The following is a 43,269-nucleotide window of genomic DNA, read 5'->3' as shown; positions in this document are numbered from 1 at the left end:
CAAATGGTTCGATGTCTGCCCGGATGCGACACTCGTAAGTGCCCATCCTCGCAGTATCCGGTTCTCAAGGTGCACGCCTTGCGGTTCATCCGGTTCGACCGGGCCGCGCGGCAAGGAGATATATTGCCAGACCGGAGGGGCCCCGTGGGCGGGAATCGCGCACTCCATATTTTGTTCACAAATGAATAGATCCCTCAGTCGCGTCACTGAGGTTAAAACTGAAGCATTGGCTTCTGATATTGGCGATGACCAGCTGTTTTATGAGTATTGAGACATCGGTCATCTCTGGAGCGCTACTTTACTCCAAAGGCATCAGCTATTTGTTTCCCATCGGTAAAAGGCGGGTTTTGTTCGCCAAGCGTTCTTATATATAGATAGATACGGGTTCGAACCCGTGCACCGGCAACAAAAAAGACGGCCAACCGAAGTTGACCGTCTCAACAATCTTTGGGTGGGCCGTCAGGGGTTCGAACCCTGGACCTTGGGATTAAAAGTCCCCTGCTCTGCCAGCTGAGCTAACGGCCCGCGGGTGGCATTGTACCACGGTCTGGGACTATTCCCAACTCCATTGGCCGTTCTGGAAAATCACAACTTCACGTCCATCAGGCGTAATGCCCACAATATCGATGTCGTCCGTGCCGATCATAAAATCGACGTGCGTGCTCGAGACGTTAACGCCATGCTCCAGAAGCTCCTCCTTGGACATGTCATACCCACCCTCGATGCATTCGGGGAAACCGACACCTAGCGCGAGATGGCAGCTAGCGTTCTCGTCATAGAGCGTATCGTAGAACAGAACACCACTTTCGCGGATCGGCGTGTTCTTGGAAATGAGCGCAACCTCTCCCAGGTGAGCAGCGCCCTCGTCAGTATCGATGATACTTGCGAGCGTTGCCTTGCCCACGCGGGCGTCGTAGTCCACCACGCGACCGCCCTCGAACTTAATCCAAAAATCTTCGACCTTATTGCCGTGATGGATGAGCGGCATGGCCGAGTACACGATACCGTCGGCACGCATGCGATCGGGCGAGGTGAAGACTTCCTCGGTGGGAATGTTGGGGAAGAAGGGGTGCCCATCGGGCGTCTTACCCTTGCCGCCGGCCCACTCGTGACCTTTCGTCATGCCAATCGTCAGATCGGTTCCATTTGCCGCGGTGTAATGCAGGTAGTCGAAACGATTGTCGTTCAGGAAACGCAGGTTCTTTTCGAATGCGGCGTCATGGAGTTCCCAGTCGCTCTCTGGGTCCTGGCCATCGGCGCGCGCGGTGTGCAGAATCGCATTCCACAGCTTATAGATTGCAACCTCATCGGCGTCTCCCGGGAACACCTCGTGCGCCCAAGCCACGACCGGAGCGCCGGCGATGCACCACGGATTGATGTTGTAATCCAGTCCACGGCGGAAAACTTTGCACTGCGTATTCCTCGCCTTTGATGCCGCTGCCGGCTTGGCTGGATCGATGCCCTTGAGGGCCGCAGGATCCGCACCCTCGATAAAGACAAAGCAGGCACCATCCTGGGCCAAGGAATCCAGCTGCATGCGCTTCCACTCGGGCGTCTGCTCAAAATAGCTTTTCTCGACATGCTCGTACGTGAGCCTCGTCACGGCATCATCGGCCCAAATGACCGTCACGTGGCCGGCGCCGGCAGCATAGGCCTCCGCGACCACCACGCGCGCAAACGGCGCGCACTCGACCGGAGACTGAACGACGACCTCCTGGCCGGGCTTGACGTTTGCGCCCTTGCGGACGACCAGGCGCGCGTAGTTTTTAATCTTGGGCTCCAGGGCCTTCATGCCCTCCAGAGCCTCTTCGACCGTCAGGGCAGCTCGAATCATGTGCCACTCCATCTATCTATAGAACAGTAAAAAGGCGCGCCGCAAAAACGACGCGCCTTATATCTTAGCGATAAGTATGTATGCAAACGCTACTTCTTCTTGGAGTCCTTCTTGTCCTCCTCGGCAGCCGCGCGCTCAATAAGAGCGTTGAGCTTGTTCTCGGACATGCCCTCGGCCTGCGCGCGGTACATGTTGCGCAAGGGACGAATACGAGCGAAGTCATAGATAAAGTCGCCCAAAATGATTACGTAGGACAAAACAATGCCGACCATCTGGACAGGGCTGGACACCATGCCAGCGGGAGCGAAGTACAGCGAGGCCCAAATTGCCACGACGAGCACCATGCCAATGGCGAGCACAATCCACCAGATGCGACGGCGCTTGGTGTAGTCCTCGTCCTGCTTGAGGAGGATATTCGACACCGTATAGATGCGGTCCTCCTTGGCGCGCTGCTTAGCCTTGCGGGCGCGCTTCTCCTCTTTAGAGAGGCCCTCGAGGTTCTCGCCCTTCTCGAGCTCTTTGCGGCGTGCCTTAGACGAAGCCGGCACGACGCGAACGGAGCTCGCTGCTTGGCGGGCGGGTTTAGCAGATGCGGCGGACTTGCGCGCAACCCCGGTAACTTCGTGGGATTGCATGCGCTTGTTCGTGGCGCTACGGGTACTCACTTATGCGTTCTCCTTCATGCTTGTGAACTGGGAGCCCGTGATGATCTGGAAGGCCTCGCGATAGCGCTCGGACGTGCCATCGATGACCTCGGCGGGCAGGTGCGGGGTCTCCCCCGTCATATCCCAGTTGGCCTTGAGCCAATTGCGGACGAATTGCTTGTCGTAGCTAGGCTGGATCTTGCCCTCCTCGTAGCTGGCGGCGGGCCAGAAACGGCTGGAGTCGGGCGTGAGGCACTCGTCGATCAGCGTGACCTTGCCATCGATAACACCAAACTCAAACTTGGTGTCGGCAATGATGATGCCACGGGTCGCTGCATACTCGGCAGCAGCCTTGTAGATCTTGAGAGACAGATCGCGAATCTGCGTGGCGATGTCCTCGCCAACGATCTCGCAGCAACGCTCAAACGAGATATTCTCGTCGTGATCACCGATCTCGGCCTTCGTGGACGGCGTGAACAGCGGCTCGGGAAGCTTGGAGGCCTCGGTCAGACCCTCGGGCAGCTGGATGCCGCAGACGGTGCCGTTCTCGTCATAGGTCTTCTTGCCCGAACCGGTCAGATAACCGCGGACGATGCACTCGATAGGAATCGTCTGGGCCTTCTTGACCAGCATGGCGCGGCCTGCGAGATAGTCACGATACTCGGCAAACTCCTCGGGGAAATCCGCTGGATCGATGGAGACGAGGTGGTTGGGGACGATATCGGCAAACTTGTCGAACCAGAATGCCGAGATGCGGTTGAGCACCTCTCCCTTAAACGGAATCTCGTCGGGGAGAATAAAGTCGAACGCAGAAATGCGATCGGTGGCGACCATCAGCAGGTTTTCGCCGGCATCGTAGATATCACGAACCTTGCCACGGGAATCCGGACGACGCTCCATCGTTGTCACGTGAGTCACTCCTTACCTAAATACGACAGAAATGCGGGTTCTTTCCCGCATGTTTTCGCAAACTCGGAGCGGCAGGAACGCGGCCCCTCCTTCACCGAATAGCGAAAAGCTAGTGCTCCATTGTAGTAGATGCCGCGTCCGCCGTGTGCTCGCGAGGCAGATGAATCGTAAAAGTCGTACCCTTTCCAAGCTCCGACTCCACGGATATGTAGCCATGGTGACGCTCGACGATTTGCTTGGTCACGGCGAGGCCAACGCCCAGGCCGCCGGCTTCGCGGGCGCGGCTGGCATCTGCGCGCCAAAATCGCCCGAAGATGCGCGACAGGTCGTCCTTGGCAATACCGATACCGGTATCCGAAACGGCAATACTGACATGCTTGCGGTCACTGAGCACCGACACCACGACCCAACCGCCCTCGGGGGTGTAGCGCATGGCGTTGCTCATGAGGTTGATGACGCACTGCGTGATCATGTCGGGATCGGCCTCGACGACATCGTCGTGACCTTGGGTCTCGTCAGCAAAGCGCAAGCGCAGATCGCGGTCAACAAATAGGCGCTCCTGAGCGTTGACGATAGACCGCACAAAGGGAACCATGTCCACCGGTTCGAGATTGAGCGGCGCCGTGCTGTTTTCCATACGCGATAGGTCGAGCATCTGCTGCACCAAACGAGCCAGGCGGCGCGTCTCGGAAGCGACCGTCTCCAGATGCTCATCGTCGGTGGGATACACGCCGTCCTGCATGGCCTCGACCGTTGCAAGCATGGCCATGAGCGGCGTGCGAAGCTCGTGTGCGACATCCGAGGTCAGGCGCTTTTCGTGCTTCATATCTTTCTCGAGCGAGGTGGCCATCTCGTCAAAGGTCTCACCCAACTGATCGATTTCATCGTCGCCGCGCAAACCGGTACGAGCGGACAAATCGCCGTCGCGAATTTGCTTGGCTGTGCTGGTTATACGATGAATCGGTCTGGTAAGCATGCGCGACACGAACGATCCGATAACAACTGAGATGCAGACCGCAACAACCGCGGCAAGGGCCATGGCGTTAAAAGTCTTTTCCCTAAACGCAGAATCCGCCTTGGTGAGCAGGGCATCGGAGCCGATAGCCCATAGCTTCACCTGTCCGACATGCTCGCCAGAAGACGTTATGATTTCGACGTTGGCAACGCTATCGGAGTCGGTGGGCGCCGACGAGACCGGGCTATGCGAGGCCTTTTTACCGCTCGAGCTGCTCGACGCCGATTCGCTCTCGCGCACATCGGCGGTCGCACTTGCCGAAGGCCATGAGTCGTCATAGACGACAACGCCCTTTTTGTTGACAACCTGCATACTCAGGTCGTCGGACACCAAGCTCGATGTCGCGACCGTGCGTAGCTCGCCCGCAGTCCAGTTGCCGTTTTCCTCGTACGACGTCGCAAGCTTTTCGGCGGCAGAATTGGCAATCTCGACGATATTGGAGCGCGTGTAATCCGAAAAGACGGTACCCCACACAACGGAGACAACGCCCACCAGCACCAATACCGTCATGAGCGACGTCAGGGCAAAAGCCAAGGCCATGCGCGAGGGATAGCTCATCGCTGGCCGTGAATCGGAACGAGGCGTGTTCCAACTTGCCTTGGAACCCGCCTCGTTCTCCTGCTTATGCTTTTGCCCAATTTCAAAGCGCGCAGGTGTCATATGTGATTTCCCTATTTCTCGTCCGACTTATCGGTCTTGGCCGGAGCCTCGAAGCGATAACCGACGCCGTGAACGGTGTAGAGCCACTTAGGCTTCTTGGGGTCGTCGCCCAGCTTGGCGCGAAGGTTCTTGACGTGACTGTCGATGGTGCGCTCGTAGCCCTCAAAGTCATAGCCGAGCACCTTCTCGACCAGCTCCATACGGTTATAGACGCGACCGGGATGGCGAGCAAGCGTGGTGAGCAGCTTAAACTCGGAAGCAGTCAGGTCTACTTCCTTGTCCTCGACCAAGATCTTGTGGCCCGAGATATCGATGACCAGATCGCCAAAGTCGAGCACCTCAACGGCGGGCTCGTCTGCCTGGTGAGCACGACGGAACAGGGCGCGGACGCGGGCGACGAGCTCACGCGGCGAGAACGGCTTAATCAGGTAGTCGTCGGCACCAAGCTCAAGGCCGATGATGCGATCCTCGATCTCGCCCTTGGCCGTCAGCATAATGATGGGGACATCCGAGGTGTCGCGAATGGTGCGGCAAACGCGCTCGCCGGGAATCTTGGGGAGCATAAGGTCGAGCACAACCAGGTCGAACTGGTGCTTCTCGAACTCCTCGATCGCAGACTGGCCGTCCCCGACGCCAACAACCCAGTAGCCCTCGCGCTCGAGATAGGCAGCGACAGCGTCACGGATTGCCTTCTCGTCCTCGACCAGCAGAATCTTTTTTGCATCTGAAGCCATAACACGGCCCCCCTGTCTCAATTAGCTAAGAACAAGCCCATTTTAACGCACCTATGCCCGCCGAGCACCGCTACAGTGCGGCGGCTCGGCGGGCGGCACTCACAATTACAACGCGTTTATTCCCCCGTTGGCGCCCTTTTAACCCCTCGGCGCTAAAGAGAGAACAGGCGGGCGGTAACCGTCTCGGGAATGCCTTGGCTATTACGCACCGTGGCATAGGTTAAAAACGTATTCGATTTACCCGCCGTAGCTGGATAATCGCCATATTCGAGAGCGCGGTCGGGCGACAGCAGCGAACCATAGGTTTTGGCGGAGGTATCGATCAGAAAATGCGATGCCTGAACCTTAACCAGATATTTGCCTTTTCTGCCGGCAGCACACGCAAGCGGCTCGCGCGACAGGAATAGGAACGTCCCATTCTCGTTACCGATATAGGTGCCCATGTTGCCTAGGCTCCCCACGCCGCTATAGGTGGCCTCGATGGAGAACACAAACGTGTCGCCCATATATACGGCCTCGAAGGGAGACACCGATGAGGGAAGGACCAGCTGAGCCCTCTTGGTATTGTTGCCGTCCGTCAGGTCGATCGCCGTCATGCCGTAGTAGACGCCCTCGTCGTTGCGCACACGCGGGGAAATGGTCAAGATGCCGTCACTCACACGCGGGGCGGATGCAAAGCGGCCCGTTGACTTCCAAATGGCCTCGGCCTTTGCCTCGTCGAGCGAGCGGCGGTAGCAATACGAGTCGTGACTCGTCTTATTGCCGCCTGCAGCAGGCATCTTGTACCAAATGACGGACGATTCGAACGCCGTAAACAGCGGCGGGTCGTAGTCCTTGCCGCCTCGGTCGAGCTCGACCACATCGCCGACAAGCGACGCACCTGCCGTATTTTGCGCATAGAGTTTCCATGATGCATTCGCAAAGTTCATCTCGACCCAAGCAAATACGCCATCGCCGGCGCGGACATCGTAAAACGAATACCCCGCACCTTCCACGGGATCCTCGACGAGCGTCGTGAGTGAGCCGTCGCCCAGGTTGAGCATGCCGAGCGTATTGGCATGCCGCGCCGATGCGGGCGCCATCATCGCCGCGGCGTAATCACCGTCGCAGTAATACAGCAGCGTACCCAAAGGCAATGTCCATGAAGCTGCAGGCTCGAGGTCGATTTCGACAGCCTCGTACTCATCCGTAATCGAGACGATTTTTGAGTCATCTTTGATAACCTGCGGCTCGCCGGCGGCATCGTCGCTGGTGCCCGTTTTTTTCGAGCATCCGGCAAGTACCGTGGCAGCGCCCGCGGCAGCTCCACCGAGCACAAAGCCGCGGCGCGATATTCCGTTCTTGATGTGGTCGGCGATACCCATTAGGCGATCTCGGCGCGAGCGGCCTCGATAGCGCGGGTAAGCTGGTCGGCGCAGGAGGTCTTTTTCATACCGCAGGTATTACCGGCGAGAACCTCGATTACGCGATCGGCAGGAGCACCCTCAACCAGCTTGGAGATAGCCTTGAGATTGCCGTCGCAGCCGCCGGTAAACTCGACGCCCAGCACTTTGCTGCCGTCATCGGAAAGATTGAGGTGGATATTGCGAGAGCATACACCCTGAGGCTTGTAGTCAAAACTAATCATTGAGATCCCCTCTCAGAAAGAAATTTCAGACGTCTATTATCCCCGCCTGGCCCGACTTATTATCGTAAGCACCGATTCAACATCCTACGATGCATAGATTAGTGGGGGCAAGATTAGCAGCCCGTACCCCGTGCGTGGACTGTGCGCTTCTCCCGATACATATTGTGGTCGGCGACACGATATACATCGGCCAGCGTATTTCCAGCCGTCTCGACGGTCGCCACGCCAATCGATGCGCTGACCGTCAGTGCCTCATCGCTTACCGCGGCAAGACCGAGACGAAGATCCTGTTCCAGCCCGAGCGCAGACTCGTTGTCAGTATGGGGGCAAACCAGCAAAAACTCGTCGCCGCCAACGCGCATCGGCAGGTAATCCGCACCAGCCACCCGCCGCAGCACGGACGCCGTCCGTCGCAGCAGTTCATCCCCCATCTCGTGACCGTAGATATCGTTGGTCCGCTTGAGATAATTGCAGTCCAACATAATCACGCTCACGGGCAAGCCCTCGTTTACCAGGCTATCTCCGCGCGATTCAAGGTAGTTGCGGTTGCGAAGCCCCGTCAGTTTGTCTTGGTATGTCAGCTCCTCGGCATGTTTGACCATCGATATGTTGTGCGTCGCCACGACGACCGACTCCAGCCGGCCTTGCTCATCGCGATGCTGGGGGACAACCTGTAGCGAGTACCAAGCGCCTCGACAATCTCGCACCTCGGCAGCCAAGTACGGTACGCCCTCCATACGTTCGCGAAGCGTACTTATATCTACGAGTCCCACAACCGCTTCGCGGCTTTCGGGGCTCACGACATCCCGGCAGACCGTGTCCATAAAGTCATATGCCTCGCTGTGCTCGGCAAATATCTTCGCTATCGTCGGCGACATATTGATTCCCTCGATCTCGAGGGTGTCGAGATGCAAAAGGAAGGTCGAATCGTAGATGGCGCTTATGGCATTGATAATGCCGAGCTGTTTATCCTTTTCGACCAAATTGCGGCGATCAACGATATTTCGAGCCAACAGTACCACGACCCAAAACGCAAGGCACACCAAGACGCCAGCGGCGACAAATGTGATCCTGCCAGACATGACCTCAGATTTGGGATACAGTGCAAACAGGCGGTAGTCCTTGTATGCCGCACGCACCGCGTACCATTTGTCTCCTCGATATTCGATGCGCGTTAGGCCATCGTCTTTCCACTCAACCCCTGCGCTGGTGAGGAATCGGGCGAGCGACACGTCAGCATCGGCGCTGTTGGATGAGACAATCTCCGCATCCTCCATAACAAGCACCGTGGGGCCCTGGTGGAAGGTGCTGTTCGAAAGCACGTCGGCTATGGCATATGAATAGTCGTCCGCTGGATCGGAAACAAATGAGCGGTATGCCAAGGCAACGCCGTCGCCATACGGGATAGCACAGACGGCAAAAACGATACCACGGCGCTCGACGACAGTTGAGTAGGTCACTTTGGAACCTTGATACATCGATGCGACCGGCGCACAGGCCAGCTCCTCTCGCCACAACATGAGCGGATCGCGACCATCGATGTCGTAGTGGGCAGCCATATGGCCATCGGAGTCCATGACCATCAGCCCCGAAAGGTTCTCGGCATGGACAAATTGCTCGATAAGATCGTCGTTAACCTCAACGCGATCAGAGGACAGGAACGTCGCAAACGATTCGATCGCGGCGAGCAAATCGTGCGTCTCTTCGGTTTTTCTCCCCTGTTCGTAGCGGTCATATTTATCGCAAGCGTTTTCCAAAAACGCCATGGTTTCTTGGCCAAACCCAAGCGTTTTTTCGAGGCAGCGATGGGTTCCAACCGTATACAACAGGCCTAACAAGACAGCGCTGACAATAACGCCGACAGCTATGACGGTCAGAGTCTTTCGACGCAAGCGGTGCTCATCATTTGTCATGGATTTGCTCCTTGCCCGCCCGTCGTCGCTCCTGTCTTGTAATTGCCCACAATACGGTCAATCGTGCCATCTCGGTCCATGGCAAACAATGCGGTATTGAGATCCTTTACGATCGGTCCTTCATAGCCGTCATCAAACGCGACGCCCAGATCAACCGTCATAACGTTGTCAGCGAACACGCGGTAAAGGCCGGGATACCGGGCGACAAGTCGGTCAAGCGGCTGAACGTCCGCCATCCAACAGTCGACATACCCTTTGGCGAGGGCGGCTTTGCAGAGTTCGGCAGAACCATACGATTTGATTTGCACGTTCGGCGAGATTTCCAGATCCCCTGCGAGCAATCGGCGTTCACTCACCGAGCCCGCAATTACCGCGATGGTCTTGCTTCCATCGAGATGCGCCAAGGACTTGATGCCACTCGTTTTCTTGGCGGCAACCGAGACCGTCACGGTTAGATACGGCTCGGTCCAGTAATACTTATCCTCGCGATAACAGGGAGAATAATCACACCACAGGCAATCGATATCACCGTTTTCGAGCAGCCGGTCGCGATCGTTCCAGTCAATATCGACAAACTGTGGCTTGAGCCCCGCACGCTCACACGCCTCGCGGGCGATGTCGATATCGATACCGGCGTAATCGCCCGTGGTATCGACATACACATAGGGGTCGTTATCCGTAACGCCGATTTTGAGTACCGGGAGATCTTTGTCGGCTTCATTCGAGGAGGAAGAACTGCTTCGAACGGTATACGTCAGGGCGGCCACACAGGCGGCAACAAGGAGCATGAGCGCAAACGAGACGATGGCGGCTCGCTTGATACGTCCGGGCACAAGCCTCCCTTCATCGAAACAGCAGTCGGATTTCATTGTATACCTGGGGCTGATGCGGCGATAAAAAAGCGCCTCACCCAAGATGGGCAAGGCGCCAAAGGTTGGAATGCATCCGCAAACGGCCGAATTAGGTTAACCCTACTCGAAGCTCAGCTGCTCCAGGCGACCGAAGACCGTGTCGATGCGGGTGAGGAAGTCCCACGGATCAAAGATCTCGTCGAGCTTCTCCTGGCTGACGGTGCAGCGCGGATCGGCCTCGAGACGCTCCTTAAAGGTGGGACCGGAGACACAATCCTGCACTTCGTGCCAGGTGGCCATGGCGTTTTCCTGCACGATAGCGTAGGCGTCCTCGCGGGTGATGCCAGTGTCGACGAGGGCCAACAGCACCTTGGAGGAGAAGATAAGGCCGCGGGTCTTGTTGAGGTTGGCCATCATGCGAGCCGGATACAGCTGCAAGCCATCGATAACGCGGATGAGGCACTGGAACATGTGGTCAAGCGCGATGAAACTATCGGCCTGGGCGACACGCTCGGCAGAGGAGTGCGAAATATCGCGCTCGTGCCACAGGGCGACGTTGTCGAAGGCGACCTGGGCGTTGGACTTCACGATGCGCGACAGGCCACAGACCTTCTCCATGGTGATCGGGTTGCGCTTGTGCGGCATGGCGGAACTGCCCTTTTGACCCTTGCGGAACGGCTCCTCGGCCTCGAGCGTATCGGTCTTCTGCAGATTGCGAACCTCGGTAGCGATGCGCTCGCAGGTGGCCGCCGTGGTGGCAAGGACGCCGGCGAGGTAGGCGTGATGGTCGCGGCTGATGACCTGCGTGGACAGCGGGTCGTGCACCAGGCCCAAGTGCTCGCAGACGTACTCCTCGACGAACGGCTCGATGGAACTGTAGGTGCCGACAGCACCCGAAATGGCACCGAAGGCAACGTTCTTGCGGGCATCCTCGAGACGGTCCAGATCGCGCTTGAGCTCCCAGGCCCAAGAGCCAAACTTCATACCGAAGGTCATCGGCTCGGCGTGGATGCCATGAGTACGGCCGGCACAGAGTGTGTTGCGCTCCTCGAAGGCACGACGCTTGCAGATCTCGCCGAGCTTCTTGACGTCCTCGATGATCAGGTCACAGGCCTGGGTGAGCTGGTAGCACAGAGCCGTATCGCCCAGGTCGGAACTGGTCATGCCGTAGTGGACCCAGCGGCTGGGCTTGGGGTCGCCCTCAGGAACATCGGCGTCGATGTACTCCTTCATGTTGGTCAGGAAAGCAATAACGTCGTGGCGCGTGACTTCCTCGATCTCATCGACCTTTGCCTTCTCAAAGTTAGCGTGATCGCGGATCCACTGGGCTTCGTCTTTAGAAATACCGATCTTGCCGAGCTCCGCCTGGGCCTCGCAGGCCAAGACCTCGATCTCCTGCCAAATGGCGTACTTGTTTTCGAGGGAGAAGATATGTCCCATCTCCGGGCGGGTATAGCGATCGATCATAGCGGCTCCTTTTTGGTTATTGGCACGTTGGTCGTAACTCAACCATTGTACCGTGCGCAGGTGCAAGTATGGGCAGCAGGCATTAACCTAACATTTTGCCGCAAGAGCGGCCATGGGGACGTCCGCGTATTTGCTTCGCAAATCCGCACCGGCTGCGGGCGAGCCCCTCAGCCTCACGAAGCCGAGGGGGACTTTGTTGAATTGGCCGTCCCTGTGTCTCCCGTGCCCGGTGGAGCGGGCAACGGGACGTCCGCGTATTTGCTTCGCAAATACGCACCGGCTTTAGGCGCCTGCCGGCGCCTTCGCCTGCTCGCTACAAACGCTTCGCGTTTGCTTTACGCTCACACCCTGGCGGGTTCGAGTCCCGGCACTTTATTGAAAAAAGCACGGCACCGTAATGGTGCCGTGCTTGTGCTTTTAACTGGAGCGGGCAACGGGACTCGAACCCGCGAGTGTCAGCTTGGGAAGCTGATGCCTTACCACTTGGCGATGCCCGCATATGTGGGGGATAGTATAACGCGGTTGTCTTGTTCGATACAAGGGTGACGATGCTTGTTTTAGCTGTGGAGATTCGTTTGAAAATCGCGTCAATTGTGGAGACGAGGACCTTTGACCTCCTGTTCTCCCTATCTTCTACCTGCACTTTTGCTTGATTGTTGTATTTGAGCTCAATTTGTCAGGAATTGGGCAAGCTTTTGGTCAGGCTCCGGTACTTACCCGCATGAACCTCGGGGGTAGCCTCATCCTACGCGTCGCAACCTCCCCATGCGGCGCACGAGGGATAAGGAGCAGCCATGTCCAACGCACCCACGCACTCTGTCCACAGCGCAATCGCAACAGGTCCGCTGCTCCTGCTCCTCTTCCTGCTTTTCGGCTGCCTGACACCGGGAGCCGCATTTGCCGTCGATGGCTACGATCAGCTCGGCTTCCGCACTATTAGCGATGATTGTGGGCCCTTCTTCATCGGCAAGTATGAAGCTCAAGACGCCTCGATTGCCTACTGCATGAACCAGGAGCGCCCCGGCCCCACCAAGCCGGGCGGCCCATGGCTCAACTTTGATCAAGGCTGGGTGTGGCTCGACGACGAGTTCGCGGCAATCGTTTGTCACGGATATCCTACCGCCACGTCGTTTGGCGGTTACCATCTTTCACCCGATCGCGCCCGCGCCGCAACCCAGCTTGCCGTATGGATGCTCAACGGCACTACCCATGTCGACGGTACTTACTCTTACACGACCGCTCAGGGCAAAACCAAGAGTGGGCACTTTACCACTGACAATGAAGTCGTGGCGGCGGCGCGGTGGCTCCACGATAGCGCAAAATCAGGAAGCATCAAAGCAGCTCCGCACCGCGCGCGACGCTATCTAGGAGCCGTATCGGGCGGCAGCAAACGTCAGGACATGCTCTATGTACTGCCGGCGGTCTCTGTTTCCTTCAAAAAACAGTCTGCAAACGCCGCCATTACCAGCGGAAACAATACTTATCAGTTTGACGGGGCAACATTCGATATTTTTGAGAGCGCCAGCGGCGCGCATGTCGGCACCATCCAGATGGACAGCAACGGTCGGGCGCAAGCAACACTTCTGCCCAACACGGCATACTACCTAGTTGAAACGAAGGCGCCGGCCGGCTATGTCCCCCGTCGTGATCGCATCGCCTTTACCACGGGGAATGACGGTGGACAGGTCGCCATTGATGAACAGCCCGGCACCATCAACCTGCGTATCGTAAAACTCGATGCCGCGACGAATGCCGGCCCCCAGGTGGGATCTTCACTCGCAGGAGCAGAGTTCACGTGTGTGTCGCAATCAACCCCTGGATGGGCGCAGATCCTCACGACCGACGAAAGCGGTCGGGCTACCCTCGTCGATGTCCCCTTAGGAACCTTTACCATCTACGAATCAAAAGCCCCCGAGGGCTACCTGCCATCCAACGACAGCTGGACCTATACCGTTGGAGCCGACCAGCTCGGCGATTCAGGCGTAGTCGAGATCGAATCTCGCATTTCCGATATCCCCATTGCGTTTGACCTTGAGATTTCCAAATTCAAGGATTACGGCAATAGCGACCAATCCGGCCTGGAGCAACCGGCGGGTGGTGTTGTCTTTGAGGTTGTCAGCAACAGTTCTCAGCAGGTTGTTGGCACACTGACCACAAACATCTATGGCTTTACCTCCACCAAAGATCAGCCCGAAGCATGGTTCGGCACAGGCAAGCGACCCGCCGGTGTCCACGGAGCTGTCCCATACGACCGTGCCGGCTACACGATTCGCGAGGTTCCGGAAACCGTCCCCGAGGGTTTTAAACGTGCAGGGGAATGGACCGTCGGGGCCAATCAGATTTCCAACGGCTCCGAGCTTCAATATATCGTGGACAACCACGCGCTGTCGACGCATCTCCAGATTGTAAAACGCGATGCCCAAACAGGCGCTTCTGTTCCACTAGCCGGATTCACCTTCCAACTCCTCGACAGCAATCACGAACCTGTCTCACAAACTTGCTGGTATCCAGCACATAACGTAATGGACACCTTTACGACTGACGCGACCGGGACCGTCACACTGCCCGAATCGCTCGTGCCGGGCACCTATTATGTACGCGAAACCTCGGCCAAAGAGCCCTATCTTGTCGGCGAGGAGATCGAGGTAAACATACCCGCCGACATGAACCTAACGCCCGTTGCAATCGCCTCGTATTATGACCACGCCGCGACCGGAAACATCAGGATCGTTAAAACCGATGCCGTAGACGGCAGCAGCCTCGCGGGCGCCGTCTTTGAGATCCGTGCCTCGGGTGATATCGTGCGCCCCGACGGTAGCATTGCCGCGCTCGACGGTGAGACTGTCGCTACCGTCACGACGGATGAAACTGGAGAAGCACGCGCGGACGACCTCCCGCTGGGATCTGGCACCGCACGCTACGAGGTTGTCGAGACTCAAGCGCCGGCAGGCTTCTTACTCGATCGGACATCCCATATTGTCGACCTTACTTATGCCGACCAGAAAACACCCGTTGTAGAAGCACGGCTTAACGTATCCGACGATTACACCAAGGTTGATGTCTCCAAGGTCGATGCAAGCGGTGAGCAGGAAGTGGAAGGCGCACAGCTCACCTTATATGGTCCCGATAAAACCGAAATAGACTCCTGGACCTCATCCGACAAGCCGCACCGCGTCGAACATCTTGCACCTGGCACCTACTCGTTGCGCGAAATGATGTCTCCGCGGACCTATGACCTTGCCGAGGAGATAACGTTTGAAATAAAAGATACGGGAGAAGTCCAATCCGTCGCGATGAAGGATGCGCCCATCGAGATCAAGGGGCAGGTCGACAAGCGTCAGGAACTTGTCCAACCTATCGAAAAGGGCCTGTTGGCTAACGGCGATGGTAAAAACCGCGCCACGACGCAAACCAATAGTGATGGGCTTTTCTCCTATACCATCGATGCTCGAAACGATTCCGCTACTTGGGTTGATGAGTTTACGATTACCGATGATCTTGAGTGCGCCAAAGACGGCACGGCGAGATTCATCTCAATCGAAACCCCCGTCGCCATCGGCGACCTCAACGGTCTGTGCAACGTATGGTATCGCACGACGCCGTTGGACTCAACAGACGTCGATGAGCCGGCAAACGCGACACTTGACGATGGGCACGAAAATCCTTGGATTGAGTCCGACGAAGTAAGGGAGAGTCTGGGTGAGGATTGCCGCCTCGTCGATTACGACGGCTGGCACCTCTGGAAGGCGGATGTCTCGACCACGGAATCCACCACACTCGAGGCGAAAGAACTCGACCTTGCGTCCAATACCGTCGTAACGGGCATTCGCATTGAATACGGTGCGGTAGCCGCCGACTTTACGACTCGAAGCGATGCGGATTCTTGGACCCGCGATGATCTCAAAGATGAGCACGACGATCTTGACGATGCCAAAGCAATCCTTGGCACAGACGCTCGGGGCGCAGTCGTACACATGCAGGCAACGTCGGCTTATACGCCCCAAACCGCACTCACCAACAGCGCGCGCGTCGATCTTTGCCGCAACGGTGGCGGCGATAAACTTGAGTCACATGACGAGGACAGCGTCATTCAACGCTGTACCCTACCGCAGGACCTACCGGCAACAGGATCAGCTCCCATCGCCGCTTGCATCACCGCGCTCCTGACCTCGGGTGCCGCAGCCCTATGGTTCGCTCGCCTTAGGTCGACCCCAAAGAAGCGCTAGCGCGATGAAAAAGCGGGCGAGCCAGTCCCCTGGCTCGCCCGCTTTCAATCATGTAAATCGCCGTATCTACTCTGCAGACGAAGATCCACCATCAACGATTGCCTGCTCGGACTCAGGAATCCCATCGGCACCCGTACTCTGTTCTTGCTCCACCTCTTCGCTGATTGCGGAGGCGGGGGTCGAGCCCTTTGCACCCACGATGTAGGCAGCCCCAAATCCTAACGCAATGGCAATCAAGGTCAAAATCACGTAGACAGGCCAATGGCGCTTAATATACGAAAACACGTTGACTCCTTAGAGCTCCGTCTACGAACGGCGGATAACCTCGGTCACGACCTCGGATACCGTGGCAATGTTCGTCGGGTTGACATTGTGGGGCAGGTCGTCCTCGGTACGAGCGCAAGCCAGACGCGTGCCGTCCACGCCGGCGATGGTGAGGGCTCGGCGGCTCGCCTCGAGCGCGGCATAGGCATCGGTCTTGGCATAGGGCATCTCGAGCGCGCCACAATCGACATGGAACGACTTGCACACCTTGCTGACCAGGTTCATGATGCGGCGATCGCCCTTGAGCAGCTGCTGTTCGCCCTCGACCGTCACCACCGAAAGCCTACCGGCGCCGACGGATTCAAGATTGATGAAGAATACGCCGCGGAGCTTATCGCGATGCGAAGCCAAGAAGGCCTTCATGCCGGCGCCATCACAATCCGAGGCGCCCGTTGCCACAAACCAGATATCGTGACCGAGCAGCTCATCATCGCCCATAGAGGCGACAGCCGAGAGCATATCTTCGGAAGAAGCGCCGTCGGAAGACGTAGCGCCACCCTTCCAGCCATCGTTATCGTCCTCGAAATTATCCCACGAACCGATGCCGCGACCGGACTTCTTGGCATCGTAATCGTCTTCGACGCCCAGCCAATCACTCATGCTGTCCTGTTCGTTTTTCTTTTTACGACCGAACAGGCCGCCCAGGCCGCGCTTGCGAGACTTGGGTGCCGCAGGGGCGGGAGCCGAAATGGTCTCGATCGGCTGTGCGCCCGACGCAACGGGCATAGGAGGCGCAACGGGGGCCGATGTGGGTTCGGGACCCTGAGCGGTAGCAAAGGGGTCGTTGACCTGTGCGGAGGGGTCGGGAAGGTCGAACAGCGACGTGCGAGACGCAACGTTTGCCTGCTTCATCGACGGCAGTGACGGATCGGGGACCGAAGCCAGCGGAGACGAGGAAGGTGCAGGCGACGGAACCGACGCCGGATCGGGAACATTCATCTGCGGACGCGGCGATGCCTGGGAGGAAATCTGGGCCATAAGGGAATCGACCGTTTCGTCCTGGGTGGGAGCAACATCGGCAACCGTGGCACCGGAACCACTCGGGGTCGGCATGGTGAAAATCTGCGTGGAGTAAGGCCTCGACTCATCTGTCTCGGGAGTCTCGGAAACCGCAGACACTTCCTCCTGCTCGACCTCGGTCGAATCATCTTGCTCGGCTGCCGCGTACTGCTCTTCGTCAGAGTTGGCCTCGACGGGCTCGTCCTCGGCGGCATCTTGGATTTCGGCGGCATCAATAGGCTCGTCATCGTCTGCCGCGTCGCCCTGCTCATCGGAAACAGGAAGGGGCTCGGCAATCGCGGTGCCTTGCTTTTCAAACGTTATCGTGGAATCGAACTGCGCGGCATCAAACGACATGGTACTATCGACGTGCTGCTGAGCCTCGAAAGACGTCGTCGCCTCAACAACATCCGCGGACGCCGGTTGCTGGGACTCAAAGGACGTCGTAGCTTCGGCAGCGTCGACGGGCGCGGACTGCATAGCCTCGTTCTGCTCGAACTCTTGCGCCGCGCGCTCACGTGCCGCCTCGGCTGCCTGCTGCTGAGCGATAGCCTCCTGCTCGGCAGCCTCGCGTGCGGCAGCGCGCTTCTCCTCGAAATCGTCGACAAATTTCCTGCCCTTTGCAAGCGCACCCTTAAAGAAGTTGGAAGCGCTGGCGCCAATCGACGTGAACGCGGATGCAATGTCGGCATGGGGCGTTGCCACGGGAATCTCGGCCGAGAAATCAGTATCGCTCTCGTAAGACACGCGCCTCGGCTGTTCAATGTAATCGTCGTCAGACTCGTCCGCAACGTCTTGCGCCGGCGCGGCGGGAGCCAAAATGTCCAGTCCTGCCGCGGGATCGATCGCGGACACCGCCTCGGGCTCGGCAACGGCAGCGGCAACCGCGGCAGACTCATCATCCACGGTGACAGCGGGCGCAGGTGCAGTCACGACGGGGGCAGGCTCGGGCTCAAACGTCGGTTCCTCGCCCTCCTCGTAATCGAGCGTGCAGGACTCGGGAAGCATTCCGAGCGCACGGATGGCATCCGAACCAAAGCGGATGTTGCCGGCGGCATTGCGATAGAGCTTGGGCTCGGGCTCGGCCGCGACAGGCTCCTCCACCGGCTCGGCAGCGGAAACCTCGTCATTGAACTCTTCAGCCTGGACAGCCTGATTCTGATCCTCGGGCACGATGACGCCAATCAGCGTCTCGTCGGCAGACGCACCCTCAAAGCCCTCGATCTGCTCGTCGAAAGCCTCGCCCTGTTCGGGCTCAGTCTGAGTGTCGGGAGCAATCGGCTGACCGAACTCGTCCTCGGCGTAGGTAGGCTCTTCGTACTCGATGGTGTTGCCGTAGTCGTTTTGCTGCTGGGCCGCGGCATACTCCGCCGCTGCACGCGCCATTTCCTCGGCACGACGCTTTTGCTCCCCAAAATAGGTATCGAACGGAACATCGTCGGGAAACTCGTTTTCGCCCTGGAAGGGAGCAACGTTGTCCATAACGCCGAGCATAGCGGCGACAGAAGACTTGTTGCACACCGCGCCGGACGTATAGGGAAGAATATGGCGGTTAGAGATGATGTTTGCCGCGTTGGCAAGCGCAACGAGGGAAGCGAGGATCGCGACAATCCACAGCAGAACCTTGAGCGCGCCGGGGAGCGGCAGGATACGCAGGATGGCAACGGCAGCGGGGGCAACCGTGGCAACGGGCAACAGCTTGGCGATGAGCGCACGATACGAGGCATAAGGCTCGCGGGCGAGCAGCTCAGCACGGGGAGAGTCGTAGTGTGCGACAACGACCACCGGGCGGTTGCGCGGAGATGCGAGCGGGCCCGAGGCCTTGTGGTAGGCGATGACATTTTGGCTCACGCCCGTCTTGCCCAGGCGCGAAACCACGGGGCGGCCCGTGCGCTCGAGCACGTAAAGAACGGCACCGACAATGGCCAGCAAGGTGCCGACCAAGCCGATACCGCCGCCGATACCCATCAGCAGGGCGCCGGCAAACGCAAGAATACCGGTAACGGCAAATGCCAATCTACTGGGCGCCGGGGCATTGAACTCCTGAACCTCGGGGTCAAAGCCGTGGTTGCGGAAGATCTGAGCGATATCCTCGGCAGCCAAGCGCTCTTCTTCGCTGCATGCCGGCGTAATGCCGGTGTTCTGCAGCAGGTGGTTAATATAGTTCTGGGTGTTCGCCATGTGCGCTCCACATCCATAATCCGACAAATAGGCCCAATGCATGCACATTAGAACCGTATATAGTCGAAAGTATACCCCGAGCGAGCGAAAACGACCGAATTCGGTCTATCTTAACGCCCCGAGCGGACAAGGATATAGCCTAATCTCCATATCGGACTAAAATCATGGCAGCAAACCACCTTCTCATGCGAGGACTCTATGACGGCAAGCGACGCGACCGCGACAATTAAAAAGGGAAGTTCGGAGCCCAGTTTCGATAAAACGGCTCAGCGCATCCTCAATCTTTTCTTTGTGCTCAACAGCTCCCCCGAACCGTTGACGACCGAGCAGATCGTCTTGGATTCTGACCTGGGATATGGCTCGGGCAACATCGACTCGGATAAGCGCAAGTTTCGGCGCGATCGTGACAAACTGCTCGAGCGCGGCATCTTAATCAAGGAGGTTCGCCCCGCCGGTGCGCAGGAGACCGAGGAAAGCTCGTGGACAATCGACCGCGAGCACACGTTTGCAGCAGGTGGCCTCATCACCGCAGACGACGCCGACATCCTACTCAACGCCATCGACCAGACGCTAGCGGCCGGCTCTTCCACCTTTGCCGCGCCGCTTGCCGATATTCGCTCCAAAATTGCCTACCTCACCGGCATGTCGGCGGTGGACGAAGCACCGATCCGCCGCTCTCCCACCGTCGATGCGGTATGGAGCGCCTTTGCCGAGCGATGCGCGCTGCGATTTTTATATCAGAACGGACGCGGCGAGCAGAAAGAACGTACCGTCTGCGTCTACGGCATGTTCGAGCGCGAGGGCGTGGCGTACTTCTGCGGCCTCGACAATGCCACCGACGACATCAGGACATTCCGCTGCGACCGTATCGTTCGCGCTTGGCGTCCTTCGAAGGCCTACGCCATCCCTGCAGACTTCAATCTCAACGACTATCTGTTCTTTGAATTCGATTTTGCCGACCGACCGCCCGTTGCAGCCACGTTCTCGTTCGCCCCTCAGACGCAGATCGATATGATCAACGGCCTCACGCGCGGGCGAGGTGAGCTCGCACACACCGATGCGGGATGGACCTGGAGCGTTGACGTGCGCGATCTTGAAGCCGCCGCCTCATTTTGCATGGCCCACGCCATGGACGGCATGAGGCCCATGGCCCCCAAATCGCTCAAGCAGGCGTGGAACCACCTCATTGAAAGGACGGTGCACGAGCATGCCCGTGCGTAAACTCACCAGCGAGCAGAGGCTCTCGCGCGCCATCGACATCATGGAGGCCCTCTACGCCGCCGGCGAGAGCGGCATGACACGAACCGAGATTTGCAGTCGCTTTGACATCACGGGGGCGTCGCTCGACGAGATTCTCGAGATCGTCTCGACGCTCGCGGACCGAGAATCGGGTGCGCGTATCATCTGCGAATGCCACGGCGAGCGCGTGGTCCTCACCGGTGACGCCGGGCGTGTACTACCGCTGCGCCTGAGTGCCGCCGAGGGCGCTGTGCTCAACCACGAACTTGAATCGTTGGGGATCGAGCCCCAGGCGGCGGCTCGAATTCGACATGCTCTTCTACCCGAAGAGCTCGGCTATAACCAGCACGTCTTTGACACCGTCAACCACGGGTCGCACTGGCAGCAGCTGAGCTGCGCCATTCAGGACGGCGTTCGTTGCCGCATCTCGTATCGCTCGATGGACGATGCGCGGCCACGCGAGCGTCTGGTCGACCCCTTGCGCATTACGGCAAACGGCGACCAAACATATCTGATTGCCTGGGACATCGCGGTCGATGAGCAGCGCACCTATCGCATGGATAAAATCGAGGGACTCGCCTTGACGGAAGACTCCGTCGTGCCTCACGCACCGGACGTTGCATCCCTCCACGATTCCCTTGCCCGGACGCAGCGTAGCGCAAAGCTCTTGATGCCATTCGATATGGCGGAGCATCTGGACTGGGCCGGCATCACCCTAATCGAACGCAGCGGGACAGACATGGCAACGGTAACCGTACATTACGGCTCCGAGCGTTGGCTGCTGAGCCAGATAATCGCAGCGGGCGGAGCCATCCGCATCTTGGATGACCCCGCCCTGTCAAAGCGTCTGTGCGATATGGCAAAAACCCTCGTCTGTCCGCTTTAGCGCCGCCGCTCGTGGCGTGCGCGCCACAGTTGCAGATAGTGACCGATCTGCGCCGATTCGATGCGCTGGTAGGAGCTCGTGGGCAGCGACGTTAAGAACTTCTTTCCGTAGCCCTTCGTCACCAGGCGCGGGTCGGCCAGAATCAGCACGCCGCAATCGGTCGACGAGCGGATAAGGCGGCCGGCCGCCTGCTTAACCTCGAGCACCGCCTCGGGCAGCGAATAGCGCGCCCAAGCGCGGTCTTCGCGCAGGTTGCGCTCGCACGAGAGCGGGTCCGTGGGGCTCGAGAACGGCAGCTTGGGAATGATGACGCAACGCAGCGTCTCGCCGCTGGCGTCAAACCCCTCCCAGAAGGCCTTAAGCGCAAAAAGCGACGAGGTCGGCTCATTGATAAACCGGTCGCGCAGGCGACGAGGAGATGAGTTGCGCTGCTGGCAGTTGAGCTCCAGACCCGCACGGGCCATCTTGGGCTCAACGCGGGCGTACAGGTCTTCCATGTCGCGCCGATTGGTGAACAGTGTGAGCACCGATCCGCCCATGGCAAGATGGGCGTCGACCAGCACGCGCTCGAGCGCCGTAAGATAGCTCTCACGATCGCGCGGATCGGGGATATCGCCCGCAACGACTACAGCCATGTTCGAATCGAAGTCGTAGCTCGAGTCCAAGTGCAGCGATGAGGATGTTGAAGCACCGATGCGATCGAGGCCGACCGCGTGGTTAAAGTGTTCAAAGCTTTTGGACACCGTCATGGTCGCCGAGGCAAAGATAGCCGTGTGAACCTCGGGCAGCCATTCGGTTGCCAAGGCCTCGCCAATGTCGATGCGCTCTGCGGTCATTGACTCTCCGCCGGCACGCAGCCTGCGATTGACCTGCAGCGAATACACATAGTGTTCATCGGTGCCATCAATGATGAGTTTGAGGTTCTCGGCCAGCTCGTGCAGGCGGCGCGAGATATCGCCCAGGTCGACAACAACCTCGGGCTTGTCGCCGGCGACGGCTTGTACCAGCGCGTCGACGCTCTTGTCAGCCTGTTCCAATGCGTCGATGGCAGTGTAGGCCGACTGCAAGAAATCATGCCAGTCGTCAGATTCGCGCAACTCGGGGCCAATCCATAGATTGGCATTGTCATAACCCCCACGGGCACGGCGACCGAGCTCGCGAACGCCATCGAACACGTCGGCGATTGCCATGCTCGCGCGCGCAACCGTCGACGTTGCCTTGGCAGTAAGGCCCAGATAGAGCGTAGAGCCCTCGGAGGTTGCCAAATCACGGGAAACCTGGCTTAGCGCACCGGTGCTCGAGCCACCCAGGCGCTCAAACAGAACGCGTGATTCGTCCGCCGACACCACGCGCGCCCACTGACGGCGCGCCTCGCGCTCGATGGAATGGGCCTCGTCGATTACCCAATGACGAATCGGAGGCAAAATCCTGCCCTCGGCCGCGACATTGCGGAACAGCAGGGAATGGTTGGTGACCACCACATCGGCATGCGCCGCACGACGGCGAGCGCCGTGGACCAAACATTTATCAGGGAAAAACGGGCAGAGGCGACGAGCACACTCGCGCGAGGCCGTCGTAAAGTCGGGGCGGTTGACGCTGCGCCACCGAATGCCGAGCGAGTCGAGGTCGCCATCGGCTGATTGGCAGACGTACGCCATAATGACCGCGACCGCCGTGAGCGTGTCCGCCGGATCGCGCTTGGTGGTAATCTCGACCTGGCTGCGGCTCATGCGCTCAAGCTTGCGCAGGCACGGATAGTGGTCATAACCCTTGAGAGCGCAAAATGACAGACCACCGTCCAGTTGCTCGGCAAGTTTTGGCAGCTCATGGTACATGAGCTGGTCAGCAAGATTGTTCGATTTGGTCGCAATACCAACCGTGATGTTGTTACGGCGCGCTGCCTCGGCAAAAGGCACCAGATAGGCCATCGATTTGCCGACGCCCGTGCCCGCCTCAATTACACGATGAGTGCCCGTGACCAGCGCATCGCGGACCTCGAGCGCCATCGCGATCTGCTCATCACGCGGCTCGTAAGTGGGATACATGCGATTGACCAGGCCACCTGGCGCATAGTCCGCCTCAATCTCCTCACGACTCGGCATCTTGAGTACCGGCAGTTCGTCGGCGTCCACCCGATCGTCGGCACGATCGGCCTTGAGAACGTCAGCACGAGCGGCGCTGAGAGAGAAGATAGAACCAGGGTTCTGCCCTGCCAAGAATGAGAAGATAGGACGATAGGACCAAGGCACATCCGGATGCATGTCGGCTAGGCGCGCCATGAGGCCCTGGGGCAAGTCGGTGAGCGCCACGAGCAACACGCGCCATACGCCACACAGGGCGTCGACGTCGGCATTGGCACGGTGTGATACCGAGTCACAGCCAAACAGATCGGCCATAAAAGACAGCTTGTGCGAGGCCAGGCGTGGAAGCGCGATGCGCGACAGCGCCAGCGAATCGATCCAAATATCGCTCACGTTGACGCCGCCTTTGACCGACTCGATAAACGAGCGGTCGAACGTGGCGTTATGTGCGATCACCGGGCAACCACCGACAAAATCGGCGAGAGCGGCGACGGCCTCAACGGCCGACGGGGCATCTGCCACATCGGCATTTGTAATGCTCGTGAGCTCGGTAATCTCGGCGGGAATCAGCTGCTTGGGATGCACGAAGGTATCGAAGCGGTCGACGATCTCGCGTCCCGAAAGACGGGCCGCCGAGATCTCGATCAGCTCGTTGTCCTGCACCGAAAGACCTGTGGTCTCGGTATCGAGGACGATCACATCTTCCTCGATAAGGCCGAAGGACTGCGTTTTGGCGCGTTCGGCAAGCGTGGCATAGGAGTCGATGACAAACTGCGGCGTTCCTGACGAAACCGCGTCCTCGATTAGCATGCAATGCCCGCTCGACGAAGGCCCATACGGATCAGGCTGTCACAGACCTGCGGGAACGTCATGTCGTCGGTGTGGCGGATCTCATCCGGATACAGCGACGTATCGGTCATGCCGGGAATGGTATTGGTCTCGAGGATAACGGGGCCGTCCTCGCTCACGATAAAATCGCTGCGCGAGATGCCCAGGCAACCGAGGGCCTTGTGAGCAGCGCAGGCAAGCTCCTGAGCGCGAGTGTAATTCTCGGGTGAAATCTGCGCCGGAATGCGATGGATGTCCGTAGGGTCGACATACTTCACGTCCAGATCGTAGAACTCGCAGTCCTTGGGCTTACGAATCTCGACAATCGGCAGAGCGCGCACGTCGTCCTCGCCGTACACGCCGACGGTGATCTCGGTACCCTCGATGCACTTCTCGACCAGCACTTTGTCGCCGTACTCAAACGCCTTGGCGATTGCCGCGGGCAGCTCGGAGGGCTCATGGACCAGGGAAATGCCATAGCTGGAACCGTTGACGGCCGGCTTCACAAAGCAGCGCTCGCCACAAACCTCGACGATATGATCGATATCGACTTCATCGCCCGCCTCGAGCGCGAGGCCGGGGGCGATGGGAATGCCCGCCTTGGCGTACAGGAGCTTAGAGACCTCCTTGTCGGCACCGCAGGCGCTGGCAAGCACGCCCGAAGCCGTGTAGGGGATACCCAGGGTCTCCATGGCGCCTTGCATGGCGCCATCCTCGCCGCCGGCACCGTGCATGGCGATAAACGCCACGTCAAAGCCGCCGGTCGCCATGGTTACCATAAAATCATCGGCAGCCGTGTCGAGCAGCTCCACCGAAGTGTAGCCGGCCTCCTTCAAGGCAACCACGACGTTCTTACCCGAATTGAGCGAGATCTCGCGCTCAGCGGAATGACCGCCCGCCAAGACCGCTACGTGCATGTTCTCTAGGCTTTTACCCGGCATGGGCAGACTCCTCCTCTATAATTTCTGCAGCTGATACCATATTGTAGCGATACCCTCTACGTTTCCCCAAAATCGAAAGGCTTCCATGAATCCCAGGACTAAATCTCAGGACATTCGCGACTTGAGCCAAAACGATATTCGCGAGCTCGTGGCCGAGCTTGGCCAGCCCGCCTTCCGCGCGAAGCAGCTCATCGAATGGGTCTTTGAGAAGAACGTTTGTTCGTTTGACGATATGACCAACCTCCCCAAGGCTTTCCGCGAGCAGCTTAAAGAGGCTTTTGCCTTTGACACGCCGACTGAACTCACCAAGCAGGTTTCCAAAGATGGCTCTCGCAAGTATCTGCTCGAGTACCACGACGGCGTTTCCGTCGAGACCGTCGGCATGCCCCGTCGTAACAAGCTTTCCGTCTGCGTTTCCACCCAGGCAGGCTGTGGCATGGGCTGTGCCTTTTGCGCTACCGGTCTCAACGGCCTCAAGCGCTCTCTGACCGCTCAAGAGATCGTCGACCAGGTACTTCATGTATCCAACGACTTTGGCGAGCGCGCCACGAGCGTTGTCTTCATGGGCCAGGGCGAGCCGTTTGCCAACTACGACGAGGTTCTCAAGGCGTTGCGAATCCTCAACGACCCCGATGGCATCGGTATCGGTGCTCGTCACCTCACCGTCTCTACCAGTGGCGTTATTCCCGGTATTCGCAAATTTGCCGACATCCCCGAGCAGTTCACGCTTGCTGTTTCACTGCATTCCTCCATCCAGTCGACGCGCAATAAGCTCATGCCCGGTGTTAAGAAGTACACGTTGCTTCGCCTTCACGAGGCGCTTCAGCTCTACACCGAGAAGACCGGCCGCCGCCCGACCTATGAGTATGCCATGATCGAAGGCGTCAACGATACGAATCCCGAGATGCAGGCGCTCTGCGACTTCTGCGAGGGAACGTTGTGCCACGTTAACCTCATTCAGCTTAACGACATCGAGGGCAGTCCGCTCAAGCCGTCGCCGATTCATAAGGTTGAGGATCTTCAGCGTCGTCTTGAGTCCCGTGGCATCGAGACCACGATTCGTAACTCCCGTGGTAACGATATTGACGCCGCTTGCGGTCAGCTGAAGCAGCGCTTCAAAGTTCAGAAGAACGCATAGGGGAGTCGCACCCCAAAACGTTTCATGTGAAACATCGAACGGCCCCGGTTGCAGAATATGCAACCGGGGCCGTTTCATTTATTGACCTTAATTTAGAATCAGCTACTACTGGTCCCATTTTTACGGCCAAAATAAGGGGTCCTTGTCTCGTGAATCAGACAAGGACCCATCACAATATGCTAAGTAATTGTTAGGTACCTAATAGCCTACATTTTCCCATTGGTTGCTGACCCAACCCTGATTAATCTTGGGATTCTTCGTTACCTGAGCAGTACGCATTGCAACATCTTCTGTCATAACATCCATTTTCTTCTTGGATGTATCGATAATATCTTGCGCACTACGAAGCAAACGACCTCGAAGTTCATCGTCTGTCGCGATCTTATAGCCAGCAAAGGCACCAGCCGCGACAGTCGTCGCCAATGCAATCGCAGTTAAAATTCTATTCCTCATCTTGGCCTCCTTGATCAAACTGAATCATTTCGCCAAGAATACGAGAGAGCTCTTCCTCGTCTTTAAACTCAATCTCAATCTTATTCTTTCCACGCGAGCTCTTCACACGCACGTTGGTATTAAAAACCTGACGAAGCACGCGGGCTGCCTTTTTAAAAGACTGAGGGGTTGCAGGCCTCGGCGTCTTAGGTGTCTCTCCGGCAGAAAACAACGGAGCAAGATTTTCTGTCGCTCTTACGGAAAGGCCCTCTGCAACAACCTTCTCTGCAAGTCGAATTCGAGCATCCTCATAGGGAACTGCAAGAATCGCACGTGCATGACCAGCAGTAAGTTTACCCTCAAAAATCATCTGCTGAACTACTTCGGGGAGATCGAGAAGACGCAGTGAGTTTGTAATTGCAGAGCGTGACTTGCTTACTGCCTTCGACAATGCCTCCTGGGTCATACCGCTGGCATCGATGAGCTGTCGATAGCCCTTAGCCTCTTCGACGGGATTCAGATCTGAACGTTGAAGGTTTTCGATAAGAGCAAGAGCCAGCATCTCTTCATCATTTACCTCTTTAATGATGACTGGCAATTCTTCAAGGCCAGCAAGCTTTGACGCCTGGTAACGACGCTCACCAGCGATGATCTCATAGCCGTTTCCATGCTTGCGAACCAAAAGCGGCTGCAAAACGCCATGTTCTTGGATTGACTCGCTCAACTCGCGAAGTTCAGTTTCGTTAAAGTGAATTCGCGGCTGATTAGGGTTGGGAACGATATCCTCAATAGGTAGTTGTGTTTCAGATGCAGCATTTGAAGCCGATGCAGCCGAACCGCCGGTCTCATACTCGGCCTCTGAAACCAAAGCATTCAGTCCACGTCCCAATCCGCCACGTTTCTTTACACTAGGCACGCTTGATCACCTCTTTTGCAAGGTTCATATATGCTTTTGCACCCTTATTTTGAGGTGCATAGGTAATTACTGGTTCTCCAAAAGACGGAGCTTCGGAGATTTTAACCGTACGGGGGATTAGCGTCTTAAACGCCTTATCACCAAAGTACGATTGAACCTCCTCAACAACCTGATTCGATAGTGAAGTACGCGAGTCATACATGGTCATAAGCACACCATAGGTGTCTAAGCCCTTGTTCAGCCTTGATTTGACCATCTTCATTGACTCAAGCAGCTTCGTAACGCCCTCGAGTGCGTAATATTCGCACTGGATCGGAATCAAAACGCTGTCTGCTGCGGTCAAAGCGTTGATAGTAAGCAGGCCGAGCGAAGGAGGACAGTCAATGAAAATAAAATCGAACTCGTCCTGAATCGGCTCAAGCAAATCTTTGAGGCGGGTTTCACGTGCAATTGCGCTTACGAGCTCAATTTCGGCGCCTGCAAGCTGAATTGTAGCTGGAATTACGAATACCTTTTTGCAATTTGTATCAAGAACAAGTGATTCTGCCGGCACATCATTCAACAATGCATCATAGATGCAGTGATCAAGGTCTTCTTTTTCAATTCCGAATCCACTGGTGCTGTTTCCCTGCGGATCAAAATCGACAATCAGTGTTTTACGACCCTGCTCACCCAGTGCTGCTGCAAGGTTTACAGCCGTCGTTGACTTACCGACGCCGCCTTTTTGATTGATGATTGCAATGATACGCGTGTCTTTTGCGCCCTTTGAACGCTTAACGTCGCGAAATCCCACGGTCCCTCCTGGTGTGTATTAAAGCTGTCAAACGGAGGATGTTTCACGTGAAACATTCCGAATCGATATCAACCGCCATGTTTCACGTGAAACACTGCAAGTTGTTAGTATCCATTATGTTTCACGTGAAACATCTAGGCAAGCGGATTCTTCTTTGCCACGCCATTTGCACGAGGCAATGAAACGGATGCTGGATGACTCTTCTTAAGAACAATGAACTCCCTGTGACCCAAGCCTTCAGGCAAATCAATTGCGTCATTCAGAAGCAAAGTGAAGCCGCAAATCTTAGCTGCTGACATGCCGGAAGCAAGCTCCTCATCCGAAGGATTGCCCTTGGTTATAACAAATACCCCTCCATCCTTCAGATACGGAGCCGCATACTCAACAAGAATCGGTAGAGGGGCCAGTGCGCGGGCGGTTACAACAGAGAACTGCTTCTTATGGCTCCGAGCATATTCTTCAAGACGATCATGAACCGCATGGGCATGTTTCAATCCAAGAGCATGGACAAAGGAATTTACCGCATCAACCTTCTTGCCAACAGCGTCAATATAAGTAGCTTTACGATGCGTGGTTATGGTTAATGGAATACCAGGGAAGCCCGCACCTGTTCCCATATCGAGCAAAGCTCCCTCAGGAGCCTTGTTGATATAGGGGAGCAAAACAAGTGAGTCGAGGATATGAAGTACTGCAGCATCTTCTACGTTAAGAATACGGGTGAGATTGGTTGTCTTATTTGTTTCTAGAACCAAATCCAAATGCTGGATACATTTCCTCAGCTCAACATCAGTTACGCTCAAGGAATACTCTTTGCAATAGAAAGCTAGACGACTCAACATCTCGTCAGCTTGCTGATCAGTAAGTACTAACAACGAAAGCTCCTTTCTGACAAAAATCAGCGTATCGAGAACTTTTGACAAAAAAAGGGGACGTGGAAACCACGTCCCCTTAGCATAAACTCGAGTAGATTATCGAGCAACAATCACCACATGGCGATCAGGGTCAGAACCCTCAGAATGAGTATCGACGGCATCATTGCCACGAAGTGCAATGTGAACCAGTCGACGCTCGTAGGCATTCATGGGCGGAAGCGAAACACTCTTATGAGTGCGAATGGCACGCTCGGCAGCAGACTGAGCCATGGAGGCAACCTTGTCCTGACGGCGGCTCTTGTATCCCTCGACGTCCACTACAACCGGATACCTAAAGCCAAGTTTGCGGCTCACCAGCAAAGAGAACATAACCTGAAGGGCATCAAGGGTGCGACCATGACGGCCAATGAGAACAGCAAGGTCGGGAGCCGTTACATCCAAAATCAGCTCACCTTCGTCGCCCTCATACTCATCGATAGGAGAGTTGGCGGCATCGAAGTGCGAAAGGATGGAACGCAGGATGGAAATAGCAACATCGGCAATGGTGTCGAGCTCCTCATCGGTCAGCTCTTCACCAGCCTTGTAGCGCTGTGCAATCTCGGGATAATCGCCCGCGACCTGCGGGGCAACCTCCTCAAGCATATCCTCGATGATCTCTTCAGACATAACGTACTCCAAAAGTTAGGTACCTAAATAAGATTGATATCCCACTACTTCTTCTTGTGCGGGCGCGGCTTCTTCTCTCGACGAGTGACCTCAACCTGCAGCGGAGCGTTCTTAAGACGCTCCTCCTCATCGGCCTTCGCCTTGTCGATGACCTTCTGCGTCACAAAAATCTGCTGGATAACCTGCCAAGCAGACGAGACGTCGTAGTACAGCAGAACACCAACGGGAAGGCTCCAGCCCATCCAAAGCATCATGACCGTCATGACAACGGCCATCATACGCATGCTCTGAGCCTGCTGGCCGGTCTGGTTGCGCGACATATAGAGCTGCGGAATCAGGGTCAGGACGGCGAACAGGATCAGGCAAACCAGCGCAGGCAGTGCAACCATAAAGCCATCGGCAAAGGAAGCACTCGGCGTGGTGGTCAGGTCGGGCAGGATGTTGAAGAACGAGAACGTGCCGTCGTTAAAGTACTGCGGCAGGTTGCGCAGCAATGTAAACAGGGCGAACAGGATAGGCATCTGAATCAGCAGCGGCAGACAGCCAGCCATGGGGTTGAACTTGTTCTCGCTGTAGAACTTCTGCATCTCCTCGGCCTGACGCTGGGGATCGTCGGCATAGCGCTCCTGGATCTCGAGCATCTTGGGCTGCAGCACCTGCATGCGAGCCGTCGACTTGGTCGACTTGAGCATGAGCGGCGTCAGCAGCAGACGGATGATGACCACCAGGATGATGATGGACAGGCCCCAGTCGACCGCAAAGGTCTGGATGAGCTTGAGCAGCTCGAAAAGGATGTTAACGATCCAATCCCACATGTAAGTTTTCCTCCGATAGCGAGTGCCCGCTAGGGCACAGGGTCATAACCGCCGACGTGCAGGGGATTGCAACGAGCGATGCGCCTCACGGCAAGCCAGCAGCCTCTCAAAACACCGTGCTTCTCAATCGCCTGGATGGCGTATTGCGAGCACGTTGGGTAATAAATGCAGGCGTCAGGCAATAAGGGCGAAATAACCTGTTGATATATGCGAATAGGAGCGATGGCAACACGTCGCAAAACGTGATTGCTCATCGCTCCTCCCCGGCAACGCCGGCGCGCTTCATAAGCGAACGCAACGCCTTGTCCATCTCCTGCGGCGAGGAAACCCTCGTCTTGGGAGTTGCAAACAAGATGATGTCATAACCCGCAACGGGAAATCCGCAGCTGCGGGCGGCCTCGCGCATCACACGCTTAGATCGGTTGCGCACGACGGCACAACCGAGTCGCTTAGCACCAACGAAGGCGACCCTTCCGGAGTCGCCTTCGCCAACCGATTCACATATGGTCATTCGAATCAGAGGGTGATTGAAACGACGCCCCTGACTGAACACATGCTCGAAATCTTGCCGAGACTTAATAGTCTTCATGCGAGATGTGTGTATCGCTGCTAGACAGTGAGACGCTTGCGGCCCTTGGCGCGACGACGGGCGAGCACGGCACGACCACCCTTAGTGGCCATACGGGCACGGAAGCCATGGGTCTTGGCACGCTTACGCTTATTAGGCTGATACGTACGCTTCATCTTAAGTTCCTCCTGCTGCATTTCGAGTGTCCGCGGGGACGCGGACGCAGATATAGACACGTGAGCTTGAAGATTGTAGGGAAATCAATGTTCAAATGTCAAGAAATCAAAGGTAAAAGGTTGCGCAGTTCACACGGTTCCCCCATAAGCACAACCGAAATTTGCGCCTCATGGCAACCTTTCACGATATTTCATCGAGTTTTCAACAGGTCATGTTGGCAATGTTGAGAACTTTTCGTCCGTTTTCCAAAGTTTTCAACAGGTTTTGAAAGTTTGTCGAAAGATGAGAAACATTGCACGGTGAGCTACTATTTGTTCGAAACCTTTTGGAAGATTGCGAGCGGCATGTCTGACGACTTTTACACCATGGTCGATTCCGGAGACCCGGCACCCGACAACGAGCACATCACCGGCGTGCGCGAAGAGCGTGACGAAGGTGAACAGACGACAACGCAGGCGCCAAAAGCCATGTACGCCGCGCGCATCGCCGTCTATGACGACATGCTGTCGACACCGCGTGTGATCGTCATCGATCCGCAAGATGTCCGCACGTATTTGGAAGAGACGACCAACACCGTCTACCAGTGCATGAAAGAACAAGGTGGCCATATCTCGCTCATGGTCATCCGCGAGATTGTCGAAAACTTTATCCACGCACACTTTGCAGAGCCCATCATCTCGATTCTGGACGGCGGAGACACCATCCGCTTTGCTGACCAAGGACCCGGCATCGACGACAAGGAACGCGCTTTCGACTTTGGCGTTACCAGCGCAAACAGCAAGATGAAGCGCTATATCCGTGGAACCGGAGCAGGGTTTCCCATGGTGCAGGAGTATTTGGAAAACGCCGGCGGTGCCGTATCCATCGAGGACAACATGGGCAACGGCACCGTGGTTACGGTAAGCCTGAACCCTAAACGCGTGCAGGAAATCGAGCGTGCCGGCGGACGCGGTGCTGCCGTGCGGCCCGAGACGGAGCAGCCCACATATCCCCTGCCGGGAGCTTTTGCGCAGCAGCCCATGGCAACGCAGCAGATGCAGCCCCCCGTGGGGCAGATGCAGCAGCCCGGAATGCTTCCCACACAAGAGCCCCAGGCGGCATCTATGTCGATGACGCCAAACATGCCAGAGGCCATGCCGCTGGCAGATCAGGATGCAGCAGCAATGCAGCAGGCGACGGGGGCACCGGGTGGCCAGCAAATGGGCTATCAGCCGTACCAACGGGGATATCCATATCAGCAGATGCCGCCACTGGGGTATGGCCAGCAGTTCCCGCAGCAGTACCAGCAGGGATATCAGCAGCCGTACCAGCAGATGCCGCAGCAGCAGTACAACCCCTGGGCCCAACAGATGCCTCTGCAGCCTTACCAACAGTGGCCTCAAAGTTTTCAACAGCAAATGCCGCCGATGCAGAGTTCTCAACAACCAGCAGCTCAAATGATGTATCCTAATGCAGCAAATCAGTATGCGCAGCCACAACCGGACGTGTTCGTAAGCGATCGCGGCAACGCCGCGCTGGGCTATCTGGCGCAAAATCAAGCGTGCGGTGCAACCGATCTGGCGAGGGCGTTTGGAAACTCGGCCCCCACTTGGTCACGCACGCTCAATGACTTGGCGCAGGCCGGCTTGGTCATCAAGCATGGCCAGAAATACCATCTGACCGAACTCGGCGCCGCTCGCGTGCGAGCTTAGAGCTAAAGAACGGGAGAGACAGTGGACGAGGAAGCAAGCATCATCCTGGGGGATGCCATCGCCTTTTGCCAGCGCGACGGCCAAGATGCACGCCTCATCAACATGCTGGGGCAATCGCGGGCCATAAGCCTGACCGAAGATACGCTCACGATCGAGGCCCCCTCGCGCTTTGCCATCGCGCAGCTCAAAAAGCATCAGCCGACTATTGAGGCCTATCTGGAAGAAATCGCCTTTGCACCGATCGCGCTCGACATCGTGGCACCGCAAGGCGCCGCAACGGAATCCGCTGCCGCGACGGCGCCCGCCACGGCTCCCGCCGCTTCCCCGGCGGCACCGACCTCCGCAGGCGACGTGCCGACAATCGAGCACCAGCACAGCGATGTTTCCCGTGAAACCATGGCACCGTTGCCGACCGCGGCGGCGACGTCAACGAACGCACCCGTCACGCACATGCCTATCGCTCACGACGCAGCGGCGGGCGCGGATTCGGGCATTGCAATCAAGAACACGCTCTCGGCCGATGATTTTCGTCGCATGATGAACCAGATGAAGGGCGGAGCGCCGACTAAATCCACGCAAGCTGCGACCCCCGCTTCACCCATACCGGCGCCGACCGTGCCGGCCGAGCAGAATACGGATGGAGCCCCGCTCGCCGCGAACTCAAAATTTACCTTTGAGAACTTTGTCTACGGCCCCGAAAACAGCCATGCCTATCGCTCGGCACTCAAGTTTGCCGCCCTCGCGGACGAGCGCGGCACATGCACATCACTGTTCATCTACGGCAAATCGGGCCTGGGCAAGACGCACCTGCTGCTTGCCATCAAAAACGAGCTCGCCGAGAAGTCGCCCGAGATCAAGGTCAAGTATGCCAACTCCCAGGCATATCTGGACGACCTGATGACCGAGTTCGACCGCCAAAAGAAGAGCAACGCCCCCATCATGCAGGCGTACCACGGCGTGGACGTGCTCATCATCGATGACATCCAAAACATCATCGGCAAGCGCGCGAGCGTGGACTACTTTTTCCAGCTCATGGACGAGTTCATCCGCAACAACAAGAAGGTCGTCATCGCGGCAGACCGTGCCCCCAAGGACCTGAGCATGGACGAGCGTCTGACCAGCCGCTTTAACGCCGGCATGCTCTGCCTGGTCGCAGAGCCCAGCTACGAGATGAAATACAAGATCTTGCAGCGCTATTACGAGAACACCATCGTCGCCGCTCCCGAGGCAGGCGATGACTCGCTGCTGGCGGCCTATGGGGGCGACGGCGGACACCTGACCGACGAGCACTTTAAACACATGGCCGAGGTCTCGGGCACCAACATCCGCGAACTCGAGAGCTTTTGCGAGCGCTGCGCCGGCGAGGCGGGCGACCGCGAGCGCGAGGGCGGGGAGCTCACCTTTGACGATATCGACGCCATCGCCAGCCAGTACTTCGACACATCGGCCAAAAAGATCAACGTCCAGACGGTTCAGTCCGTCATCGAAGAGCAGTACGGCGTGACGCACGAGGAGCTCATCGGCCCGCGTCGCAACGCCAATATCGCCAAAGCACGCCATATCGCTATCTACCTGGCCATCGAGATGTGCGAGATGACGACCACGGCGGTGGGCGCCGAATTTGGCAACCGCAACCACTCGACCGTCAGCACGAGCTACAAAAAGGTCCAGAAGATGATCCAGGAAGACCGTACCGTCACCGAAGACCTCAAATCGCTGCGCGATAAAATTACACTGCGCTCGTAGGGAAATAGAGACACCTGTTGAAAACTTGTCGAAACCATGGGCATAAGGTGTCTAAAACCCAACCCGCGGTGGTGAAAAGTTTTGCGCAGATTTTGAACGTGGAAAACCACCCCCGTTGCACACAGGTTGCTGTCGATTCTCTTTCTGGGTCTGACCTGCGTCTTTGGGAGTAATCAACAGTTTCGTCAGTGCTATTACTATTATTAAGATATTTATATCTAAAGAAAGGTATTAAAAGATGAAGTTCACCGTCAGCCAGAGCTCGCTTACACAAGCCATCGGCGTCGTTATGAAGGGTGTCGCTTCGGCATCCACCCTCCCCATCCTGTCGGGCGTGCTCGTTAAGGCCCAAGACGGCATCTTGGAATTCCAGACCTCTAACTACACCATCTCGATCCGTCATCGCATCGCGGCGCATGTCGAAGAAGAGGGCGAGATGGTTATCCCCTGTAAGATGCTCTCCAATATCACCAAGACCCTCCCCGATGCCCCGGTCACCTTTGAGCTGTCCGAGCGCCAGGTGCTGATCAGTTGCGAGAAGAGCTCTTTCCGCCTGAACACGCTCGATGCCAATGACTTCCCCGAGTTTCCGGCCTATGCCATCGAGAGCGCCGTGGAACTGCCGACTGATATCTTGTCCGAAATGGTCGGCCGTGTGTGGCGCGTCACCTCGACCGACAAGGCCCGCCCCATCCTGGGCGGCGTGCACATGAAGGTCGAGAACAACACCGTGCGCCTGGTGGCGACCGATTCCTTCCGTTTGGCCGTGTGCGATACGCAGGTCGAGACCTCGACCCTCGAGGGCTCCTTTGAACTCAACGTTCCGGCTGACGCCTTTAACGACGCACTGAACATCATGGCCAGCCAGGCGACCATCATGATCGGGGCTACCGACACCCAGGTCGTCTTCGAGGCCGGCAACACCACCTACGTGTCGCGCCGCATCGAGGGCGTGTACCCCAACTACAAGCAGCTCATCCCCGATTCGTGCGTGACGAGCGTCAAGATCGACGTCGCCGCCTTTAACGCCGCCCTCAAGCGCGTGGCCGTTATCGCGAGCGCCAACCCCGCCGTCAAGTTCGAGATCGATGTCGAGAACGGGCAGATGGGCCTGTCCTCCATTTCCAATGACCAGGACCTTGCGCAGGAGACGATCGATGTCGAGGCTGAGGGCGAGTCGGGTACCATCGCCTTCAACTACCACTACATCTTCGGCTGCCTCAATGCCCTATCCAAGGAGAAGGAGATCACGCTGGAGCTCAAGAGCTACTCGCAGGCGGGCATCTTCAAGTCCTACGACAAGATCAACTACCTGTACCTGGTCATGCCGGTCCGCATCTAGCGCTGCGCCATGACCATGTTCGCCCGCGATCTTTCCGTCGCGCACTACCGCAGCTTCGATAGCTATCACCTTGCCCTGGACGAGGGCGTGACGATACTTGCGGGCCCAAACGCTGCGGGAAAGACCAATCTCATAGAGGCGCTGCAGCTGCTGACGAGCGGCGCCTCGTTTAGGCATCCGACCGCAGCCGAGCTCGTCCATGACGGCGTGGGCTCGTGCAAGGTCGAGCTGAGGCTCGAGGGCGACGGCCGCGTGCTTGATATGGGATTGAGCGCGGGGGACGGTAAGCGCTCGTTTAGCCGCAACGGCAAGAGATGCTCCGCCGCCGGTGTGCGCGGGGTCCTGCCGAGCGTGCTGTTTTGCCCCGACCATCTGGACATGGTTAAGCGAGGCGCCAGTGTGCGCCGCGCCGCCCTCGACGACTTTGGCATGCAACTGAGCGCACGCTATGCCGATCTTGCGAGCGCCTATGGTCGCTGCGTGACCCAGCGTAACGCCTTGCTCAAGGAGGCCTGGTGCTGCCGCGAGATGCTCGGCGCGTGGAACGATTCGATTGCCCGCGCGGGCGCGGCTCTGCTCGTGCACCGGTTGGCCCTGCTCGACCGGCTGGCGGGCCATGTGCGTACTGCCTACGGGCAAGTGGCGTCCGGTGAAGCCGCCAACGTGTCCTATGCGTCCACGCTGGGGGATTTGCCCCAGGTCGAGGATCGCGAAGAGCTGAAGGGCTGGGCGTACGAGCGCATGCTGGCCGCCCTTGATGAGCACGCCGACGAGGAAATTCGCCGCGGCGTGACGTTGGTGGGACCGCATCGCGATGAGATTGAATTTACCGTGGCGGGTCGCTCCGCTCGTTCATTTGCCAGCCAAGGACAGCAGCGAACGTTGGTACTGTCCTGGAAGGTGGCCGAGGTGGCCGTGGCTCGCGATGTTCTGGGTACTGCTCCGCTGTTGCTTCTGGACGACGTGATGAGCGAGCTCGACGGCGAGCGCCGCGGTGCTTTTCTGCGGCTGATCGGCGATGATATCCAAACGGTCATAACCACGACCAACCTGGGGTACTTTACCGATGACCTGCTTGATCGAGCCAAGGTGGTGAGCATGGGTGAGACGTGCTAATTACGAGCGCGAGAGCGAGACGGTCGCCTTCAGTGGGTTTTTGAACGCAGAGCGCCAGCGCATCCTGGCGTCGGCGACGCCTGAGCGCCGTGCGCAGATGGAGGCTGCCGAGGAGTCGCGCGCGGTCTATCGCGCGTGGAACGCGGTGTGCTCGGGCACGCGCGAGGGGCGGCATGTGACGGGTCTGCGCTACCTGCCCGAGTCCAATGAGCTGCTGGTATATCTCGATTCGCCCTCGTGGACGCAGGAAATGACGCTGTTGCGTGAGATCATCCGCGCGCGCATGGAGCGCGCCGGTGCGCATGTGGACGGCCTGGTGTTCAAAACCACCGCACCCGGTCACACGCCGCCCGCCGCCAAGGAGCGCCTTCGCCCAGCGGCGACCGAGCGCCCGCCGGCCCCACACGCCGACCTCAGCGATGCCGAGCGCGCCGAGATTGAGCGCCAAGTGGCGCCCATCGAAGACCAAAAACTGCGCGAGGCCCTCGAGAATGCCATGAGCGCCAGCGCCGAGTGGGCCAAGGGCGTGCAAAGCAAAAAAGAGCCTTAAATCGCATCTGGTGGCCTTGTAGAGCCAAATACCCTCGTTCCCGAGGGTATTTTTTTACGATAAACTAGTAAGGCTATACACATTTTCTTGACTGAAGGAGGACGTGTGGCAAACGAAAACGATTACGATGGCGGCGAGATTAAGATTCTCGAAGGTCTCGAGGCCGTTCGTAAGCGCCCGGGCATGTATATCGGCTCGACGAGCGCCAGCGGTCTGCATCACCTGGTGTGGGAGATCGTTGACAACTCCGTCGACGAGGCCATGGCCGGTTTCTGCACCGAGATCCAGGTGACGGTCCACGCCGACAACTCCATCACAGTCGTCGACAACGGGCGTGGCATCCCCGTCGACGAGCACCCTGTTAAAAAGATCCCGACGCTCGAGGTCGTCATGACGATCTTGCACGCCGGCGGTAAGTTCGATAACTCGGCCTATAAGGTCTCGGGCGGCCTGCACGGCGTGGGCATCTCCGTCGTCAACGCACTGTCCAAGCGCGTGGTCGTTCAGGTTCGTCGCGATGGCAACACCTACGAGATGGAGTTCTCGCGCGGCAAGACCGTCAAGAAGATGAAGGTCGTGGGCACCTCGGATTCGACGGGCACCACCGTCACCTTCTGGCCCGACGATGAGATCTTCGAGACCTGCATCTACGATTTCGATACGCTGCACAACCGTCTGCAGGAGACGGCGTTCCTCAATAAGAACCTCAAAATCGTGCTGACCGACGAGCGCGAAGCGACTCCCCACGTGGAGGAGTTTTGCTACGAGGGCGGCATCATCGACTTCGTCAAGTTCCTCAACGAGGGCAAGGACGTCCCCGAGGCCTTTAAGGAGCCCATCTACATCGAGGGCAAATCGGACCCGGACGCGCCCGTGGCCAAGATGGGCGAGGTCGAGGTTTCCCTGCAGTGGAATAGCGGCTACGGCGAGAACGTCATGTCGTTTGCCAACGACATCTACACCCCCGAAGGCGGCATGCACCTTGAGGGCTTCCGTACCGCGCTCACCCGCGTGATCAACGATTATGCGCGCAAGCAGAACCTGCTCAAGGAAAAAGACGCCAACCTGACCGGCGACGATGTGCGCGAGGGCCTTTCGGCCGTTATCTCGGTCAAGCTGCCCGATCCGCAGTTTGAGGGCCAGACCAAGGCAAAGCTCGGCAGCTCCTATATGCGAGCGCTCACGCTCAAGATTGTGACCGACGGCCTCGCCGATTACTTGGAGGAGCATCCCAAGCCCGCTCGCGAGATCGTCAAGAAGGCGCAGCAGGCCTGCAAGGCGCGCAATGCCGCCCGCAAGGCGCGCGAGGCGACCCGCCGCAAGAGCCTGCTCGAGACGGCGTCCCTGCCCGGTAAGCTCGCTGACTGCTCGGTGCGCGATGCCGAGCTGACCGAGCTCTTCATCGTAGAGGGCGACTCGGCAGGCGGTTCGGCCAAGGACGGCCGTCGCCGAGACATCCAGGCGATTCTGCCCCTGCGCGGCAAGATTTTGAACGTCGAACGCGTTGGTGACCATCGCGCGTTCTCGAGTGACACCATTCAGTCGCTGATTACCGCGATCGGCTGCGGCGTCACGACGAGTGCCGGCGACGGCGGCGACTTCGATATCACCAAGGCGCGCTACCACAAGATCATCATCATGACCGATGCAGACGTCGACGGTGCGCATATCCGCATCCTGCTGCTGACGTTCTTCTACAAGTACATGCGTCCGCTGATCGATGCCGGCTACGTCTATGTTGCCTGCCCGCCCATCTTTGGCATTAAGGTGCGCAACAAGATCCACTACGTGTATCCCAACGGCCGCCAGCCCGAAGACGAGATCCTGCGCGACACCATCCAGAGTCTGGGCCTGAACCCCGACGATAACGACGAGGACGGCAAGGCCAAGGACGGCAAGATCACCAAAAAGCGCAAGGGCTATACCGTCCAGCGCTACAAGGGCCTGGGCGAGATGGACCCCAAGCAGCTTGCCTCGACGACGATGGACCCCAAGACCCGCATCCTGCAGCGTGTGTCGATCGAGGACGCCGTGGTGGCGGACCGCGCCGTGCGCGAGCTGATGGGTTCCGAGGTCGGCTATCGCCGCGAGTACATCGAGAAGCATGCACATGATGCACGATTCCTTGACGCTTAAGAGGAGGTAACGTGGCAGACGATATCAACAATAACGAGGGTATGGACGAGGCCGGCGATGCCGGTATGCCCGATGATCTGAAGCGCCTGCTCGCCCGCGCTGAGCAGGGCGAGGACGGCGATCCGGATTCCTATAACCCCGACGCCGAGGATGAAGAGGACGAGGATGACGACGCCGAGCTCGAGGAGAGCTTTGGCGAAGTCGATCGCGGCGCCTCGGCCGGCGAGGATATCAACGGCGGCCAGCTCCAGATTTCGGAGTTCGGTCGCGAGATGAAGCAGTCGTTCATCGAGTATTCGATGTCGGTTATCACGGCACGCGCCCTGCCGGACGTGCGCGACGGCTTAAAGCCGGTGCACCGCCGCATCCTGTACGCGATGAACGAGAGCGGCATCTACCCCAACCGACCGCACAAGAAGTCGGCCTGGACGGTCGGCGAAGTTATCGGTAAGTACCACCCGCACGGCGATTCCGCGGTCTATGAGGCCATGGTCCGCCTGGCGCAGTGGTTCTCCATGCGCACGCCGCTCATCGACGGTCACGGCAACTTCGGCAACATCGACGGCGACGGCGCGGCGGCCATGCGTTACACCGAGAGCCGCCTGGCAAAGCCCGCCATGGAACTGCTGCGCGACCTGCAGAAGGATACCGTCGACTGGCAGCCCAACTACGACGAATCGCTTGCCGAGCCCGTGGCGCTGCCTGCGCGCTTCCCCAACCTGCTGGTCAACGGCAGCCAGGGCATCGCCGTCGGCATGGCCACCAACATCGCCCCGCATAACCTCACCGAGGCGATCGAGGCCACCTGCTACCTGATCGACAACCCCGACGCCACCGTCGACGAGCTCATGCAGATCATGCCCGGTCCGGACTTCCCCACCGGCGCCATCATCATGGGCAGCGCCGGCATTAAACAGAGCTACGAGACCGGCCGCGGCTCCATTACCGTGCGTGCCAAGGCACATGTGGAGTCCACCAAGACCGGCCGCAGCCGCCTGGTCTTTACCGAGATTCCCTACATGGTCAACAAGGGCACCCTGCAGGAGAAGATCGCCCAACTCGTCAACGACAAGCGCATTGAGGGCATCTCGGATATGCGCGATGAGTCCAACCAGAAGGGCATCCGTCTGGTCATCGAGCTCAAGAAGGGCGTCATTCCGCAGGTCGTGCTCAACAACCTGTATAAGTACACCTCGCTGCAGACGACCTTTGGCGCCAACAACCTGGCACTCGTCAACGGCGTTCCCAAATGCCTGAGCCTGCGCGAGATGCTGCAGCACTACATCGACCACCAGGTCGACGTCGTCACCCGCCGCACCCGCTTCGACCTTAAGAAGGCCCAGGCCCGCGCGCATATCCTCGAGGGCTACCTGATGGCCCTTGACCATATCGACGAGGTCATCAGCATCATCCGCTCCTCGCAGACCGACTCCGAGGCCAGCAGCCGACTGATCGAACGCTTTGGCTTTACGCCCGAGCAGACCACGGCCATCCTCGAGATGAAGCTGCGCCGCCTGACCGGCCTGGAGCGCGACAAGATCCAAGAAGAGCTGGACGGCCTGCGCCGCGCCATCGCCTACTACGAGGACCTGCTGGCGCACGAGGAGAAGATTCTGGGCGTCATCAAGGAAGAGATGCGCGAGATCTCCAAGAAGTTTGGCGACAAGCGCCGTACCGAAATCAGCCAGGTTGAGAAGGACCTGGATGTCGAGGACCTCATCGCCGACGAGGATATGGTCGTGACCATCACCCACACCGGCTACGTTAAGCGTATCCCAGTGGCTGCCTACCGTGCCCAGAAGCGCGGTGGCAAGGGCGTGTCGGGCGTCAACCTCAAAGAGGACGACGTTATCGATGAGATGTTCATCGCGTCCACGCACGAGTACGTGTTGTTCTTCTCGAGCAAGGGCAAGGTCTATCGCCTGAAGGTGCACGAGCTGCCGGTGGGTACGCGCCAGGCGCGCGGTACCGCGATCGTCAACCTGCTGCCCTTCGAGGAAGGCGAGAAGATCGCGAGCGTCATCAGCTGCCGCGAGTTCCCGGCCGACGAGTACCTGATGTTTGCCACCAAGAGCGGCATGGTCAAAAAGACCGTGATGAGCGCATATGACCGCAGCCGTCGCGACGGCCTGATCGCTATCAACCTGCGTGACGACGACGCGCTGCTGAACGTGCGCCGCGTGCGCGAGGGCGACAAGATTATCCTGGCCACCACCGCGGGCAAGGCGATCATGTTCTCCGAGGAGCAGGTGCGCGCCACCGGCCGCGATACCAGCGGCGTTCGCGGTATCGGTCTGAAGGACGGCGTGAGCGTTCTGGGCATGGAAGTCACTAACGGCAACGGCGATCTATTCGTCATCACCGAGCGCGGCTACGGCAAGCGCACGCCGGTCGCGGACTACCCGGAGCAGAATCGCGGCGGTCAGGGCGTCTACACCATTCAAATGACCGAGCGTAAGGGTAACCTCGCGGCCATGAAGACGGTGGGCCCGCAGCACGAGCTGTTCATCGTGACGGAGGGCGCGACGGTCATTCGCGTCAAGACCGACGAGATCAGCCAGACTGGCCGCGCCACCCAGGGCGTCAAGATGATGACCGTCGACGACAACGACCGCATCTGCGCCGTGGCCCGCATGACGGCCGCCAAAGAGAAGCCCGAGGGCGAAGGTTCCGAGGCCGCAGCCGACACCGAAGAGGCTCCAGTCGACCTAGGCGACGGCAACGACATGCCAGAGGATCTCCTCGACGAGTAAGTAGTCCTCTCCGGTCAAAAACATCAGACCCCATATATCGGCGGTCGGCGCACCTGCGCGCCGACCGCTTTTTTGAAAACCTAGGGACCCGCGTTCGCCCCGGCCGCCCGGCGGCATATGAAGTCGATCGCGAGTTCCGCACGAGCCGGAGAGCACTTAATGTGCTCTCCGTGCGAGTCAGGACTGTCCGAGCAGGCGA

The 43,269-nt window shown here is 58.1% G+C and carries 34 protein-coding genes and 2 tRNA genes; 11 read left to right on the top strand and 25 right to left on the bottom strand.

The features are described from left to right. Positions 1–452 precede the first annotated feature (452 nt). The 12 genes from I4W07_RS07720 to I4W07_RS07665 all read right to left on the bottom strand — a co-directional run bounded on the left by I4W07_RS07720 (position 453) and on the right by I4W07_RS07665 (position 12,151). Positions 453–525 (bottom strand) — tRNA-Lys (locus I4W07_RS07720). A 28-nt stretch (positions 526–553) separates the two neighbouring features. Further along, positions 554–1,834 (bottom strand): aminopeptidase, encoded by a 1,281-nt coding sequence (locus I4W07_RS07715; protein WP_196026211.1) that lies wholly within the window; start codon positions 1,832–1,834, stop codon positions 554–556. Between the two features lie 89 nt (positions 1,835–1,923). Continuing rightward, positions 1,924–2,499: an ABC-2 transporter permease gene (locus I4W07_RS07710; protein WP_196026209.1), complete on the bottom strand. Its 576-nt coding sequence runs from the start codon at positions 2,497–2,499 to the stop codon at positions 1,924–1,926. After that, complete coding sequence (locus I4W07_RS07705) at positions 2,500–3,378, bottom strand: phosphoribosylaminoimidazolesuccinocarboxamide synthase (RefSeq protein ID WP_035136481.1); 879 nt, start codon at positions 3,376–3,378, stop codon at positions 2,500–2,502. 118 nt (positions 3,379–3,496) lie between these two features. Then, positions 3,497–5,062: a sensor histidine kinase gene (locus I4W07_RS07700; RefSeq protein ID WP_196026207.1), complete on the bottom strand. Its 1,566-nt coding sequence runs from the start codon at positions 5,060–5,062 to the stop codon at positions 3,497–3,499. 11 nt (positions 5,063–5,073) lie between these two features. Continuing rightward, positions 5,074–5,796 (bottom strand): response regulator transcription factor, encoded by a 723-nt coding sequence (locus I4W07_RS07695; RefSeq protein WP_118079985.1) that lies wholly within the window; start codon positions 5,794–5,796, stop codon positions 5,074–5,076. Between the two features lie 152 nt (positions 5,797–5,948). Then, complete coding sequence (locus tag I4W07_RS07690; protein ID WP_118079987.1) at positions 5,949–7,160, bottom strand: twin-arginine translocation signal domain-containing protein; 1,212 nt, start codon at positions 7,158–7,160, stop codon at positions 5,949–5,951. Beyond that, positions 7,160–7,423: a TIGR03905 family TSCPD domain-containing protein gene (locus I4W07_RS07685; protein WP_089572560.1), complete on the bottom strand. Its 264-nt coding sequence runs from the start codon at positions 7,421–7,423 to the stop codon at positions 7,160–7,162. The genes I4W07_RS07690 and I4W07_RS07685 overlap by 1 nt, the downstream gene beginning before the upstream one ends. Before the next feature lie 113 nt (positions 7,424–7,536). Further along, positions 7,537–9,336: a sensor domain-containing diguanylate cyclase gene (locus I4W07_RS07680; protein WP_196026205.1), complete on the bottom strand. Its 1,800-nt coding sequence runs from the start codon at positions 9,334–9,336 to the stop codon at positions 7,537–7,539. Next, complete coding sequence (locus I4W07_RS07675) at positions 9,333–10,250, bottom strand: substrate-binding periplasmic protein (protein ID WP_196026203.1); 918 nt, start codon at positions 10,248–10,250, stop codon at positions 9,333–9,335. The genes I4W07_RS07680 and I4W07_RS07675 overlap by 4 nt, the downstream gene beginning before the upstream one ends. A gap of 57 nt (positions 10,251–10,307) precedes the next feature. After that, positions 10,308–11,654, bottom strand: a complete 1,347-nt coding sequence (gene purB / locus I4W07_RS07670; protein WP_196026201.1) for an adenylosuccinate lyase — start codon at positions 11,652–11,654, stop codon at positions 10,308–10,310. Between the two features lie 422 nt (positions 11,655–12,076). After that, positions 12,077–12,151: transfer RNA gene (locus I4W07_RS07665), tRNA-Gly, on the bottom strand. 297 nt (positions 12,152–12,448) lie between these two features. Here I4W07_RS07665 and I4W07_RS07660 point away from each other — a divergent pair. Continuing rightward, complete coding sequence (locus I4W07_RS07660) at positions 12,449–15,880, top strand: SpaA isopeptide-forming pilin-related protein (RefSeq protein ID WP_196026199.1); 3,432 nt, start codon at positions 12,449–12,451, stop codon at positions 15,878–15,880. 66 nt (positions 15,881–15,946) lie between these two features. Here the strand turns inward: I4W07_RS07660 and I4W07_RS07655 are convergent, their stop codons facing one another. Then, complete coding sequence (locus I4W07_RS07655; protein WP_022094153.1) at positions 15,947–16,165, bottom strand: hypothetical protein; 219 nt, start codon at positions 16,163–16,165, stop codon at positions 15,947–15,949. A gap of 21 nt (positions 16,166–16,186) precedes the next feature. Then, on the bottom strand, positions 16,187–19,384 hold the full coding sequence (locus tag I4W07_RS07650; protein ID WP_196026197.1) for a hypothetical protein: 3,198 nt from the start codon (positions 19,382–19,384) through the stop codon (positions 16,187–16,189). Positions 19,385–19,582: 198 nt separating this feature from the next. Between I4W07_RS07650 and I4W07_RS07645 the strand changes: the two genes are divergently transcribed. Then, entirely contained in the window at positions 19,583–20,605 is a 1,023-nt protein-coding gene (locus I4W07_RS07645) for a helix-turn-helix transcriptional regulator (RefSeq protein WP_196026195.1), read from the top strand. Continuing rightward, positions 20,592–21,509: a helix-turn-helix transcriptional regulator gene (locus tag I4W07_RS07640; RefSeq protein WP_117716220.1), complete on the top strand. Its 918-nt coding sequence runs from the start codon at positions 20,592–20,594 to the stop codon at positions 21,507–21,509. Before I4W07_RS07645 ends, I4W07_RS07640 begins: the two co-directional genes overlap by 14 nt. Here I4W07_RS07640 and I4W07_RS07635 read toward each other — a convergent pair. Further along, positions 21,506–24,400: a helicase C-terminal domain-containing protein gene (locus I4W07_RS07635; protein WP_196026193.1), complete on the bottom strand. Its 2,895-nt coding sequence runs from the start codon at positions 24,398–24,400 to the stop codon at positions 21,506–21,508. The genes I4W07_RS07640 and I4W07_RS07635 overlap by 4 nt on opposite strands. After that, positions 24,394–25,359, bottom strand: coding sequence for a D-alanine--D-alanine ligase family protein (locus I4W07_RS07630; RefSeq protein ID WP_196026191.1), 966 nt, complete (start codon positions 25,357–25,359; stop codon positions 24,394–24,396). Before I4W07_RS07630 ends, I4W07_RS07635 begins: the two co-directional genes overlap by 7 nt. A gap of 85 nt (positions 25,360–25,444) precedes the next feature. On the opposite strand from I4W07_RS07630, the gene rlmN reads away from it, so the two are divergent. After that, positions 25,445–26,497 carry a dual-specificity RNA methyltransferase RlmN gene (rlmN, locus tag I4W07_RS07625; RefSeq protein WP_196026189.1) on the top strand — a complete coding sequence of 351 codons (1,053 nt, stop codon included), beginning with the start codon at positions 25,445–25,447 and terminating at the stop codon, positions 26,495–26,497. A gap of 198 nt (positions 26,498–26,695) precedes the next feature. Here the strand turns inward: rlmN and I4W07_RS07620 are convergent, their stop codons facing one another. From I4W07_RS07620 to rpmH, 9 genes are all read right to left on the bottom strand, one after another. Then, positions 26,696–26,950: a hypothetical protein gene (locus tag I4W07_RS07620; RefSeq protein WP_138374275.1), complete on the bottom strand. Its 255-nt coding sequence runs from the start codon at positions 26,948–26,950 to the stop codon at positions 26,696–26,698. Beyond that, complete coding sequence (locus I4W07_RS07615) at positions 26,940–27,845, bottom strand: ParB/RepB/Spo0J family partition protein (RefSeq protein WP_196026188.1); 906 nt, start codon at positions 27,843–27,845, stop codon at positions 26,940–26,942. The genes I4W07_RS07620 and I4W07_RS07615 overlap by 11 nt, the downstream gene beginning before the upstream one ends. Further along, entirely contained in the window at positions 27,838–28,638 is an 801-nt protein-coding gene (locus I4W07_RS07610; protein WP_196026186.1) for a ParA family protein, read from the bottom strand. Before I4W07_RS07610 ends, I4W07_RS07615 begins: the two co-directional genes overlap by 8 nt. A gap of 134 nt (positions 28,639–28,772) precedes the next feature. Next, positions 28,773–29,510 carry a 16S rRNA (guanine(527)-N(7))-methyltransferase RsmG gene (rsmG, locus tag I4W07_RS07605; protein ID WP_230317552.1) on the bottom strand — a complete coding sequence of 246 codons (738 nt, stop codon included), beginning with the start codon at positions 29,508–29,510 and terminating at the stop codon, positions 28,773–28,775. 96 nt (positions 29,511–29,606) lie between these two features. After that, positions 29,607–30,176, bottom strand: coding sequence for a Jag family protein (locus I4W07_RS07600; protein ID WP_022093802.1), 570 nt, complete (start codon positions 30,174–30,176; stop codon positions 29,607–29,609). Between the two features lie 44 nt (positions 30,177–30,220). Beyond that, on the bottom strand, positions 30,221–30,991 hold the full coding sequence (locus I4W07_RS07595) for a YidC/Oxa1 family membrane protein insertase (RefSeq protein ID WP_006236192.1): 771 nt from the start codon (positions 30,989–30,991) through the stop codon (positions 30,221–30,223). A 29-nt stretch (positions 30,992–31,020) separates the two neighbouring features. After that, positions 31,021–31,245 carry a membrane protein insertion efficiency factor YidD gene (gene yidD, locus I4W07_RS07590; RefSeq protein WP_082222962.1) on the bottom strand — a complete coding sequence of 75 codons (225 nt, stop codon included), beginning with the start codon at positions 31,243–31,245 and terminating at the stop codon, positions 31,021–31,023. Continuing rightward, positions 31,242–31,580 carry a ribonuclease P protein component gene (rnpA, locus tag I4W07_RS07585; protein ID WP_006236191.1) on the bottom strand — a complete coding sequence of 113 codons (339 nt, stop codon included), beginning with the start codon at positions 31,578–31,580 and terminating at the stop codon, positions 31,242–31,244. Before rnpA ends, yidD begins: the two co-directional genes overlap by 4 nt. Before the next feature lie 20 nt (positions 31,581–31,600). Next, positions 31,601–31,735: a 50S ribosomal protein L34 gene (gene rpmH, locus I4W07_RS07580; protein WP_019127408.1), complete on the bottom strand. Its 135-nt coding sequence runs from the start codon at positions 31,733–31,735 to the stop codon at positions 31,601–31,603. 273 nt (positions 31,736–32,008) lie between these two features. Here rpmH and I4W07_RS07575 point away from each other — a divergent pair, with 273 nt between their 5' ends. The 7 genes from I4W07_RS07575 (at position 32,009) to gyrA (ending at position 43,070) form a co-directional block, all read left to right on the top strand. Continuing rightward, positions 32,009–33,427, top strand: coding sequence for an ATP-binding protein (locus I4W07_RS07575; protein WP_230317551.1), 1,419 nt, complete (start codon positions 32,009–32,011; stop codon positions 33,425–33,427). 21 nt (positions 33,428–33,448) lie between these two features. Then, entirely contained in the window at positions 33,449–35,173 is a 1,725-nt protein-coding gene (locus I4W07_RS07570) for a DnaA ATPase domain-containing protein (protein ID WP_152068595.1), read from the top strand. 238 nt (positions 35,174–35,411) lie between these two features. Then, positions 35,412–36,515: a DNA polymerase III subunit beta gene (gene dnaN / locus I4W07_RS07565; RefSeq protein ID WP_006236186.1), complete on the top strand. Its 1,104-nt coding sequence runs from the start codon at positions 35,412–35,414 to the stop codon at positions 36,513–36,515. Between the two features lie 9 nt (positions 36,516–36,524). Next, on the top strand, positions 36,525–37,631 hold the full coding sequence (gene recF / locus I4W07_RS07560; protein WP_196026183.1) for a DNA replication/repair protein RecF: 1,107 nt from the start codon (positions 36,525–36,527) through the stop codon (positions 37,629–37,631). Beyond that, on the top strand, positions 37,618–38,181 hold the full coding sequence (locus I4W07_RS07555) for a DciA family protein (RefSeq protein WP_271739778.1): 564 nt from the start codon (positions 37,618–37,620) through the stop codon (positions 38,179–38,181). Before recF ends, I4W07_RS07555 begins: the two co-directional genes overlap by 14 nt. Before the next feature lie 105 nt (positions 38,182–38,286). Beyond that, positions 38,287–40,317 (top strand): DNA topoisomerase (ATP-hydrolyzing) subunit B, encoded by a 2,031-nt coding sequence (gene gyrB, locus I4W07_RS07550; RefSeq protein ID WP_196026181.1) that lies wholly within the window; start codon positions 38,287–38,289, stop codon positions 40,315–40,317. 41 nt (positions 40,318–40,358) lie between these two features. Then, positions 40,359–43,070 carry a DNA gyrase subunit A gene (gene gyrA / locus I4W07_RS07545; RefSeq protein ID WP_196026213.1) on the top strand — a complete coding sequence of 904 codons (2,712 nt, stop codon included), beginning with the start codon at positions 40,359–40,361 and terminating at the stop codon, positions 43,068–43,070. The last annotated feature ends 199 nt before the right edge of the window (positions 43,071–43,269 follow it).

It is taken from the genome of Collinsella aerofaciens (assembly GCF_015670745.1).
Taxonomy (GTDB): Bacteria; Actinomycetota; Coriobacteriia; order Coriobacteriales; family Coriobacteriaceae; genus Collinsella; species Collinsella aerofaciens_T.
Note: the sequence above shows the minus strand (reverse complement) of the source record. Positions and strands in the feature narration are given on the sequence as shown.

What these genes read in the sequence shown, in the direction of transcription:
- I4W07_RS07700 (WP_196026207.1), bottom strand. Translation starts at nt 5,062, where the DNA reads ATGACACCTGCGCGCTTTGAAATTGGGCAAAAGCATAAGCAGGAGAAC.
- rlmN (WP_196026189.1), top strand. Translation starts at nt 25,445, where the DNA reads ATGAATCCCAGGACTAAATCTCAGGACATTCGCGACTTGAGCCAAAAC.
- dnaN (WP_006236186.1), top strand. Translation starts at nt 35,412, where the DNA reads ATGAAGTTCACCGTCAGCCAGAGCTCGCTTACACAAGCCATCGGCGTC.
- I4W07_RS07645 (WP_196026195.1), top strand. Translation starts at nt 19,583, where the DNA reads ATGACGGCAAGCGACGCGACCGCGACAATTAAAAAGGGAAGTTCGGAG.
- I4W07_RS07690 (WP_118079987.1), bottom strand. Translation starts at nt 7,160, where the DNA reads ATGGGTATCGCCGACCACATCAAGAACGGAATATCGCGCCGCGGCTTT.
- rpmH (WP_019127408.1), bottom strand. Translation starts at nt 31,735, where the DNA reads ATGAAGCGTACGTATCAGCCTAATAAGCGTAAGCGTGCCAAGACCCAT.
- I4W07_RS07600 (WP_022093802.1), bottom strand. Translation starts at nt 30,176, where the DNA reads ATGTCTGAAGAGATCATCGAGGATATGCTTGAGGAGGTTGCCCCGCAG.
- purB (WP_196026201.1), bottom strand. Translation starts at nt 11,654, where the DNA reads ATGATCGATCGCTATACCCGCCCGGAGATGGGACATATCTTCTCCCTC.
- I4W07_RS07705 (WP_035136481.1), bottom strand. Translation starts at nt 3,378, where the DNA reads ATGGAGCGTCGTCCGGATTCCCGTGGCAAGGTTCGTGATATCTACGAT.
- I4W07_RS07660 (WP_196026199.1), top strand. Translation starts at nt 12,449, where the DNA reads ATGTCCAACGCACCCACGCACTCTGTCCACAGCGCAATCGCAACAGGT.
- yidD (WP_082222962.1), bottom strand. Translation starts at nt 31,245, where the DNA reads ATGAGCAATCACGTTTTGCGACGTGTTGCCATCGCTCCTATTCGCATA.
- I4W07_RS07635 (WP_196026193.1), bottom strand. Translation starts at nt 24,400, where the DNA reads ATGCTAATCGAGGACGCGGTTTCGTCAGGAACGCCGCAGTTTGTCATC.
- I4W07_RS07650 (WP_196026197.1), bottom strand. Translation starts at nt 19,384, where the DNA reads ATGGCGAACACCCAGAACTATATTAACCACCTGCTGCAGAACACCGGC.
- I4W07_RS07630 (WP_196026191.1), bottom strand. Translation starts at nt 25,359, where the DNA reads ATGCCGGGTAAAAGCCTAGAGAACATGCACGTAGCGGTCTTGGCGGGC.
- gyrA (WP_196026213.1), top strand. Translation starts at nt 40,359, where the DNA reads ATGGACGAGGCCGGCGATGCCGGTATGCCCGATGATCTGAAGCGCCTG.
- I4W07_RS07685 (WP_089572560.1), bottom strand. Translation starts at nt 7,423, where the DNA reads ATGATTAGTTTTGACTACAAGCCTCAGGGTGTATGCTCTCGCAATATC.
- rnpA (WP_006236191.1), bottom strand. Translation starts at nt 31,580, where the DNA reads ATGAAGACTATTAAGTCTCGGCAAGATTTCGAGCATGTGTTCAGTCAG.
- I4W07_RS07695 (WP_118079985.1), bottom strand. Translation starts at nt 5,796, where the DNA reads ATGGCTTCAGATGCAAAAAAGATTCTGCTGGTCGAGGACGAGAAGGCA.
- I4W07_RS07620 (WP_138374275.1), bottom strand. Translation starts at nt 26,950, where the DNA reads ATGAGGAATAGAATTTTAACTGCGATTGCATTGGCGACGACTGTCGCG.
- I4W07_RS07715 (WP_196026211.1), bottom strand. Translation starts at nt 1,834, where the DNA reads ATGATTCGAGCTGCCCTGACGGTCGAAGAGGCTCTGGAGGGCATGAAG.
- recF (WP_196026183.1), top strand. Translation starts at nt 36,525, where the DNA reads ATGACCATGTTCGCCCGCGATCTTTCCGTCGCGCACTACCGCAGCTTC.
- I4W07_RS07595 (WP_006236192.1), bottom strand. Translation starts at nt 30,991, where the DNA reads ATGTGGGATTGGATCGTTAACATCCTTTTCGAGCTGCTCAAGCTCATC.
- I4W07_RS07640 (WP_117716220.1), top strand. Translation starts at nt 20,592, where the DNA reads ATGCCCGTGCGTAAACTCACCAGCGAGCAGAGGCTCTCGCGCGCCATC.
- I4W07_RS07680 (WP_196026205.1), bottom strand. Translation starts at nt 9,336, where the DNA reads ATGACAAATGATGAGCACCGCTTGCGTCGAAAGACTCTGACCGTCATA.